Origin of the sequence: Acinetobacter chengduensis (assembly GCF_003664645.1) — a bacterium.
GTDB classification, from domain to species: domain Bacteria; phylum Pseudomonadota; class Gammaproteobacteria; order Pseudomonadales; family Moraxellaceae; genus Acinetobacter; species Acinetobacter chengduensis.
On the sequence record NZ_RCHC01000014.1, the window covers coordinates 1 to 57,671 of the forward strand.

51 protein-coding genes, 8 pseudogenes and 1 other annotated feature (1 of these 60 running past the window's edge) are annotated in these 57,671 nt (G+C 38.6%); of the genes and pseudogenes, 30 read left to right on the top strand and 29 right to left on the bottom strand.

Annotation, left to right across the window (positions count from 1 at the left end):
• Nucleotides 1-468, top strand: a pseudogene (locus tag D9K81_RS12425) (IS3 family transposase); the annotation flags it as partial.
• Nucleotides 175-291: a sequence feature (AL1L pseudoknot), on the top strand. It overlaps the preceding pseudogene by 117 nt.
• Before the next feature lie 19 nt (nucleotides 469-487).
• Here D9K81_RS12425 and D9K81_RS12430 read toward each other — a convergent pair.
• Nucleotides 488-718 (bottom strand): annotated as a pseudogene (locus D9K81_RS12430) (transposase domain-containing protein); the annotation flags it as partial.
• Nucleotides 719-1,115: 397 nt separating this feature from the next.
• Here D9K81_RS12430 and D9K81_RS12435 point away from each other — a divergent pair.
• Complete coding sequence (locus tag D9K81_RS12435; RefSeq protein WP_121523296.1) at nucleotides 1,116-2,327, top strand: tyrosine-type recombinase/integrase; 1,212 nt, start codon at nucleotides 1,116-1,118, stop codon at nucleotides 2,325-2,327.
• 15 nt (nucleotides 2,328-2,342) lie between these two features.
• Here D9K81_RS12435 and D9K81_RS12440 read toward each other — a convergent pair whose 3' ends face one another.
• The 4 genes and pseudogenes from D9K81_RS12440 to D9K81_RS12450 form a co-directional block, all read right to left on the bottom strand.
• Nucleotides 2,343-2,621, bottom strand: coding sequence for a helix-turn-helix domain-containing protein (locus D9K81_RS12440; protein ID WP_004871362.1), 279 nt, complete (start codon nucleotides 2,619-2,621; stop codon nucleotides 2,343-2,345).
• Nucleotides 2,614-3,918 carry a type II toxin-antitoxin system HipA family toxin gene (locus D9K81_RS12445; RefSeq protein ID WP_121523298.1) on the bottom strand — a complete coding sequence of 435 codons (1,305 nt, stop codon included), beginning with the start codon at nucleotides 3,916-3,918 and terminating at the stop codon, nucleotides 2,614-2,616. The genes D9K81_RS12440 and D9K81_RS12445 overlap by 8 nt, the downstream gene beginning before the upstream one ends.
• Before the next feature lie 202 nt (nucleotides 3,919-4,120).
• A pseudogene (locus tag D9K81_RS18585) lies at nucleotides 4,121-4,249 on the bottom strand (IS5/IS1182 family transposase); the annotation flags it as partial.
• Nucleotides 4,250-4,591: 342 nt separating this feature from the next.
• Nucleotides 4,592-6,100 carry a hypothetical protein gene (locus D9K81_RS12450; RefSeq protein ID WP_121523300.1) on the bottom strand — a complete coding sequence of 503 codons (1,509 nt, stop codon included), beginning with the start codon at nucleotides 6,098-6,100 and terminating at the stop codon, nucleotides 4,592-4,594.
• A gap of 151 nt (nucleotides 6,101-6,251) precedes the next feature.
• Here D9K81_RS12450 and D9K81_RS12455 point away from each other — a divergent pair, with 151 nt between their 5' ends.
• Nucleotides 6,252-6,620, top strand: a complete 369-nt coding sequence (locus D9K81_RS12455) for a hypothetical protein (RefSeq protein WP_121523302.1) — start codon at nucleotides 6,252-6,254, stop codon at nucleotides 6,618-6,620.
• Nucleotides 6,621-6,946: 326 nt separating this feature from the next.
• Here D9K81_RS12455 and D9K81_RS12460 read toward each other — a convergent pair whose 3' ends face one another.
• On the bottom strand, nucleotides 6,947-7,207 hold the full coding sequence (locus D9K81_RS12460) for a helix-turn-helix domain-containing protein (RefSeq protein WP_121523304.1): 261 nt from the start codon (nucleotides 7,205-7,207) through the stop codon (nucleotides 6,947-6,949).
• A 465-nt stretch (nucleotides 7,208-7,672) separates the two neighbouring features.
• Here D9K81_RS12460 and D9K81_RS12465 point away from each other — a divergent pair, with 465 nt between their 5' ends.
• Together D9K81_RS12465 and D9K81_RS12470 are read left to right on the top strand one after the other, a co-directional pair.
• Nucleotides 7,673-8,014 carry a hypothetical protein gene (locus tag D9K81_RS12465; protein ID WP_104472901.1) on the top strand — a complete coding sequence of 114 codons (342 nt, stop codon included), beginning with the start codon at nucleotides 7,673-7,675 and terminating at the stop codon, nucleotides 8,012-8,014.
• 68 nt (nucleotides 8,015-8,082) lie between these two features.
• Nucleotides 8,083-8,316, top strand: coding sequence for a DUF6500 family protein (locus D9K81_RS12470; RefSeq protein WP_111885980.1), 234 nt, complete (start codon nucleotides 8,083-8,085; stop codon nucleotides 8,314-8,316).
• Between the two features lie 121 nt (nucleotides 8,317-8,437).
• Here D9K81_RS12470 and leuA read toward each other — a convergent pair whose 3' ends face one another.
• Nucleotides 8,438-10,126, bottom strand: coding sequence for a 2-isopropylmalate synthase (leuA, locus tag D9K81_RS12475; protein ID WP_121523306.1), 1,689 nt, complete (start codon nucleotides 10,124-10,126; stop codon nucleotides 8,438-8,440).
• A 96-nt stretch (nucleotides 10,127-10,222) separates the two neighbouring features.
• Nucleotides 10,223-10,987: an AraC family transcriptional regulator gene (locus D9K81_RS12480; protein WP_121523308.1), complete on the bottom strand. Its 765-nt coding sequence runs from the start codon at nucleotides 10,985-10,987 to the stop codon at nucleotides 10,223-10,225.
• A gap of 160 nt (nucleotides 10,988-11,147) precedes the next feature.
• Between D9K81_RS12480 and D9K81_RS12485 the strand changes: the two genes are divergently transcribed.
• Both D9K81_RS12485 and D9K81_RS12490 read left to right on the top strand, forming a co-directional pair.
• Nucleotides 11,148-11,393 carry a type II toxin-antitoxin system RelB/DinJ family antitoxin gene (locus D9K81_RS12485; RefSeq protein WP_000246756.1) on the top strand — a complete coding sequence of 82 codons (246 nt, stop codon included), beginning with the start codon at nucleotides 11,148-11,150 and terminating at the stop codon, nucleotides 11,391-11,393.
• Nucleotides 11,383-11,676, top strand: a complete 294-nt coding sequence (locus D9K81_RS12490) for a type II toxin-antitoxin system RelE family toxin (RefSeq protein ID WP_121523310.1) — start codon at nucleotides 11,383-11,385, stop codon at nucleotides 11,674-11,676. Before D9K81_RS12485 ends, D9K81_RS12490 begins: the two co-directional genes overlap by 11 nt.
• A gap of 50 nt (nucleotides 11,677-11,726) precedes the next feature.
• Here D9K81_RS12490 and D9K81_RS12495 read toward each other — a convergent pair whose 3' ends face one another.
• Entirely contained in the window at nucleotides 11,727-12,128 is a 402-nt protein-coding gene (locus tag D9K81_RS12495; protein WP_121523312.1) for a MerR family transcriptional regulator, read from the bottom strand.
• A gap of 76 nt (nucleotides 12,129-12,204) precedes the next feature.
• Between D9K81_RS12495 and D9K81_RS12500 the strand changes: the two genes are divergently transcribed.
• A complete protein-coding gene (locus tag D9K81_RS12500; protein ID WP_121523314.1) occupies nucleotides 12,205-12,681 on the top strand; it encodes a DUF2938 family protein in 477 nt (158 codons plus the stop codon).
• 185 nt (nucleotides 12,682-12,866) lie between these two features.
• Here the strand turns inward: D9K81_RS12500 and D9K81_RS12505 are convergent.
• Both D9K81_RS12505 and D9K81_RS12510 read right to left on the bottom strand, forming a co-directional pair.
• A protein-coding gene (locus tag D9K81_RS12505; protein WP_228198511.1) for an IS3 family transposase occupies nucleotides 12,867-13,999 on the bottom strand; the annotation gives its coding sequence in 2 pieces (ribosomal slippage) (nucleotides 12,867-13,747 and nucleotides 13,747-13,999; 1,134 coding nt in all).
• A 90-nt stretch (nucleotides 14,000-14,089) separates the two neighbouring features.
• A pseudogene (locus D9K81_RS12510) lies at nucleotides 14,090-14,977 on the bottom strand (ISNCY family transposase); the annotation flags it as partial.
• A 220-nt stretch (nucleotides 14,978-15,197) separates the two neighbouring features.
• Here D9K81_RS12510 and D9K81_RS12515 point away from each other — a divergent pair.
• A pseudogene (locus D9K81_RS12515) lies at nucleotides 15,198-15,569 on the top strand (transposase); the annotation flags it as partial.
• Nucleotides 15,570-15,669: 100 nt separating this feature from the next.
• Here D9K81_RS12515 and D9K81_RS12520 read toward each other — a convergent pair.
• From D9K81_RS12520 to D9K81_RS12555, 8 genes are all read right to left on the bottom strand, one after another.
• Nucleotides 15,670-16,257 (bottom strand): TetR/AcrR family transcriptional regulator, encoded by a 588-nt coding sequence (locus tag D9K81_RS12520; RefSeq protein WP_235831043.1) that lies wholly within the window; start codon nucleotides 16,255-16,257, stop codon nucleotides 15,670-15,672.
• 148 nt (nucleotides 16,258-16,405) lie between these two features.
• Nucleotides 16,406-17,749, bottom strand: a complete 1,344-nt coding sequence (locus D9K81_RS12525; protein ID WP_121523316.1) for a DcaP family trimeric outer membrane transporter — start codon at nucleotides 17,747-17,749, stop codon at nucleotides 16,406-16,408.
• Nucleotides 17,750-17,885: 136 nt separating this feature from the next.
• A complete protein-coding gene (aliA, locus tag D9K81_RS12530; RefSeq protein ID WP_121523318.1) occupies nucleotides 17,886-19,523 on the bottom strand; it encodes a cyclohexanecarboxylate-CoA ligase in 1,638 nt (545 codons plus the stop codon).
• A 145-nt stretch (nucleotides 19,524-19,668) separates the two neighbouring features.
• On the bottom strand, nucleotides 19,669-20,826 hold the full coding sequence (aliB, locus tag D9K81_RS12535; RefSeq protein WP_121523320.1) for a cyclohexanecarboxyl-CoA dehydrogenase: 1,158 nt from the start codon (nucleotides 20,824-20,826) through the stop codon (nucleotides 19,669-19,671).
• A 13-nt stretch (nucleotides 20,827-20,839) separates the two neighbouring features.
• Nucleotides 20,840-21,622 (bottom strand): 2-ketocyclohexanecarboxyl-CoA hydrolase, encoded by a 783-nt coding sequence (gene badI, locus D9K81_RS12540; RefSeq protein WP_121523322.1) that lies wholly within the window; start codon nucleotides 21,620-21,622, stop codon nucleotides 20,840-20,842.
• Nucleotides 21,623-21,717: 95 nt separating this feature from the next.
• A complete protein-coding gene (gene badH, locus D9K81_RS12545) occupies nucleotides 21,718-22,485 on the bottom strand; it encodes a 2-hydroxycyclohexanecarboxyl-CoA dehydrogenase (protein ID WP_086179310.1) in 768 nt (255 codons plus the stop codon).
• Between the two features lie 502 nt (nucleotides 22,486-22,987).
• Complete coding sequence (locus tag D9K81_RS12550) at nucleotides 22,988-24,184, bottom strand: acyl-CoA dehydrogenase (protein WP_121523324.1); 1,197 nt, start codon at nucleotides 24,182-24,184, stop codon at nucleotides 22,988-22,990.
• Nucleotides 24,185-24,208: 24 nt separating this feature from the next.
• Nucleotides 24,209-25,363 carry an acyl-CoA dehydrogenase family protein gene (locus D9K81_RS12555; RefSeq protein ID WP_121523326.1) on the bottom strand — a complete coding sequence of 385 codons (1,155 nt, stop codon included), beginning with the start codon at nucleotides 25,361-25,363 and terminating at the stop codon, nucleotides 24,209-24,211.
• 254 nt (nucleotides 25,364-25,617) lie between these two features.
• Here D9K81_RS12555 and D9K81_RS12560 point away from each other — a divergent pair, with 254 nt between their 5' ends.
• The 4 genes from D9K81_RS12560 to D9K81_RS12575 all read left to right on the top strand — a co-directional run bounded on the left by D9K81_RS12560 (nucleotide 25,618) and on the right by D9K81_RS12575 (nucleotide 30,213).
• Nucleotides 25,618-26,397, top strand: coding sequence for an enoyl-CoA hydratase (locus D9K81_RS12560; protein WP_121523328.1), 780 nt, complete (start codon nucleotides 25,618-25,620; stop codon nucleotides 26,395-26,397).
• A gap of 55 nt (nucleotides 26,398-26,452) precedes the next feature.
• Nucleotides 26,453-27,973: a 3-hydroxyacyl-CoA dehydrogenase gene (locus D9K81_RS12565; protein WP_121523330.1), complete on the top strand. Its 1,521-nt coding sequence runs from the start codon at nucleotides 26,453-26,455 to the stop codon at nucleotides 27,971-27,973.
• Nucleotides 27,974-28,008: 35 nt separating this feature from the next.
• Nucleotides 28,009-29,217, top strand: coding sequence for a 3-oxoadipyl-CoA thiolase (locus D9K81_RS12570; protein ID WP_121523332.1), 1,209 nt, complete (start codon nucleotides 28,009-28,011; stop codon nucleotides 29,215-29,217).
• 141 nt (nucleotides 29,218-29,358) lie between these two features.
• Complete coding sequence (locus D9K81_RS12575; protein ID WP_121523334.1) at nucleotides 29,359-30,213, top strand: IclR family transcriptional regulator; 855 nt, start codon at nucleotides 29,359-29,361, stop codon at nucleotides 30,211-30,213.
• A gap of 176 nt (nucleotides 30,214-30,389) precedes the next feature.
• Here the strand turns inward: D9K81_RS12575 and D9K81_RS12580 are convergent, their stop codons facing one another.
• Genes D9K81_RS12580 through D9K81_RS12590 form a run of 3 tightly spaced genes read right to left on the bottom strand, consistent with a single transcriptional unit; the run spans nucleotide 30,390 to nucleotide 33,449 of the window.
• Entirely contained in the window at nucleotides 30,390-31,322 is a 933-nt protein-coding gene (locus tag D9K81_RS12580) for an FAD-binding protein (RefSeq protein WP_121523336.1), read from the bottom strand.
• Between the two features lie 18 nt (nucleotides 31,323-31,340).
• Entirely contained in the window at nucleotides 31,341-32,093 is a 753-nt protein-coding gene (locus D9K81_RS12585; RefSeq protein ID WP_121523338.1) for an electron transfer flavoprotein subunit beta/FixA family protein, read from the bottom strand.
• Complete coding sequence (locus D9K81_RS12590; RefSeq protein WP_121523340.1) at nucleotides 32,094-33,449, bottom strand: MFS transporter; 1,356 nt, start codon at nucleotides 33,447-33,449, stop codon at nucleotides 32,094-32,096.
• Between the two features lie 296 nt (nucleotides 33,450-33,745).
• Here D9K81_RS12590 and D9K81_RS12595 point away from each other — a divergent pair, with 296 nt between their 5' ends.
• The 3 genes from D9K81_RS12595 (at nucleotide 33,746) to D9K81_RS12605 (ending at nucleotide 35,867) form a co-directional block, all read left to right on the top strand.
• Nucleotides 33,746-34,513 (top strand): enoyl-CoA hydratase/isomerase family protein, encoded by a 768-nt coding sequence (locus D9K81_RS12595; RefSeq protein WP_121523342.1) that lies wholly within the window; start codon nucleotides 33,746-33,748, stop codon nucleotides 34,511-34,513.
• A 64-nt stretch (nucleotides 34,514-34,577) separates the two neighbouring features.
• Nucleotides 34,578-35,075 (top strand): MarR family winged helix-turn-helix transcriptional regulator, encoded by a 498-nt coding sequence (locus tag D9K81_RS12600; protein WP_121523344.1) that lies wholly within the window; start codon nucleotides 34,578-34,580, stop codon nucleotides 35,073-35,075.
• Nucleotides 35,076-35,162: 87 nt separating this feature from the next.
• Complete coding sequence (locus tag D9K81_RS12605; protein ID WP_121523346.1) at nucleotides 35,163-35,867, top strand: nitroreductase; 705 nt, start codon at nucleotides 35,163-35,165, stop codon at nucleotides 35,865-35,867.
• A gap of 43 nt (nucleotides 35,868-35,910) precedes the next feature.
• Here the strand turns inward: D9K81_RS12605 and D9K81_RS12610 are convergent, their stop codons facing one another.
• The 6 genes and pseudogenes from D9K81_RS12610 to D9K81_RS12635 form a co-directional block, all read right to left on the bottom strand.
• Entirely contained in the window at nucleotides 35,911-37,128 is a 1,218-nt protein-coding gene (locus D9K81_RS12610) for a CaiB/BaiF CoA transferase family protein (protein ID WP_121523348.1), read from the bottom strand.
• A gap of 366 nt (nucleotides 37,129-37,494) precedes the next feature.
• Nucleotides 37,495-37,924 (bottom strand): annotated as a pseudogene (locus tag D9K81_RS12615) (IS3 family transposase); the annotation flags it as partial.
• A 37-nt stretch (nucleotides 37,925-37,961) separates the two neighbouring features.
• Nucleotides 37,962-38,267: pseudogene (locus tag D9K81_RS12620) on the bottom strand (transposase); the annotation flags it as partial.
• Nucleotides 38,267-38,878 (bottom strand): annotated as a pseudogene (locus D9K81_RS12625) (IS5 family transposase); the annotation flags it as partial. The pseudogenes D9K81_RS12625 and D9K81_RS12620, both read right to left, overlap by 1 nt.
• A gap of 431 nt (nucleotides 38,879-39,309) precedes the next feature.
• On the bottom strand, nucleotides 39,310-40,221 hold the full coding sequence (locus tag D9K81_RS12630; RefSeq protein ID WP_121523350.1) for a ParB/RepB/Spo0J family partition protein: 912 nt from the start codon (nucleotides 40,219-40,221) through the stop codon (nucleotides 39,310-39,312).
• A gap of 11 nt (nucleotides 40,222-40,232) precedes the next feature.
• Nucleotides 40,233-41,009 (bottom strand): ParA family protein, encoded by a 777-nt coding sequence (locus tag D9K81_RS12635; protein ID WP_121523352.1) that lies wholly within the window; start codon nucleotides 41,007-41,009, stop codon nucleotides 40,233-40,235.
• 943 nt (nucleotides 41,010-41,952) lie between these two features.
• Between D9K81_RS12635 and D9K81_RS12640 the strand changes: the two genes are divergently transcribed.
• Together D9K81_RS12640 and D9K81_RS12645 are read left to right on the top strand one after the other, a co-directional pair.
• Complete coding sequence (locus D9K81_RS12640) at nucleotides 41,953-43,131, top strand: replication initiation protein (RefSeq protein ID WP_121523354.1); 1,179 nt, start codon at nucleotides 41,953-41,955, stop codon at nucleotides 43,129-43,131.
• Nucleotides 43,132-43,469: 338 nt separating this feature from the next.
• Nucleotides 43,470-44,417 carry an IS30 family transposase gene (locus D9K81_RS12645; protein ID WP_121523356.1) on the top strand — a complete coding sequence of 316 codons (948 nt, stop codon included), beginning with the start codon at nucleotides 43,470-43,472 and terminating at the stop codon, nucleotides 44,415-44,417.
• Nucleotides 44,418-44,771: 354 nt separating this feature from the next.
• Here D9K81_RS12645 and pcaU read toward each other — a convergent pair whose 3' ends face one another.
• The gene (pcaU, locus tag D9K81_RS12650; protein WP_121523358.1) at nucleotides 44,772-45,587 is read right to left on the bottom strand and encodes an IclR family transcriptional regulator PcaU; all 816 of its coding nucleotides are present in this window, start codon (nucleotides 45,585-45,587) and stop codon (nucleotides 44,772-44,774) included.
• A 292-nt stretch (nucleotides 45,588-45,879) separates the two neighbouring features.
• On the opposite strand from pcaU, the gene D9K81_RS12655 reads away from it, so the two are divergent.
• The 12 genes from D9K81_RS12655 to D9K81_RS12710 form a co-directional block, all read left to right on the top strand.
• Complete coding sequence (locus D9K81_RS12655; protein ID WP_121523360.1) at nucleotides 45,880-46,551, top strand: 3-oxoacid CoA-transferase subunit A; 672 nt, start codon at nucleotides 45,880-45,882, stop codon at nucleotides 46,549-46,551.
• A gap of 20 nt (nucleotides 46,552-46,571) precedes the next feature.
• Nucleotides 46,572-47,222, top strand: a complete 651-nt coding sequence (locus tag D9K81_RS12660; RefSeq protein ID WP_121523362.1) for a 3-oxoacid CoA-transferase subunit B — start codon at nucleotides 46,572-46,574, stop codon at nucleotides 47,220-47,222.
• 153 nt (nucleotides 47,223-47,375) lie between these two features.
• Nucleotides 47,376-48,581: a 3-oxoadipyl-CoA thiolase gene (gene pcaF, locus D9K81_RS12665; protein ID WP_121523364.1), complete on the top strand. Its 1,206-nt coding sequence runs from the start codon at nucleotides 47,376-47,378 to the stop codon at nucleotides 48,579-48,581.
• Between the two features lie 22 nt (nucleotides 48,582-48,603).
• Nucleotides 48,604-49,959 carry a 3-carboxy-cis,cis-muconate cycloisomerase gene (gene pcaB, locus D9K81_RS12670; protein ID WP_121523366.1) on the top strand — a complete coding sequence of 452 codons (1,356 nt, stop codon included), beginning with the start codon at nucleotides 48,604-48,606 and terminating at the stop codon, nucleotides 49,957-49,959.
• Complete coding sequence (pcaD, locus tag D9K81_RS12675; RefSeq protein WP_121523368.1) at nucleotides 49,956-50,744, top strand: 3-oxoadipate enol-lactonase; 789 nt, start codon at nucleotides 49,956-49,958, stop codon at nucleotides 50,742-50,744. The genes pcaB and pcaD overlap by 4 nt, the downstream gene beginning before the upstream one ends.
• Before the next feature lie 41 nt (nucleotides 50,745-50,785).
• Complete coding sequence (locus tag D9K81_RS12680; RefSeq protein ID WP_121523370.1) at nucleotides 50,786-52,141, top strand: MFS transporter; 1,356 nt, start codon at nucleotides 50,786-50,788, stop codon at nucleotides 52,139-52,141.
• A 14-nt stretch (nucleotides 52,142-52,155) separates the two neighbouring features.
• Nucleotides 52,156-52,578: a 4-carboxymuconolactone decarboxylase gene (gene pcaC, locus D9K81_RS12685; protein WP_121523372.1), complete on the top strand. Its 423-nt coding sequence runs from the start codon at nucleotides 52,156-52,158 to the stop codon at nucleotides 52,576-52,578.
• A gap of 37 nt (nucleotides 52,579-52,615) precedes the next feature.
• Complete coding sequence (pcaH, locus tag D9K81_RS12690; RefSeq protein ID WP_004981392.1) at nucleotides 52,616-53,341, top strand: protocatechuate 3,4-dioxygenase subunit beta; 726 nt, start codon at nucleotides 52,616-52,618, stop codon at nucleotides 53,339-53,341.
• Between the two features lie 15 nt (nucleotides 53,342-53,356).
• Complete coding sequence (gene pcaG / locus D9K81_RS12695) at nucleotides 53,357-53,986, top strand: protocatechuate 3,4-dioxygenase subunit alpha (protein WP_121523374.1); 630 nt, start codon at nucleotides 53,357-53,359, stop codon at nucleotides 53,984-53,986.
• 150 nt (nucleotides 53,987-54,136) lie between these two features.
• A complete protein-coding gene (gene aroD / locus D9K81_RS12700) occupies nucleotides 54,137-54,997 on the top strand; it encodes a type I 3-dehydroquinate dehydratase (protein ID WP_121523376.1) in 861 nt (286 codons plus the stop codon).
• Between the two features lie 44 nt (nucleotides 54,998-55,041).
• The gene (locus D9K81_RS12705; protein WP_121523378.1) at nucleotides 55,042-56,502 is read left to right on the top strand and encodes a NosD domain-containing protein; all 1,461 of its coding nucleotides are present in this window, start codon (nucleotides 55,042-55,044) and stop codon (nucleotides 56,500-56,502) included.
• A 60-nt stretch (nucleotides 56,503-56,562) separates the two neighbouring features.
• A protein-coding gene (locus D9K81_RS12710) for a carbohydrate porin (protein ID WP_121523380.1) crosses the window boundary here: on the top strand, nucleotides 56,563-57,671 show its 5' portion. The gene runs 211 nt beyond the window's last position; the window shows 1,109 of its 1,320 coding nt (coding positions 1-1,109); the start codon lies at nucleotides 56,563-56,565; its stop codon lies off the right edge, out of view.

Here is a 57,671-nt window from a genome sequence, read left to right on the forward strand (position 1 = left end):
CAGCATGCTGCGCAAGGGTTGTACTCCTGAAACATTGCGTGTTTGGTATTTAAAGCATATGGATCAACTAAATCCTGCCAAAGTACAACAGATATCTGACCAAGAAAAAATGAAGCAAATGGAACGTGAAATTAAAGAATTAAAACGTGCCAATGAAATTCTACGTAAAGCAGCCGCTTTTTTCGCCCAGGCGGAGCTCGACCGCCCACACAAATAATGGTGGATTTTATCCAGAACAATAAAGATCGATATGGTGTTGAAGCGATTTGTAGAATTTTACCGATTGCAGCTTCGACCTATTATCGGGCTTTAGATCTCGTTGATAACCCAGAACATCGAGCGAAACGTGCTCTGCATGATTTACATCATGCAGAGCAAATCAAACGTATTTGGAAAGAAAGTTTAGGTCGATATGGTGTGCGTAAGGTCTGGCAACAATTGAAACGTGAAGGTTACGTAAGCGTCCGCTGAACCCCATGCCTATTTTTTAATTTGAGTTGGATTTCCAGCGATGTGGCAGTAATTCTTCTATTTGGGTCGCTTTATGCGTCGGCAGCCTTTTCAGCACATCACTTAAATAGGCATATGGATCCAAGCCATTCAGCTTTGCTGACTGGATTAAAGTCATGATATTGGCAGCTCGTTGGCCGCTGCGCAGCGAGCCAGCAAACAGCCAGTTCTTACGTCCCAATGCCCAGGGGCGCATCTGATTCTCAACCGAATGTTAGCGGCAGTGTAAAAATGACCCCCTAACGGCATTTAAAAACTGACCCCCTTGGTGACATATTCAGCTCCTACAAAATTCAATAGTAGCTGAAGATCGACTTAATGCGACAGAACAGAAATATTGCCTCAAATAATTAAGGTTCGGTTACTAGGTCTGTAAAACAAACCCATTGCAGAATAGTGTTTAACTATCACTGATTTTTGTTGCTTAATACAGATTTTAACAGTGGTTACTTTTTTGGTTACTACAATGTGGAATATCACAATAATATTTATAAAAAACATATATATAAATATTTATGTGATGCGTAATATACGCATCACATAATAATGCTTATTTTTGATATAATTAAAATAATGGGGATCATTATGCTAGTTTATAAAAATTTATGAGTCTTACGGAAACACAAGTACGAAAGTCATATCCAAAAGAAAAAATTTACTTTTTAGCTGATGATGATGGTTTAAGCTTAAAAGTCGATCCTAATGGAAAAAAGTCTTGGAGTTATCGATATTCAGTTTCAGAAACGGGTAAAAGACCACGAGTCACTCTAGGTACATATCCTGAGATGAATCTCAAAGAGGCTAGAGTGGCCAGAGACTCCTATAAGGCAACTAAATTTTCTACACAAAATTTAGTTCAGGAGAAAATTCAAACTTTTAAAGTTGTTTGTGAAGAATGGTTAGAGTTTAAAACAAATAATTCATTTAAAGATCAACCACGTGGTGGTGTAATCCAATTGGCGAATGCATGTTTAATAAATGACATTTATCCCGTTATTGGTGATATAGATTTTAGCAAAATTAAAAGAACTGATTTAGTTAAGGTAATTAAGCAGATTGAAAATAGGGGAGTTAAGGAACCTGTAAAAAAAGCGTATAGCTATTTAAATCAAATCTATGATTTTGCAGTTGCAATGGGATACTGTGATTATAATCAAGCTTATGGTCTCAATAAAATATTATTGAAAGGGAAATTAAAGAAAAATTATCCCTATTTAAAAGATGAAGAAATTTCTAATTTTATTCTTAGAATAACTCAACTAAATACAGATCCGATTATAAAAAAAGCAATCCTATTTAAATTATATACTGGAGTCAGGGGGGCAGAGTTATTGTCTGCAGAACCTCATCATTTTGATTTTGACAACAAAATCTGGAAAATACCTGCTTTACATATCAAGCAATATCGTCGAAAAGTGATAGCAGGTTATGATATTCCAGATTTTTTAGTCCCGTTATCATCGCAAGCGGTGAGCATTGTTAGATCTGCACTAGAGTGGTCACAAGGCGATCGTTATGTTTTTGCCAGCCCAAAAATTAAAGATAAGCCATTGCATTTTAACACAATAAATTCAGCCATTCGTAAGATGGGATACAAAACAAATGAGCTATCCTCACACGGTTTAAGATCAACATTCAGTACTATTTTAAATGATTCTGGCTTATTTCAAGATAGTTGGATTGAGGCTCAGCTTTCACATGTAGATAAGAATAAAACACGTGCTAGTTATAACCATGCAGATTATATTCAACAAAGAGCTGATATGATGCAGTGGTGGGGTGACTATTTAGAAAATAAATCAAAATCTAGTTTATAGGTAATTTAAATTAAACTATTTTGATTTAATAATAAATTTTAAACCAAATGCATTTAACAACTTATTTATAGAATCTAATGTTGGATTACTATCAGGTTGCTCCATTTTCTGTAAAGTCTGTGGTGCTATTTTAGTAATTTTACTCATTTCATTTAATGTTAAATGTAGTTCTTTTCTAATGTATGATGCAATCTGGTAAATTTGCCACTCAGGATTGTTATTTATATTTTCTAAGACTTGTAAGCGTTTATTCATTTGCTCGATTGCCGTCATAGGTTTATAACGTTTATCCATTAGAAAGCTCCTGAATCTGTTGGCATATATTCAATATACGATGATGACTATTTTGTAGAATCTCATCATCTATATTTATTTTTTTCATTTCATCGAGCAAATTTTCATACAGTGGCAATTGTTGAATCATTGTATGTTTAATTTCAGTTGAATCTATTCCTGTACATTCTTCTATTTGCGTTATGACAGATCCCCATATAGGCATTCCTCCATGGTCATCTTTTTCCCAACGTGTAGTACGTGCAATTCCGTCAGGATGAAGCCACATTGGTGCAAAATCGAAGAGGGGTGTTAATTGAATTGTGCCGTCATTTAAACGTTGAATTGCGGTATTACGGGTATGATTATCTTTATTTCCTAATGCAACATTAGCGATATCTCGTTTCAAATATTCAAAAATTTCAGCTTTTGGTGATGAGCAACATTCCATGATCAATGTACAGATTTGATTATGTGTCATTTTAACGCCGAAGCCAGCTTTACCACTTAAAGAGGCTAGGCTTTCTTGTGCAACTCTTTCGACTTTACCATTGATAATTTGGCGATCAAAACGTGGAATAAATAGCGTTCTCTGGTGAAGTTCCAAGTCCTTGAACACTCTTAGACCTAAATACCGAGCTATTTTCATGTAAATTGCTTCATGTAACAGTATTTTTTCCAGTTTTTGATCATTTCCACGACTAAATTTAACTAGCCAATGCTTTGCTGCTAGTTCATCTGGAAGACTGTGATCTAAATAAAACAGACCATCATATCCCTGTGTTAGTAATAGTTTAGGCCATTCACCTTGAACACCTGAAGAACCAGCAACAAATAAGCCATATGATGCAAGTGACTCAATGAAATCTTCTTTCCTTTCAATTATTTCGCTTAGGCTAAATCCACGAGGTTTCACTGTCGGAAAATGATCTTGAAGCCAGTCATAAGCTTCTTTAATTCGTAGATTACCAATAGGATTACCTGCCCCAGATTTCAGTAGGGGCCAATCAGCTTGTTCTTCTGCATTAATTGAAAAACCCAGCTGATTTAAAAGCTCCTTTCGCCCATAACCTTGAGGTAGCAAGTCCATGAGAAATGCTGGCCATTGGTTTTCTAAGTTGTTTTGTACATTGACTGGAAATTGGAATGATAGAGCATGACCATCTCTTAAATCCATATGTTCAATAGCATATTCAAATAAGTATGACGTTCGTGTAGATGCTCTCCAGCCCTGCTCTTGATTAGCAATTAATTCAACGATAGCGCAATCTTGCCATTCGTTATTTTGAAAAATTTGAAGTGTGCAATATTGATTCATATATGTATTAAAATAAAATATTAGTGTCTATTTTAAGTAGTATTTTTTTATTATAGTAGATATATGTTGAATATAATACTGTGATCTTGAATTATTTAGGTTGACTAAAAGCAATCGTATTAAGAGAGCTATAAAATTTTTCATATCTTTCATGGCTTTGTGTCATAAATATTTAAAAGCTGATTCCCTAAGCCATTCAAATTTAAGTGGCACCTTGGGTGTGAGGTCTACCTAATTCCGTAAATTTATTCAGTACGGCTATACGGGCATATATTTCATTTACTTGACTTAAAAAATGACTGGCTAACAACTTATCGCCTAAAACCCCAACCTTGGCAAGGTCACCGAGATTTTTTACATCAAATGACACTAATTGTAAGTATTTGATTTAATCTTAAGTATTTGGGTTTTTATTGGGAAAAATTTTGAACAATTTAGATCATTTAATGTTGTTCTGGTCACTTCATATTGGAAATTTTAGTTTATAAAAGTCACCTATATTTTAATGATGATTTTAATAAGAAATAATAAAAGTATATCATTTAATGTAGTGCTTCTATTCATTATGAAAATATACTTTTTTCAATCATCCATTGGATGATAATACTTAAGTTTTAAAATTTTAGATTAAAATTTTTCCGTGATATATACGTTTGAAGTGGTATCTCAATCGTTATTCCCTGGGGGGAAGGCATTGGAAAATATACTGGTAGATTAGTCCTACTTTTATTGGTTCTTCCCTCTTCATTAAACGTTCTATAAAAAGTATTCGTTCTAGCCTTTCAATATCATCACTAATTTTGTCCAAGTTGTTTCCCCGAATATATTCCAAGACCCTCTTTGTGTTCGGATTCGGCTGCATCGATTCAAGTACTGCCTGCGGTGTTAGAGGCATGTGATTTAGAACCGAACTTCTCAAACCTCCGAGGCTACGTGCTTTAGCTAAAGCATACTCACTTCGTTTTCGCAGGTAAAAGGAATACAATTCAGGGATGTTGGCAAAGTTAGGGGAACCGATTCTCAAAATATCTTCTATTGTCTGAGGATTTTGTTCTGCCAACTTTTTGATTGCCGCTGGGAGAGATGTGTCGCGTTTCCCGCTCTTGGTGCGATCGCTTTCGATCCTGAGTTGGTTTAGGGCATCTGCTGCAAGGGAATTGGCCACGGTTTCAATACATATCTCCATGTCTTGGCATGTGCTTGGGTCTGTTCCTTCGGCCACCCAATTCCCGTTTACCTTACACAAGGGGTTCAGCAACGTTAGTCTAATGCATAAAGCTGCCACCAGTTTATACTGTTGTGCTGTGGCAACAATTTGAAGACCAGATGGATTGTTTTCATTCGCTTCCAACTCGGCAAATGAGGTCGGAGCGAATGTGCCGGTAACCTTGTCTTTCATGTACCCGTTTAACGCGGTGAAATGTGTGATTGAGGCAATTTGGCTGTACTTCAATATCTTCATGCTTGGAGAGTCTGTATCTTTCGTTCGATCTTTCAGAAAAGGAGCAATCAATTCACAGTCAGCGAAATTGGTTAATTTTTCAATACAAACATCTAGGCATTTTATTAGCCTTCGAATTTTAGCCGGCTGGTGGAACAATATGTTTGCATAAAGCTCCGATAGGTATCCAGCGTATTCTTCACTAAATTGAAAATCTTTTCTCGGGTAATACACCCTGAGGTCTGTGGACCAAACATCATTCTCTTCTGCCAACTGACGAATGAAGCTGGGGCTCGCTTTGTGCAAATGAGCAAGTAAATAAATGCACTTCAGCATATCGTTGTGGTGTGGCTTATCAGCGTCAGTCTCTTTGTCTTTCTTTATGTACACCTGTTTCCAGCCTTGCTTTTTTTTAGTAGTGCCGAGAATCGGATTTAAATATTTATTCAGTGCTGATCCATTGAAGTTTTTCCAAAAGCCTATTCCTGAATCAAGATCGTCCAGACACTTAAGCTCATTCTGCAAACCAACGAAAGTCAGTGCCGAACCAGTAGTTGAAGGCTTTAGGAAATCATAGTCTGATAGTTGCTCAAAAAATTCAGATGGCTGATTGAGTAAATGAACCTCATATGGGAGAAGATAACCTTCTCCATTATCTATGGGTGTGTAGTTGCCTGCATGCCGTCTGCGGAGTGTATCTTTGTTTGTAATTACCAGCTTTTCCTTGATATTTTTTTTCACAAAAACCTCGCTTATTAATTTTTTCGGCTTTTTGGCGAATGATCGACAAGTAATCTAATCATGTCGATTGAGGGCACTATTTCGCATCACCTTAACCGCTCCTCAACATGGCAACCTAATGAAATTTTTAACTAATGCAAGGAAATAGGATATGTCAAAAGAAAAGACCAATGTTCAGAAAGTTATCGATAAAGCTGCTGATACAGCAACGGATAGTATCGAAGCTATTATGCCAGCCACTACCAAAGCTGGCGGTGTAGTGAACCGTGTCGCATCACTTCATAAAGCAGGTGTAGATCATGAAGTGATCGCTCTTCACATGACAAAAAACTCTGCGCGAGGAAACAAGTACGAGAAAGAGGAAATTCCAACGCTCGTGAAGATCTACGAAGACTGTAAGACCCGAGTTCCACTTAGCGCAAAGTCGGCGAGGAAACTGGTACAAGATCAGGAAAAAAACGGTAGTCAGCAAAAAAGAGACCCCAACCTTTGCAAGAGTCACCGACATAAAATACACTAAATAACATAATTGGTATTTTAATAAACTCTATATATAACAGTTATATAGAGTTTTTATTTTGTGTGGTGTAATTTAAGGTAGGGTGGGGTACTTTGATTTTTGGTCACTAATTTATTGTGATAATCAACAATAATAACCAACATTAATATGCTTAATCTAAGAGTGTTTTACTGACTGGTATAATTTTATGATGAGAGGGGTGTTGCCTGAGGCTACGGTTTCTGTTTGGCCTTTTGGCGTAAGACGTATAAATATAGCCTTTCTACTTTCTTATCTAAAAATTCATCTTTGTTGTACTTTGATTGATAATCTAAGCCGCTAAACTTTTATTCATCATCTTCCGCAAACATTGTTTCAATTTCATCCCACTGCGGAAATTTATACTTCTTTTTATCCACTTCAAATTGCAGGCCTACTGCATTAAGTACACATTCAAATGTGCTAAATGAGCCTGTAAAGTGGCCATTTTCTATTTCTGAAATCGTTGTTTTATTGATGTTCGTTTTTTCTGAAAGATTTTTCTGTGTATAGCCCAGAGCTTTTCTTGCCAAACGTATTTCTTTACCTATTTCTTCTCTTGTAGCCATATCAATTTTAACCTTAGAAATTTATTTGCTATATAGCGAACTTTTTATAAATTATGGCAAATATTCGCTATATAGCAAACTTTTTATAGTGATTTTTGAATATTATTGAATTAATAAGGTTCGATTTTGCCTTAAATTATTTGAATGGAGCTCATATGTGTATAGTATTTTCAATACTTTTTAGAATTAGGCTAACCTGTCTCTTGATGCAAAATCAATAATTACTTGGACATCTATTCTTGTTTTATCTGGACATTTTTTTCTGCTTTAGGGTTAAATGAAACTACACAAAGATGTGGAACTTTGATTAAAGAATAGGCGTGGAACGTGAAAAATCACAAAAAAGCCGTTCCAGTGCGCTGAACCCTGGAACGGCTTTGACTAAGATATTGATTATTATAGGAAAATTTAAAGAATTTCGTATAACGTGTATTATGTTAATTTTAGGGAAATTAAAGAGTAGAAATGAACTTAAATCTAAATAATAAAAAATTTGTAAATGCTAAAAATACATCTAATGGAGAAGTATCTCACGAGACTATTTTTAATTATTACCAAGTAGGTGAGCGTATAGAAGCTACCTATTCTGGTGGCAGTATTACCAATGGACATTTACTAGGTTTCATGACTTCTGAAAAAACTTTCACGATGGCATACCACCACATCAATGAGATGAATGAATTACGTATAGGTGAATGTAATACTGAGATTGAGATCCAAGCCAATGGAAAAATTAAGTTAATTGAAAACTGGCAATGGCGTAATGGAGACTGTTCTACAGGCGAATCAATACTTGTTGAAATGTAAGGTAGAAATAAATAAAGCCCTGATCTTAGATCGGGGCTTCGTAATTAATTTTAGAGAAAGTTAAAAACATGAGAAAAGAGTTAAGAGAAATATTTATTCATGGATGTAATGAGAAAATTGAGAAGAAAGGAGATAGCGTAGGTTTATCTTTCTATGCCTTTTTCAAGAATAAAAATGATAATCCTGAGCTTTTAATGGAAGCAGCTAATTGGTGGATCATGCAACATAAATTAGATCATTTCGAAAAAGCTGTAAAAATTAAAGCTCTTGTTTTAAGTGAATCTTCGCTTAACTTAACATAATGGCTGTTATACGAAATAAAAAAAACCTAGGCCAGTGCCTAGGTTTTAATTTTTGAAAAATACATAAAAATTAAGGATATAGTCTCAAACTTTCAACTTCGTATAATCCGTATTATGTTAATTATAGACTTTCTAAATAATTAAATTTGTAAGACTTAGAAAACGCATTCAATAGAGCTTGAATCGATCCGGTTGCAATATCAGTATCAATTGCAATTCCCCAAAATGTATTTCCTTTATAGTCTATACAACGAATATAACTAATAGACCGGCTACCACTATGCTTACCCAAAGTATGTTCTGAATATTCAGCGATAGTCATTTTAAAAGGCCATTTCATATTTAAAGCATTGACTGATGCAGATAACAACCCATTTCCACAGCCTACAAGATTGATAATCTCACCTTTTAACTCAATAGATATTTTAACTTCATAAACATCATCTTTTTTACTTGATTGATAATGTGCAAGTTTAAAATTACTTTCATTAGAGCTGATTCCATATTCTTTTCTAAATACTGTCCAAATTTCAGCATGAGATAACTCTTTTTTATTGTTATCTGTCACCTTTTGCACGATTTGGCTAAAATCTTTTTGTAAGTTTAGGGGTAAATCTATGCCATGATTTTGCTGCAATATCCAAGCGGCACCACTTTTACCAGATTGACTATTTACACGAATTACAGCCTCATAACTGCATCCTAAATCAGCTGGATCTATAGGCAGATATGGAACTTCCCAAAATGAATGATCTTGAGTATTTCTTGCTTTAAAACCTTTTTTAATTGCATCCTGATGACTACCTGAAAAAGCTGTAAATACTAATTCGCCTACATAAGGATGCCGTGGGTGAATCGGAAGTTCATTACATTCTTTCACGATCTCTGCCACTTTCTTGATGTCAGAAAAATCAAGTTCAGGATAAATGCCTTGTGTGTACATATTCAAAGCAATATTCACAAGATCAACGTTTCCTGTACGTTCACCATTACCAAATAGACAGCCCTCAACACGGTCTGCACCTGCAAGCAATGCTAATTCAGCAGTTGCAACGCCTGTCCCCCTATCATTATGGGGGTGCACACTGATACAAACCTGTTCTCGTTTAGTGAAATTTTTACAAAAATATTCAATCTGATCAGCAAAAATGTTTGGTGTACTTACTTCAACGGTAGTGGGCAAATTAATAATCATTGGATTATTAGGACTTGGAGCCCAAACTTCAGCTACGGCTTCACAAATTTCTAACGCAAACTCAATTTCGGTAAAGCAAAAAGTCTCCGGAGAATATTCATAAGTCCATTTGGTTTCTGGATATTGCTCACATAGAGATTTCACCTGTTTTGTTGAAGCAACAGCTAGTTCAATAACTTCCTGTTTAGACTTTTGAAAGACAATTCTGCGGAATACTTCTGCCGTGGCATTGTAAACATGAACAATCGCTTGCTTTGCTCCCATCAGGGACTCAAAGGTTCTTTCAATTAGGTCTGGTCGGGCTTGAGTCATAACCTGGATACAAACATCATTTGGAATCTGATCATGTTCGATTAGGTAACGAACAAAATTAAAATCAGTTTCCGATGCCGCAGGGAACGCAACCTCAATTTGTTTGAATCCACATTCAACAAGCATTTGGAAAAATTTAAGTTTCCTATCGTGATCCATAGGATTGGCCAATGCCTGATTACCGTCTCTTAAATCAGTAGAACACCAAACAGGAGGGTGAGTATTTTTTTTACCTGGCCATGTTCTATCAGTAAAATCAAAAAAATCGAATGGACGATATTTGTTTTGAGGATGAGTTAACATGATGTGCTCCTATGACTTTAATCACATCATCATGAATCATCATTTCTTGTCTTTCTTTCGATTCAAAGACAAATACTATTGAGAATAAGACATTATTTATATCGATTTTCTCTTTATATATTCAGTGGGTGTCATTCCCATTTGTCTTTTAAACATGTAGGAAAAAGCACTAGGACTTTCATATCCTAAATCTAAAGCAATATTTAATATCGGCTTTCTCATTTCCAAATCAGTTAAGGCTTGCAGTAATTTTGCTTGCTTCAGCCATACACTAAAATTCATATTGAGTTCTTTCTGGAAAAGCCTTGAAAGTGTTTTAGAGCTTAAAGCATGCTGTTCGGCAACCATCTCTAAGTAGTTGGTTGCGGAGAGATCTGCTTTGATGTTTTCACAAATTTCTTTGAGTATCTCTGACTTTGCTTCCGGCAACCGAAATGGAATTTCTTCTAAAAAGCGTAACTCATCTAATATGAGTTCCAGAAGCCGTTCGTTTCTAGTGTGAGGTAAAATTTCTTCTTTTATCTGTACAGCCTGATTAATAAGTTCTGACAGAAGTTTTGGAATAGCAACAACACTACATTGCGTATTGAAATCAGCACGGGCAAAGGGATCAACAAATATTCCTCGAGCCTCAACATTACCAAATATCTTGATTGAATGTCTTTTGTTTTCAGGTATCCAAATACCTTTAGATGGAGGGATGACCCATATTCCTTCTGATGTTCGAACATGAATGACTCCAGAAAGAGTATGTAGTAACTGGATTCTGTCATGTTGATGAGTGCCTTCTACATACCCATCACTATACGACTGTGCATAAGCATAAACGGGATAATTAAGCTGACCATGAGAATAATGCACTATGAGTATCTCTTAAGCTTGAAGAACTATTTTATATGATTGATAAAGAATAAATCATTAAAGATAATTCCCATTTAACATAATGGCTGTTATACGAAGTCGACTTGTAATGCAATTTGCATTACAGTATTCCCAGTACATTAAACAATTGGGAGATATGATGGCTACTGTTAACTTCAGGGTCGATGAAGCCCTTAAAGAAAAGTCCTATTCCATCCTTAAAGAGCAAGGTATTGCACCTACTGATTTCTTTACCAGTATTCTTGAGTATGTTGCTACGACCGGAAAGCTACCAGTCAAAAAAGCTTTGCTTTCAGAAGAAGATGAAGAGCTATTAGCTCTTGTCCGTAAACGCATTAATGATCCTAAGGAGATGTTTGAGGAAGTCACATTAGATGACTTATAAGCTTTTACGTCACAAGGATTTCACAGCAGAATGGGAAAAACTTCCTATTGCTATAAGAGATCAATTTAAGAAGAAACTGGCCAAAGTTATAGAACAACCACATATTCCAAAGAATATGCTTAGAGGCGATCTTGCAGGTTGCTATAAAATCAAATTATTAAAAGCAGGTGTCCGACTTGTCTATCAAGTTAAAGATGATCAGGTAGTGATCCTGCTAATCACAGTCGGGAAACGAGCTGATAGCATAGTTTATGACGAAGCTAAAAAGCGCATTAATGACTAAAAATGGGAGCTTAAAGCTCCCATTTTTGATTTCGTATAAGGTGTATTATGTCAATTTTCGGAAGTCTTATCATTTGAATGAAGCATCTTTATAAAATCAGGGCAGGATAAGTGTTCTTCATGAGGACAAAATTTCAGATGTTTTAGGAGAACTTGGGATTTTTTTAAATTCTCAATTTCTTTTTCAATTTGTTCAATTTTCTCGTCAATAAGACTTCTATCTATATTAATTTTACTATGATAAATAAAAACTTCACCAATTTCGCTTAATGATAACCCACTTTTTTTTAATAACTTAATCAATAAAAGTGTTTCTACTGTATGTTCTGAATATTGTCTTCTTAGACCTTTTCTTCCAATAGAATTGATTAAGCCCTTTGATTCATAAAATCTGATAGTTGCAGTTGATACACCAGTTTGTAAAGATAAGATACCTATATCGATTTCTTGCATAACAACTCTTGACTTAAAGTTTACTTTAAGTAGGAGACTATATAACAACTAAGCAAATTAGATTGTGTATATTAATATGTTACTTATCGTTCAAAGCATCTTCATTGGATTTTTTTCAACAGTCTTTATGGATGTTATCGCATGGATTTTAGAAAAATTATTTAAAATTAAGCCTCTTAATTATGCACTCATTGGTCGATGGTTTTTATATTGGAAAGAGAGAAAATTTACTCATAAAACTATTGTCCATAGTTCACCTAGATTAGGAGAAAGTAAGTGGGGATGGGGAATCCATTATTTAACAGGAATAATCTGGGTGATTTTCTATTTAATATTGAATGAAGTCTATTTGTTTAATAGTTCTTTTATAAGCATCTTAATTTTCTCTCTTTGTACAACATTAGTGCCTTTCATAATTATACAACCTGCTCTAGGATTTGGATTTTTTGCTAAAAAAACACCAAATCAACTAATAAGCATTAGAAATAGTTTATTAGCACATATAGCTTTTGGAGCTGGGCTGTACCTGTCTCTTAACCTATCAATATCTTAATTTAACATAATGGCTGTTATAAGAAATGAAAAAGCCTAGACTTCGGTCTAGGCTTTAAATTTTAAAAAATACATAAAAATTAAGGCTATAGTCTCAATTTTTTAACTTCGTATAACGTGTATTAAGAGGTGGTCCCACTTGTTTGAACAACTAAAAGCTTATTTATAAGTGATATTCTGCTCTAGTTAAGCTACCTTATTTTGTTGTGGTAGCTGGTCATAGTAAAACTCATCTGGAGTCATTTTGTCCAGACTCGAATGAGGTCGTTTCAAATTATAAAATTCAAAATATGCACTCAATTGCTTTTTCGCATCGGTGACACTGCTATAAGCTTTGAGATACACCTCTTCATATTTAACGCTTCTCCATAACCGTTCAACCATCACATTATCAATCCATCGACCTTTACCATCCATACTGATTTGAATGCCATTTGATTTCAATACATCAATAAATGCATCACTGGTGAACTGACTGCCCTGGTCTGTATTAAATATTTCAGGTGATCCATATTTTTCAATCGCTTCATTTAAAGCCGAAATACAAAAATCCACCTCCATACTAATCGATACCCTATGCGCAAGTACCTTGCGGCTATGCCAATCAATCACAGCACATAAATAAACAAAGCCTTTTGCCATAGGGATATATGTTATATCCGTACACCACACTTGATTACTGCGCTGAATAGCCAATCCTTTGAGCAGATATGGATATTTACGGTGAGCTTGATTGGCCTGACTTAGATTTGGTTTACGATATAACGCATTAATGCCCATTTTCTTCATTAAAGTACGTGTATGACGTCGTCCTATATGATGTCCTTGACGATTCAATAAATCACGCATCATACGGCTACCTGCAAAAGGGTATTGCATATGTAACTCATCCATACAGCGCATCAGCTTCAGATCTGATTCACTCACAGGTTTTGGGCGATAGTAATAACAACCACGGGAGACTTTCAGCAGCTTAGCTTGCTTAGATACTGAAATCTGAAGTGAGTCATCGATTAACTTTTGTGGTTGAAGCGACCCAGTTTCTTCAACACACCTTCTAAAAAATCAATTTCTAATGCCTGCTCACCGATTTTTGCATGTAGTTTTTTTAGATCGATGGGTGGTTCTGTTGGAGCTTTTGATTGATCGAAAGCTTGCGAGGAAGCTGAAATCAGTTGATTTTTCCAGTCAATAATTTGGTTTTGATGAACATCAAATTCAGCACTCAATTCAGCAAGTGTTTTTTCTGCTTTAATCGCAGCAAGTGCTACCTTAGCTTTAAAGTCATTTGAATGATTTCTTCTTGGTCTACGTGTCATAAAATACTCCATATATTGATGTTTATAACATCATTTGGGGAGCAAAATATCACTTATAAGTGTTGTTCAAATTTCCTGATCCACCTCTTTTCTCGCACATTTGGCGAACTTCTGATTGAAGTGTTCAATAAAGCAGGGTAGCCAGGCATTGGCTTCGGCAATCGAACTGATGCCTTCCAGACGCATCTCCTTGATCAGACGATCCTGAAGTGTCCTGTTGGCACGTTCCACACGACCTTTGGCCTGTGGTGAGTTGGCAAAGATAATATCAATGTTTAACTCATTCAGAATCCGGCCAAATTGCGTGATCTGGCTGTCCTGACTGGATTTCTGGTTCACTCTGAATACCGAATGTTTGTCACTATAAAAGGCCAGCGGCTTGCCGTATTGCTCAATGTAGGCTCTGGTGGAAAGCATATAGTCAAAGGTGGTTTCAGCCTCACAAAAGCGCAGATGCAACAGCTTTCCAGTCGCGTCATCGATATAAACCAGCAAACAGCATTTGGCGGCTCGTCCTTCAAACCAGTCATGATATGAACCATCAATCTGGATCAACTCACCGAAGCAATCCCGGTTATATCGAGGCTGATATGGCCGTTTCAGACGCTTGGATCGAGGAATCCAGAGATCATTGGCAGTCATCCAGCGACGAAGCGTTTCTACAGGAATATTCAGGTCAAACATGCTGATGAGCTTCTCATGCGCCAAGGTTGGGCCAAAGCCCAGCAAATGTTCAGAAATAAGGGAAAGGCATTCAGACTTTACGGCTTCATCATGGCGACGATGACCCGGTTGACCACGACTGGCATGTGCCAGACCTGAAACACCGTCTTGATTGAGTTTCTGCAATAACCGGGTAATTTGACGAGTGGAAAGATTCAGGATTTCAGCAGCACGGACCTGGGTAATACGATGATCTCGAACGTCTTGCAGAACTGCAAGCCGTTGAATTTCTTTGTCAGACATAGTGATCAGCATCTATATTTATATCCAGTCCATGGTGATAAAAACCATCATAAACTAGACATTTTTATTGGTGAGAATACAGACACTTTAAATGGTTTCTAACAGAATCATTTCGTATAATATAGATTATGTTAAATAAAGTATGCGAGAAAATAACTTCATATATGTTACATAATGCTCCTGCCCGAAATAAAGTAATAAACTTTAGTAAGCTCAAACGTTCTATACTTATTATACTGATGGAGCTTATGACACCAAGCAATGCCGTCAGGTCATTGCAGATCGGCAAGGGCATGCGGTGATTCCACCTAGAAAAAATGCGAAACCATGGAAAGATATAAAGACTAGTTCGCTTGAGCGAAATGAATTACTTCGAACAGTTAATCTTGCGAAGCAGTGCTTCTCAGGCAGGACATTATGGAAAAAATGGTCAGGTTATCATAGTCGAAGTTTGGTCGAAACCAAGCTAGATTGCATCAAGTTATTATGCGATAAACTCAGTCCCATAAATTTTGACAGCCAAGTCATTGAGATTCATGCTCGCATAGCAGTCTTAAATAAATTTACGGAATTAGGCCAACCTCATACCCGAGTTGTCACTTAAATTTGAGTAGATCAGGGTAAATTTAACTTTTAAATCTTTGTACAACAAAGCCAGTGAGTGCTAAAAAACTGTTTGTAAAAAACATCTACAAAGTTCAGTATTAAATATTTATTAATTGATCGATATGAAAATTTATTAGTTTTTCTTTGTCTAGTACAGATTGCTTACAACTATTTGAATTTAGAAGCAGAGCAATACCGTAGGTAATACTCCAAATATAAGAAAAATACTCACTGACTGAGAATACACTTTTTCTAAATTTTAGATGCGACATTGCAATGCTTCGAATTGCCAAAATCCTTTTTTCACGTATCACATATAGTTCTTGAAATAATGCTTTCAGATTTTTTTCTTTATTGGTGATTCTTTCTTCCAAATGGTGGAATTTAATTGTTCGTAGGGCATCATCCAAATGAAATTTCATATATTTAGACAAATAGTTATGCATATCCCCATCATGTTGCATGGAGATTTCTAGCAATCTTTTTTCATTTTTTATCAATATTTCAAGATATAACTGATTTTTGCTTTTAATATATTTATATACAGTACCTTTTGCCATATTCACTTGTTCGGCAAGATCTGAAATCACAAGTTCGTGTTCATTATCAATGATGATTTGTTCTGCTACCTCTAAAATATAATGAATATTGATCAAATGTTTTTGCTGTTTATCTAAATTCATCATGAATAAACCACAATATTTTTATAGGAATTCTTTTCAGCAATTGTATATTGCAAGCTCATTGATATATCTACCCTGCCATAAATTAGATATAAGCCTCAAACTTATAAGATTTATGGCAAGATGGATTATTTAATGAATAAAAAACCTACTAGAAATCATAAATTGCTGTGAAATTAAGTCGGTTATCTATTCCTGTCTTGTCGTTGAAGGTTTTTCGCTCACCATACATATATTCCAGACCGAAATTGACTGGTTTCACTGGGTTATAGAATATGTTAATCCAGCCCTCTTTTAACTCAGCATTTTGGGTTTCATCATTATGTACAAGACGAGAGAAAGCATTGTTATCATCAGCTTTCATATAACCAAAACCTAATGTCGAACGGATTTTAGGTGTGAGTTTTTGAGTTAAACCTACAGTAATCGCATCAAACTGATTAGCGCGCATTTTATTATTATCATCAAACACATATGCCATATTTGACCAAAGTAGATTTTTGGTATCGCCTTTTATGTGGTTATAGTCAACACGAACAAGTGTATTTTCTGTAGCTTGATATTTACCACCTAGCCCAACACCCCATGCCAAGAAATCATCATCTCCTGCATGGTTTGTCGCTTTTTGCGTGACAAAAGTACGCCCTGAAATGGCTGAACCATTATCAAACTTATAATTAATACGCCCCGTCGCTGACGGCAGTTTTAATTTTGCATCTGGGTCTGTTGTAAAATTCTGAGTACCTGTACGCGTTACCGTTTCTGCTTTAGAGTCCTCTAAGCTAAATGCCAAATTTAAATTTGGATTTACAGGAACCGAATATTTAATTTGTGGTACACGAGTCAGTGAGCCACCCACAGAAAGTGATGCATCCACCGTTTCTGGATAATATTCAACAGCGTTAAAGTTTGACCAAGTTTGACCCAATAACCATTGATCATAAGTCATATAAGCATGACGTATACGGAAGGTATCGCGACCCGCGCCACCAAAAAAGTCCATTTCCACTTTGCCACCCACAGCATGATTACCTAGCTGTGGTGTTTTAAAATTAAAGCCGAAACGCGTGGCATTTAATGTACTTTGGAATTTGTCTGAATTTTTACGCTCATCAGCAGAGCCTTCAAGAGGTACTGCACTAATCAGGTTATACATGGTGCTTGGACCTTTCATTTGATAACTCATGTCCGCACGAACATTACCGTACAATTCAAACTCAGCGCCACCTTTTGTCGTATGTTGTAGTACAGGTGACGGTACCTTTTGTGGTGTGACACTTTCAACCACTACTGGTGCAGTTGCTATTTTCTGCTCATTTAATTTTTGATCATAAACTTTTTGCTGTTGCTGTACTAACTCTTGCAAGGCTTGAACCTGTTGCTGCAATTGATCAACTTGCTGTTGCAAACTCAACTCTGCATGTGTCATTGATGTCAAAACCAACATTGACAATGTGAGTGTGCTTTTAGCAAAAAACTGTACATTTTTTTTCATGGTAAAAATCCTTTTTTTCCCCAAATGATTAATTTCAAATACCCACGTTTTCAGTCTGAAAAAAGCTATTGATAAACTCACTACAATTATTTATCGAATGGCAATGTTCGGGTTTTTCCATACATCTTTTTAAGTATTAATTCGCCAATAATTCACGAATTTTGAATTTTTGAATTTTGCCTGATGGCGTCATTGGAAGCTCACCCCAAACTTCTAAACGTTCTGGTAAATATTGATTGGCCAATTTGTGCGTCTTCAAAAATTCCAACAGTGCTGGCAATGTCAGCTCATACTCTGGATTTTTCAATTTCACAACTGCACAAGCTTTTTCACCCATACGTTCATCTGGATATGGCACCAAAGCAACAGTTGCAATCTCAGGATGTAAATAAATTAATGATTCCACTTCAGCGACTGGGATATTCTCCCCACCACGGATAATGACGTCTTTTTTACGACCTGCAATGCGGATATAACCTTGCTCATCCTGATAGGCAATATCACCTGTATCAAACCAATCCTCTGCATTGGTTTCATTCAGATGTGGACGTTTTAAATATCCGCCAAAATTTGAACAGCAACGAATCATCAGTGTGCCAGAATGCATAGGTGCAAGTGTTTCACCGTCATCACCAACAATTTTCACTTCAACTCCGGGCAATGGCAGACCATCGGTATTGAATGAGCGTTCGTCATCATCTTCTGGACAGGTCATGGTCACAGCACCGCACTCAGTCATACCCCAAGCAGATATAACCTTAACCCCCATGTTTTGACGCGCTTTTTGTACCAAAGTACTTGGAATTGGCGCTCCAGCACATAAAAATAATTTCAAGCTATCAAGTGATTGATGAGACTCCATTACCGCTTCAGAAAGATCATTTAGAAATGGCGTAGAAGCCATAGTAAATGTCGCTTGGTGCTTATGAATCAAGTCAATCGCAACATTGACGTCCCAAACATCCAAGAGCACGGCTTTTGCTTTCAGCAGTACAGGCATAATTAAGCCATACATAAAGCCGGTCTGATGAGCCATTGGCGAACCCATTAAGATCACATCATCTTTATCCAAATGCAGACGTTTCGCATAAGGCACAATATTGGAAAATAAAGTATTTGCCGTATGCATTACACCTTTTGGTTCACCTGTTGTGCCTGAGGTAAAGACTAATTGAGCAATATCATCTGCAGAAATCGTGACGTCATTCAGTGTATTGAGAATTTGCGGATCTTTGTCTAAACCATGATTGAGCAGTAGTTTTTCAAAGCTGTTTTCACCTTCTCCACCAATGACAACAACGTGCTCAAGGCTTGGTATATTACTTTGTAGCTGATTGGCTAATTTTTCATAATCAAATTTACGGAAGATTTTAGGCACAATAAAAACTTTGCTTTCTGTATGTTTCAACATAAAAGAAAGTTCGCGCTCTCTAAAAATCGGCATTAGTGGATTAAGTACAGCGCCAATACGTCGGCAAGCAATATACAGCAGTGTAAATTCCCACCAGTTTGGCAATTGGCAAGAAACGATATCTTGCTTTTGCACACCTAGGCGCTTTAGCCCCAAAGCAATACGATTGGCTGTATGCAGCATTTCACGATAAGTAAAGCTGGTTTCAGACTGATTTTCCGTTTTATAGCTCACCAAACCAATTTTATCTGGATGCTGGTGTACTGCTTCATTTAATGATTGCAAGATGGTTTTATTTAACCAATAACCTGCTTGAATCATTTTTTCCCTGCGAGGGGGTAAAAGAACCGCATCGAAATCCATTCCGTAACTCCAATTTATAATTATCCAACCGTTTTACTTCAAACTATTTAACTGCAAGCTTTATGACTGCCATTTTCTTTCAAACGTTGTCTAATAGCTAAAAATTAACTTAGCTAATAGACATGTAGCGCCTTTTCGATCTGCTTTATGCAGGAACAGCCTTTCGACCCGCTTTATGGCGCGCAATAATGGTTTTCATAATTTGTGCTGTACCATCACCAATTTGGAAACCGAGTACATCTCGCATACGTTGCTCCATTACACCGCGGTCATAACCTGCATGACCAAAGGTCAATAAACATTGATGCACAACGTCATAGGCTAATTTTGGCCCCCACCATTTACACATGCCAGCTTCTGACGTATGCGGTAAATGATTGTCTTTAAGCCACAAGGTTTGTAGGCAAAGTAAACGCGCTGCTTCTACTTGGGTTTCATAGTCTGCCAATGGGTGAGAAACACCTTGAAACGCTGTTAAAGGCTTACCAAAAGCTTCACGCTGTGCCGCATATTCCCAAGCCTCGTCCAAAGACACACGAGCGACTGCAAGTACTTGCAAACCAATCAATGCACGGGAAAAATCAAAGCCTTGCATCACTTGAACGAAGCCTTTATTTTCCTCACCTAAACGGTGATTAACAGGTACACGTACGTTGTCAAAGAAAATAGAACCTCGTCCAATGGCACGCTGCCCATGACAGTCAAAACGTGTTGTTGTAATACCTGGTAAATCCATAGGCACTAAAACTGCTGTTACTCCATGTGCACCAGATTCAATCGTACCAGTACGACCAAAGATGACGGATGCATCTGCTTGATCAGCCGCCGAAATGGAGGTCTTTTCACCATTTAATACGTATTCATCGCCATCACGTTCTATTTTCAAACGCAGATTTCCTGCATCTGAACCGCCACGAGGCTCAGTTAACCCAATGGCAAAAATAGCTTCGCCTGCTGTCAATTTACGCAACCAAGGCTCAACTACTTCAGGATCACCATGTTCCGCCAAGATTTGACCATTTAAGGAAGCAAGCAAATTGATGTATGAAAAACTTAAATCTGCTTTGGCAACGGCTTCATGAATTACACCTGCCGCCAAACATCCCATGCCTTGACCACCATATTGCTCTGGTAGCTCTGGAGCAATAAAGCCCATTTCACCCATTTTTTTGACTAGATCACGATCAAAAATTCGGCTTTGATCACGTTCTAAAAACCCCGGTGCAATATATTTTTGCGCAAATTTTTCCGCAGTTTCGGCTAAGAATTCTAAATCTTCAGTGATGTAAGGATTTTTACTCATAGCGTGTTCCTCCTTATTTAAAGAATTTACGGAATTCAGGTTTACGTTTTTCTTTCAACGCATTTACGCCTTCACGCGATTCTTCTGTGTCGTAATACAATTTCAATGCATACATGCCCATGCCAGCAATACCCGCTTGATGTGCGGTATCCATGTTGAAGCTACGTTTAGCAATCGCAATTGCAGTCGGGCTACGTTCACAAATTTCTTCTGCCCATGCTTGTACTTCTGCATCTAACTGATCTGCTGGTACACATTTGTTAGCTAGGCCAATATCAACCGCTTCTTGACCTTTGTAACGACGGCATAAATACCAAATTTCACGCGCTTTCTTTTCACCCACAACACGTGCTAAATAAGCTGTACCAAAGCCCGGATCGACAGAACCCATTTTTGGACCAACTTGACCAAAAATTGCATTTTCAGAACAAATGGTTAAATCACAAATCGTTGCTAAAACGTTACCACCACCGATTGCATAACCTTGTACGCGTGCAATGACTGGTTTAGGTACATCACGAATCGCCGTATGTAATTCTTCCATTGGCAGACCAATCGTGCCACGACCATCATAATTACCATCATGTGCAGATTGATCTCCGCCTGTGCAGAATGCTTTTTCACCCGCACCTGTCAGAACAATTGCACCAATTTGACGGTCATAGCCTGCTTTGTTAAGTGCACGGATAATTTCATCACAGGTTTGTCCACGAAAAGCATTCATTTTTTCTGGGCGGTTAATTGTGATCCATGCAACACCATTTTTTACTTCGTATAAAATATCTTCAAAATTCATGATCTTTTCCTTTCCTTGAAAACTACATTTGACTTTTACTGTATATTTTTGAGCGACTCAGAATGTTCTTCATTCCATCGTGCGCAACTACTCAATTAACCATTCATGGTTAAACCGCCTGAAACGCTGAGTACTTGTCCTGTAATAAAGCTGGCATCATCACTTAAGAAAAATGCAATAGATGAAGCAAGATCATCTGGCTGACCTAAACGACCAAGCGGGATAGCACGAGTAAATGCTTCGCGAAGTTTTTCAGGATTTGATGCTCCTTCCGTAACACCTGCTAAAAGCGCGGTATCCGTTGGGCCTGGGCAGATTACATTTACAGTAATATTGTTGCGTGAATGCTCACGTGCTAGCGTTTTTGAAAATGCAAGTAGACCGCCCTTACACGCTGCATAGACTGCTTCGCCAGATGAACCTACACGTGCTGCGTCCGATGCGATATTGACGATACGTCCTTGGTTGCGTTCAACCATCCCTTTAAGCACTGCATGGTGCATATTCAACATGCCAACCAAGTTAATTTGGATCAGTTTTTCCCACTCTTCTGGTACTGATTTAATAAATGGCTTAAAGATATCCCAACCTGCATTGTTCACAAGACCATCGATTGGACCTAGCTCAGCTTCTGTTTTCTCAATCGCCTGATCGACGACTTGTTTATTGGTAATGTCGCACTGTACTGCAAATGCTTTACCACCCGCGTTTTGGATCTCTGTAACTAGTTTTTGTGCAGTGTCCATATTCATATCAAACACAGCAACTTTTGCGCCTTCTTGCGCTAAGCGTTTACAAGTCGCACTGCCGATACCACCAGCACCACCAGTTACAATAATGACTTTATCCTTTAGGCCTTTCATACCAGTATCCTTTCTTGTGTTATTCAGAATTATGATTTTCTAATCGATATATCCAACATAGACAAAAAGGAAATTAATTTCAATTATCCATTAACATATTTCGTTATACGGAATTTAAATAAAATTCTTTTCAACTATCTATCTTATTGTTATATATGGATATAACTTAAATATTCACCATATATTTGTAATATTTTGTTACATATTTTGATGTGATATAAATATTTATAGCTAAAAATTGTAAAAAATCCTCTATTTCACCGTAATCAAAATCATAAATTAGCTTTTAATTACTTATTTATTTCGTATAGTGAAATACATTTATTCCAATAAAAAAATATCAATTTCCTGCTTTTATCCATTTTCATCAAGCATAAAAAAAGGCACTACAATATATGTAATGCCTTTTTTAGATTTTATATTTTTTAAAATTGCGTTTACTTCTCCATTAGTCCAACTAACAATGGAGAACCACGAACGCTTTTGGCTTAAAAAGGACTGATCAATTGCAAAATGCTGCAATACCCGTTTGTGCTCGACCAAGAATCAGTGCATGTACATCATGGGTGCCTTCATAGGTATTCACTACCTCTAGATTCACCAGATGTCGTGCCACACCAAATTCATCTGAAATACCATTGCCACCTAACATGTCACGAGCAACTCGGGCAATATCCAATGCCTTACCACAGTTGTTACGCTTAATCAGTGAAGTTCCCTCGACCGAAGCAATACCTTCGTCTTTCATACGACCAAAGCGCAGTGCAGCCTGTAGACCCAGTGCAATTTCAGTTTGCATATCGGCTAGTTTCTTTTGAACCAACTGATTCGCTGCCAATGGACGACCAAACTGTTTTCGATCCATCGTGTATTGATGGGCTGTATGCCAGCAAAACTCAGCTGCACCCATTGCACCCCATGCAATACCATAACGGGCACTGTTCAGACAGGTAAATGGACCGCGTAAACCTCGAATTTCTGGAAAGGCATTTTCTTCTGGGACAAAGACATTATCCATAACGATTTCACCTGTGATTGAAGCACGTAGCCCTACTTTACCGTGTATCGCTGGCGCAGAGAGTCCTTCCCATCCTTTTTCTAAAATGAAACCACGAATATCACCGACATTGCCTTCTTGCGAAACTTCTTTAGCCCAAACCACAAATACATCCGCAATCGGGCTGTTGGTAATCCACATTTTTGCGCCCGTTAAACGATAGCCACCATCTACTTTTTTCGCACGTGTAATCATACTGCCTGGGTCTGAACCGTGGTCTGGTTCGGTTAGACCAAAACAGCCGATGTATTCGCCAGTTGCCAGTTTTGGCAGGTACTTTTGCTTTTGTTCTTCAGAGCCAAATTCGTTAATCGGCACCATAACAAGTGAACTTTGCACACTCGCCATTGAGCGATAACCCGAGTCTACATATTCAATTTCACGAGCCACCAAACCATAGCTCACATAGTTCAAACCCGCACCACCATACTGTTCTGGAATCGTTGGACCAAGTAGACCTAGTTCTCCCATTTCACGGAAAATTGAAGCATCGGTTTGTTCGTGACGGAATTGTTCTAGCACACGTGGTTGTAAACGTTCTTGGCAGTAAGCATGCGCAGTGTCTCGAATCATGCGCTCTTCTTCAGTCAGTTGCAGTTCCAATAAAAACGGATCTTTCCAGTTGAATTTAGTCGGTTTCATTTTGTTTTTCCTTCATTTATTGTGTTAAGCAGTCGCTGACTTAATCATGTCACGTGCAATAATAATTTGCTGAATTTGGGTTGTGCCTTCATACAAGCGGAACAAGCGCACATCACGATAAAAACGCTCAATAGAATATTCACTGATATAACCAGCACCACCATGAATCTGTAAACAGCGGTCAGCTACACGGCCACACATTTCTGTTGCAAACATTTTTGAACATGACGCTTCTGTACTAATGTTCTCGCCCAAATCACGGCGACGAGCTGCATCTAAAACCATGCATTTGGCTGCATATATTTCAGTTTTAGAGTCTGCCAGCATTCCTTGGATCAACTGAAAGTTTGCAATAGGTTGACCAAATTGTTTACGTTCAATGGCATAATTTAACGCATCATCAAGCATCCGTTCCGCCATACCTGCGCTATAAGCAGCAATATGCAAGCGGCCTTTATCCAATACTTTCATTGCAGTTTTAAAGCCAATGCCTTCAACACCGCCAATCAATTGGTCTTTATGTACACGGCAATTATCGAAAATCACATCACAGGTATAAGAACCTTTCTGTCCCATTTTCTTATCAATTTTACCCAGTGACAAACCTGCAGTGCCTGCTTCAACCAAGAACGCTGAAATACCTGCAGCACCTTTAATTTCAGGATTTGTACGCGCCATAACAGTAAAAGTTTGTGCACGAGGTGCATTGGTAATAAATCGTTTCGTACCATTTAGCACATAATAGTCACCGTCTTTCACGGCTGAAGTTTTCAGCGCTGCCGCATCTGAACCTGAATCTGGTTCAGTTAAACAAAAAGAACCAATAATTTCACCGCTTGCATAGCGAGGTAAGTATTTTTGTTTCTGCTCTTCTGTACCGTCAATCAGAATACCGCTTGAACCAATACCATTATTTGTCCCAATTAAAGAACGAAATGCAGCAGAGGTATGACCCAATTCAAATGCCACTCGAACCTCTTCTTCCATGGTAATACCCAGACCGCCAAACTCTTCTGGAATCGTCAAGCCAAATAAACCCATTTCTCGCATTTGCTGCACTATATGTTCAGGGATCGCATCAGTTTCATCGACTTCATGTTCAAGTGGACGCAATTCATTTTGTACAAAATCACGTAGTGTCGACAATAACTGCTCTAACATCTGTTCATCACGAATCATTTTTTCTCCTAGTCCATTTTTAGGATTAGACTTCCTTTATTTATCAAAATAGTCATTTAATTTCGTTATGCGAAATACATTATCAATATTTTTATGTGGTGACAATTAAAAAGCTTCTAAATTATAAAATTAGTTACAAATTTTAGCCTATTTCTGAAATATTTTATTTTTAACTGGTATTTTGATTGAACAATGAGCAAAATTATCTTAAATTATTTTGTAAATTAAGTTTTGCTATGCGGAATTTTAGAAAAATGAACCAAAATTCAGTTGTTCAAATAGACTATGCATTGCCTTCCATTGCAATTATAAAAATCAATCGTCCTGAAGCTAAAAATGCACTGAACACCCAAGTGCGCAAGTTGCTTGCAGAAGCCGTTGCTCAGCAAGTGGATAATGATGATATTCGCGTGATTGTATTGACAGGTGGTGATGACGTTTTTGCTGCGGGTGCTGATTTAACCGAGCTTGCGGAAGCCAGTTCTATGGATCTGTATTTACGCCGTACTGAACGTTATTGGCAAACGATTGCCAATTGCCCCAAGCCGATTATTGCCGCTGTCAACGGCTTTGCACTGGGCGGTGGATGTGAACTCGCCATGCATGCAGACATAATTATTGCCGGTCAAAATGCTCAATTTGGTCAACCAGAAATCAAAGTCGGCATTATGCCTGGTGCAGGTGGCACCCAGCGCTTAGTGCGTGCCGTTGGTAAGTTTCAAGCCATGCGCATGATCATGACAGGATGTTTAGTTTCCGCAGAAGAAGCGTTTGCCATGGGCTTAGTATCTCAAGTTACAGACGATGCTGAGACCTTAAATACAGCATATAAAATGGCTCAACAAATTGCCAAACTGCCAGCTATTGCCCTTGAACAAATTAAAGAAGTGGTATTACTCAGTGAAGATGTGCCATTAAACGCAGGACTGTCACTTGAGCGTAAAGCTTTTCAGTTGCTATTTAGTACCGAAGATCAAAAAGAAGGCATGGCGGCATTTTTAGAGAAGCGCAAACCAAACTTTCAAGGTAAATAAATTGAGTTAGCTCGTTCTACTTCAACATGGTGGACAGCAGCTTATTGAGGTAAACATGGACAGATTAATCAACAACATTGGTGTGATTGGTGCAGGCATTATGGGCATTGGGATTGTGCAAATTGCAATTCAATCCAATCGTCAAGTTTATTTATACGATGCTCAGCAAGATGCTGCAAAAAAAGCATATGACAAACTCAATACCACACTAAGCAGATTGGTCGAAAAAAATAAAATTTCCCAAACCGACTTAGAACAATCATTAGCGAATTTACATATTGTTGAAAATATTCAGGAATTGCATATCTGTGATTTGGTAATTGAGGCCATTATAGAAAAATTAGACATCAAGCAAAGTTTAATGAAACAGCTCGAAGCTATTGTTCGTCCAGAATGTATCTTAGCGTCGAATACATCTTCCCTTTCAATTACTGAAATTGCAGCGCAATGTCAGCAACCAGATCGAGTAGTTGGTTATCACTTTTTCAATCCAGTGCCATTGATGAAAGTAGTTGAAGTCATTCAAGGTCTGCATACCAACACTAAAATTATTGACCAACTCTCTGAACTCGCACGCAAGATGGGACATCGCCCCGTACGTACCAAAGATACGCCGGGATTTATTATTAATCATGCAGGTCGTGCATATGGAACAGAAGCACTTAAAATTTTGAGTGAAAATGTTGCATCCGTTACTGAAATCGATCTCATTTTGAAAAAATCCTTAGGTTTTAAGATGGGACCTTTTGAACTTCTGGATCTGACTGGCTTAGATGTCTCCCATCCTGTCATGCTGTCAATTTACAACCAATATTATCAAGAGCCACGCTATCGCCCGAATGTATTAACACAACAAATGCTCATTGGGAAAAAACTAGGCCGCAAAACAGGTGAAGGATTTTATAAATACATTGATCAAGCCAAGCAAGAGATTGCAATTATTCCTAAGTACTCAGCACATCGTCATGATTTAAAAACAGTATGGCTTAGTACAGAATTTGATGATGATCATAAAAAACTTAGCACTTATTTAACACAAAAAGGGATTCAAATTAATCTCAATGCTCAGCCCAATAATGAAGATTTAATTCTAATTGCCAATTATGGCGATGACGCAACACATAGCGCACAACGTCTAGGCGTCAATCCTGAACAAGTTGTTTGTATTGATATGTTGGGTAATTTTGAGCAATGCCGCACCTTAATGCCTAGCCTGCTGACTCAGCCAAAAATGATTGAAGCTGCGCTGGATCTATTCAATCAGCCAAACTCCGAAACTATAGTGATTGAAGAAAGCTTAGGCTTTGTTTCACAACGTGTTCTTGCCATGGTGGTGAATTTGGCTTGCGATATGGCGCAACAGAAAATTGCCATAGTTGAAGATATCAATGCCGCAGTGAAACTTGGACTTGGTTATCCATTTGGCCCGATTGAATGGGGCGATGTAATCGGCAAAGAAAAGATTTTAAAAGTTCTCGAGCGTATTTCAAGTATCAGTCATGACCCACGTTATAGACCAAGTCCATGGTTACAAAGACGCTGCAAACTGAATCTATCACTCAACTATCAACGCTAAATTTTTAGATTAAAAAACTTCAAGGAAAGAATGTTATGAATGCATATATATACGATGGCTTACGCACGCCAATTGGTCGCCATGCAGGTAGTCTTGCCAGTATCCGTCCAGATAATCTTGTGGCACAAGTGATTAAATCTTTAGTACAAAAAACGGGTATTGACGCCACTGATATTGAAGAAGTGATCTTGGGTAGCACCAATCAAGCGGGTGAAGATTGTCGAAATGTAGCACGCAATGCTTTATTACTCGCAGAGCTGCCAGTTAGTGTCGCTGGTCAAACTGTCAATCGATTATGTGCTAGTGGTTTAGCAGCTGTTGTTGATGCAGCTCGCGCAATTCACTGTGGTGAAGGCAATCTATATATTGCTGGCGGTGTTGAAAATATGTCACGTGCACCCTATGTTTTAGCCAAAGCTGAATCAGCTTATAGCCGAGATATAAAAATGTTTGATACCACCATTGGCTCTCGTTTTCCAAATCCGGCATTAACAAAAATGTATGGTAATGACTCTATGCCTGAAACAGGTGACAATGTCGCTGAAGCTTTTGGAATTAGCCGTGAAGATTCAGATCGCTTTGCAGCAGCTTCTCAGGCCAAATATGAACAAGCCAAACAAGATGGTTTCTTCAAAGATGAAATTTTGACAATTGAAGTACCACAAGGTCGTAAAGCACCACCGAAAATTGTAGATGAAGACGAACATCCTCGCCCCTCATCAAACTTTGAAGCATTACAAAAACTCAAACCTTTATTTGAAGGCGGTGTAGTCACCGCTGGCAATGCATCTGGGGTCAATGATGGCGCAGCAGCATTACTCATTGGCAACGAAAGTGTTAAACAAAAGTATGGCTTACAACCACTGGCTAAAATTTTAGCTTCAGCTTCTTCGGGTATTGAGCCTCGTATTATGGGTGCTGGTCCAATTGAAGCAATTAATAAAGCCTTAAAGCGTGCCAATATCAGCCTTGATGACATGGACATTATTGAAATTAATGAAGCCTTTGCACCACAAGTTTTATCTTGTCTGAAAGGTTTAAATGTTGCATTTGATGATCCAAGGGTAAATCCAAATGGTGGTGCAATCGCGATTGGTCATCCATTGGGTTGTTCGGGAGCACGCCTTGCATTAACTGTGGCGCGTGAGTTAAAACGCCGCAATAAAAAATATGCAGTGATCAGTTTATGTATTGGAGTTGGACAAGGTTTAGCGATGGTCATTGAAAATACACAGCTAAGCTAAATTGCATTAAATATGTGAAATTACAATTTTTATTGGTTCCGCTATACAGAAACTTAGGCTTTAAAGCTTCAAAAAGTTTTGTATAGCGAAATTTATTGTTATCATACATTGTGTATTGATTTAAAAAACAAATGGAACATCATGAATCATCAAGATGAAATTGCTCTTGAGCAAACAGAAAAAAAAATAAATTTAGATGAAATTCGCCTTGATCCAATTTCACATATTCATCGCGAAAATAATCCGCAATTCATTGCGTCGCTTGCACGTGGCTTGGAAATTCTGCGTTGTTTTACCGCTACAACTCAAATTTTGGGCAACCAAGAATTGTCGCAATTAACAGGTTTACCAAAACCTACCATTGCACGTATTACCAATACCTTAGTTTCTTTGGGTTATTTGAAACAATTACCCAATTCAACAAAATACACCTTAGATACAGGTGTATTAGCACTCGGTTATGCTTCCCTTTCAAATATTTCTGCACGTATCCACGCTCGTCCTTATATGGAAGAAATGGCAAAGTATGCTCAGGCGCCTGTCGCAATGGCAACACGCGACCGTTTAAATATGCTGTATTTAGATGTAGTACAGGCAGAATCGAATTTGACCATGCGTCGCCCGATTGGCTCAACCATTCCACTACACAATACTGCAATGGGACGTGCTTGCTTGGCTGCGCTACCAGAAACTGAACGCGACTTCATTATGGAAGCTTTAGCTAAACGCCATCAAGATGATTGGCCTATGATAAAGCGCGGATTAGAACGTTCATTTCATGATTACCAAAACTATGGCTACTGTTTGTCTTTAAGTGAATGGCATAAAGAAGTAAATTCAGTTGCAGTACCAATGGTACATCCCATCCATGGTTTATTGGTCTTTAACTGCGGAGCGCCAAGCTATTTGGTCAATCAAGAAAAGCTTGAAAATGAAATTGGGCCACGTCTGATCTATATGGTTCAAAATATTCAAGAAGCTTTAAACGCACTTTAAAAAGATATTTTTTTATTCAGTCAAACATTCTCTTGAATAAAAAAACTAGTGCCTGTTAGTTTGCTTTGCCTCGGGTGGTACATCCCAAATCAGTTTTCTTAACTCAATAGTGATTCATTAAAAAAGCCAGTCTGTATTTATACAGACTGGCTTTTTATTTTGGTTATCAAGTATCGTTAAATATGTGACACCAATTCAGGAACAACAGTGTTCAAATCACCCACTAACCAGTAGTCAGCTACTGAGTTGATTGGCGCTTCTTCGTCTTTATTGATCGCAACGATCACTTTAGATTCTTTCATACCTGCCAAGTGCTGAATCGCACCAGAGATGCCTACAGCGATGTACAAGTCAGGAGCAACGATTTTACCTGTTTGACCCACTTGCATATCGTTTGGTACGAAACCAGCATCTACCGCAGCACGTGAAGCACCTTGCGCAGCACCAAGCTTGTCCGCTAATGGATCAAGAACAGTGTGATAGTTTTCACCTGAACCAACACCACGACCGCCTGAAACAACAATACGCGCAGCTGTTAATTCTGGACGTTCAGATTTCACGATTTCTTCAGAAACGAACTTAGAAATACCAGCATCACCAGTAGATGCAACAGTTTCAACTGCAGCAGAGCCTCCTTCGCTTGCAACAGCATCAAATGCAGTACCACGAACAGTCGCAACTACAACAGACTCGCCAGACTCTACAGTTGCAATCGCGTTGCCTGCATAGATTGGACGTTTGAAAGTTTTAGGACCTTCAACAGCAATGATGTCAGTGATCATGCTTACGTCAAGTAGCGCAGCAGCACGTGGAAGTACGTTTTTGCCCGTTGTCGTAGAAGCAGCAAGGATGTGAGTGTAACCCGCACCGATAGAAGCAACTAATTTAGCAACGTTTTCAGCCAATTGATTAGCATAAGCAGCGTCGTCAGCAAGTAATACTTTGCTTACACCCGCAACTTTAGCTGCTTGGTCTGCAACTGCTTGAGCGCCTGAACCAGCTACTAATACAGTGATATCACCACCGATTTTTTGCGCTGCAGCAACAACGTTAAGAGTTGCACCATTTAGTGCTTTGTTGTCGTGCTCAGCGATAACTAAAATACTCATGATTTTTATCCTTCTGTATTAGATCACTTTCGCTTCGTTTTTCAATTTATCTACAAGCTCGTCTACAGACTTCACTTGTACGCCCGCTTTACGTTCTGCAGGAGCTTCAACTTTAACAGTTTTAAGCTTAGTTGCAGGTGAAACGCCATAATCAGCAGGTGACTTAGTATCAAGCGGCTTTTTACGCGCTTTCATGATGTTTGGAAGAGCAGCATAACGTGGCTCATTCAAACGTAAGTCAGTTGTGATGATTGCAGGAAGTGCAAGTTCAACAGTTTGTAAACCACCGTCGATTTCACGAGTCACTTGTACTTTGTCGCCTTCAACTTTAACTTCTGAAGCGAAAGTACCTTGGCCAGCACCTAAAAGCGCGCCAAGCATCTGACCAACTTGGTTAGAGTCGTCATCAATTGCTTGTTTACCAAGAAGGATCAATTGAGGTTGTTCAGCGTCTACAATACCTTTTAGGATTTTTGCAACTTCAAGTGCACCTAACTGGCTGTCGTCAGCTTCAACAAGGATACCGCGGTCTGCACCAAGCGCCATAGAAGAACGGATTTGTTCTTGAGCTTCTTTAGGACCAATAGAAACAACAACGATTTCTGAAACAGTTCCTTTTTCTTTTAAACGAACCGCTTCTTCCACTGCGATTTCACAGAATGGGTTAATTGACATTTTAACGTTCGTTAAGTCAACACCACTGTTGTCCGGCTTAACGCGAACTTTAATGTTGGCATCAACCACACGTTTTACAGCAACAAGAGCCTTCATTTACACTTCCTCAGTTGTTAAATTAAAATTGGTTTTACTCTGTGCTTGGGCCATATCTGCACGTCTATGATTAATTAGCGATAATGCTACAGCGCCGATTAAACCAGCCAAAGCAATCACAAAGAAGTTTTGCTGAATGGGTAAATTTAGCGAAACAATAAAACCAATTAATAGCGGCGCGCCAATTGCACCTAAACGCCCTACGCCAGATGCCAGACCGATTCCCGTTGAGCGAATGACGTTTGGATAAAATTGACCGCAGTATGAATATGCAACGATTTGCGCACCTGTTGAACAAGCACCTACAACCCCAATAATGAAATACAGCATGGTTGTCGACATAGGCAAAGTCATTAAATACAAAAAGGCACTGCCTATAGCATACATAATGACCAATACCCATTTAATGTGGAAGCGATCTGCTAACCAACCACCGCCCACTGCACCAATAATTGCGCCAATATTCAATGCGACCACAAAAGTCAGTGCAGAACCCAATGAATAGCCTGACATTGCCATTAACTTAGTGAGCCAAGTGCTTAATGCATAAACCATAAACAGGCAGGTAAAAAATGCCACCCAAAACATCAGCGTACTAAAAGCTCGTCCATCACTGAATAACAGCCCTACTGTCGGTTTTAAATTATTATTTGGTGAACCATTAACAAAAACTGCATCCGCAGGGAATTGTGCTTGCGGTGCAATTTGCTCGGCAACCTTACGCAGTTCAGCCTGTTTATTATGCTTCACCAAATAAACCACAGATTCAGGCATAGATTTTAAAATAAAAGGTAGCAAAACAATCGGTACACCTGCAGCATAGAACACCACCTGCCAGCCATATTGCATAATAAACTGTTTACCCAAAACTGCCGCTAAAATTCCGCCTACGGCATACCCCGAAAACATTAATGAAGTCATGACATTACGTACTTTCTTAGGTGAATATTCCGTCATTTGAGCAACTACATTCGGCATTACACCGCCAATGCCTAATCCTGCAATAAATCGTACGATACTGAATGTGACTGGGTCATCAGTTAAACCTGCTATCGCAGTAAAAGCACTGAATAAAAATACACAAATGGCAATGGTTAAACGGCGACCAATTTTATCGGCGAGACCACCAAAAAATATAGCCCCAATCATCATTCCAAATAGTGCTGAACTTGCCATAAAACCAGCGGTTGAAGCACTTACATTCAGTTGTTCCATAATCGAAGGTAAAGCTGCACCTGCAACAGAAATATCATATCCATCGATAATGATAATCAGCATGCACCACATTAAAACTTTGGCATGAAAACCGTTGAATTTAGCTTCACTCGCTAAACTCTGGATATCGACTTGACTCATCAATCAACTCCTTGATTGTTATTGTTGTTTTAGTTCACTACTGTTTTAAGCATTCTGTCAGCCATACGCATCCGATTGCATTCTGGAGATTTCTAACAGAAATCAAAAAACCGAACATGTTTATTAAACATCCAATTCAGATTAATAAATATAATTTTTATGTCAATACCATTACATATATTTAAGTTTAAAACACTAATATATAGTGGTTGTTAATTTTATTTATATTTATATGTTGACATATACTTGATTCAACATATGCTTTTCATAAGTCTAATTTACTAAGGAAATAGAACATGCCTGTTGAACTTCACTATGAAAATAATATTGCGATTATCCGATTGAATCGACCTAAAGCTCGAAATGCACTAAATTCAGAAATGATTGAAAAATTGCAAGAAATTGTCTCTGAAATTTCAGAACTGAATCTGCGTGCAGCCATTTTTGTCGGTGAAGGCAAAGCCTTTTGCGCAGGTGCAGATATTACAGAATTACTGAATAAGACTCCTGTAGAACATTTGCATAAAATACAAATCGGTCAGGCCTTATTCCAACAGATAAATGAATTAAAATTTCCGACACTGGCCAGTATTCATAGCATGGCTTTAGGTGGTGGACTTGAATTGGCTTTGGCATGTACATTTCGAATATGTAGCCCTACGGCCGGTCTTGGACTTCCTGAAATAAAACTCGGTTTGATTCCTGGCTATGGCGGAACACAACGTTTACCACGTTTAATTGGTGTATCAAAAGCACTTGAAATGGTTGTCAGCGGCAAAATTGTTTCTGCGGAAGAAGCTTATAATATCGGCTTAGTGAATCAAATTATTGAAATGCAAGATCCGATTGCAAGCGCAAAAGAATATCTAGATGCATTGGCAATACAATTTCCAGCTGCGATTCATCAAATAATGCAAGCCGTTCAATCTGCAACCGATTTAAATATCCATCAAGGGTTGGAATTGGAAGCAGAACTCTTTGTGGAGTGCACTCAAAGCGATGATGCTACTGAAGGTATACAGGCGTTTTTAGAAAAAAGGTCAGCGAATTTTTCTCAAAAATAGCTGTACTAATATTCTAAGCCGATATACTAGCTGCAAATATCATTAGAAAATGTGCTTAATAACTATGTCAGATTCAAAACTTGGAATTTACGATCAATCTTTATATATGATTCATAATCGGCTGTTTTTTCGGTTATTTCAGGTAGGTAATAGTCTAGATCGCCAATGTTTAAATGAACTCGGTATTTCCCCTGTCCATTGGGCAGTAATGGGTGCACTTTCGCGTCCACAACTCAATGATGCAGGTATGTCATTTTCCGATTTAACCGAATACTTAGGGATTAGCCGACAAAGTTTAGACAATGTTTTAAAGCGTTTAGAACGTGAAGGCAGTGTGCAGCGTGTTACCTCCGATGAAGATAAACGGGCTAAAAATGTAGCACTCACACCATTAGGGCAACAAAACTGGCTAGACCTTCAGGAGCATTTTTTTCATTTCTATCATCAAGCGATGTCTGGCTTTGCTTTGGATGATTTAGCCAGCTTAATTCATTTACTCAATAAGTTAAATGTAGGTCTTAAACAGATCGATCTTAAACAACTAGGTACTGACGTGAATTAAAATTATTTTTTATATCTAGCGAACTATCATGCTCTGAACTAAAAAATTGGGTGTTTAACTAAAATCACAATATCAATCTTAAAGGGAATTTATATGCAGCAACATACATTGGTCGATCAAGTCATTAATTCAAGACATTCGGTACGTGCTTTTAAAACGACTCCAATTGAAACACAAACGATCAAAGACATTTTAACGGTGTCTAGTCGTGCTCCATCAGGCAATAATATTCAGCCGTGGAAAGTTTATGTGGTCACTGGACAAAAACGAGAAGCCTTGATACAGAAGGTTTGTGCAGCACAAACCGAAATTTTCACCCATCCAGAAAAAGCTGATTTGTATCAAGAAAGCTTTAAATATTATCCGATAAAATGGACTTCGCCATTTATTGAGCGCCGCCGTGAAAATGGTTGGGGCTTGTACGGTTTATTGGGTATTCAAAAAGGTGAACAAGATAAAATGCAACAGCAGCTTTTACGCAATTATCAGCTGTTCGATGCACCTGTGGGTTTATTCTTTACCGCCAATACGATCTTAGAAACAGGTTCAAAAATGGATATTGCAATGATGATCCAAAATGTCATGATTGCTGCCAAAGCCCGCGGCATTGACAGTTGTCCGCAAGCCGCATGGAATCCTTTTCATCAGGTGGTTGCAGAGGTTTTGGATATTCCAGACGATGAAGAACTGGTTTGTGCGATTTCTCTAGGTTATGCAGATGAGTCTGAAGTGGTCAATCAGCTGCAAACACCTCGTGTCCCAGTTGAAGAATTTGCTATTTTCTACGATTAAATCTAAAAATTAAAGAGGCACAAAAGTACCTCTTATTTTAATTTTACTGAATAATTTTTTTATCTCTTAGAATCGCTAGCTCAGTTTCAGAAATAAATCGGTTTAAAATTTTGTCTGTATCCTCCCCTAAATAAGGGGGAGTTTTAACATATTGTACTGGCGTTTTAGAAAGTTTAATCGGTGAACCAATAGAAATATAATCTGAACGTAATGGATGTTCCATTTTTATAACCATTTCGCGCGATATAACCTGTTCTTCTTCTAATGTTTGTTGTAAATCATTAATCATACCTACAGGAACCTTAACCGCATGAATCCGCTCGACCCAATATTTTGCAGGCTGAGCCATAAAATGCTGTTGTAATAACTCAGTGACTTCTTCACGATATGTTACACGACCCTTATTTTTTGAAAATTTTGGATTTTCAGAAAGCTCTGGCAAACCAATACATTCACATAACATCTGGAACTGTTGGTCATTACCACAAGCAATAATAAACTCACCTTCTTTCGCTCTAAAGACTTGGTATGGCACAATATTGGCGTGCGCATTGCCTAAACGTCCAGGTACTTTGTCTGACGTTAAATAATTCATTGCCAATACCGAAAGTGAAGCAACCTGAGTGTCGAGAAGAGCCATATCTATATGTTGACCTTCACCAGTACTTACTCGTGAGAGTAAAGCTGCCTGAATGGCAATTGCTGAATATAATCCTGTAGTTAAATCTGCAAATGCCAACCCTGCCTTCTGTGGTCCACCTCCAGGGAGATCATCACGCTCACCCGTGACACTCATCATTCCGCCCATACCTTGTATAATAAAATCATATCCCGGCTCAGCAGCTCGCGGGCCTGTTTGCCCAAAGCCTGTTATTGAGCAATAGACCAACTTAGGATTTAATTTACTAAGACTTTCATAATCTAAGCCATATTTTTTCAATGAACCAGCTTTATAGTTTTCAATAAGAACATCACTGTCTACGACCATTCGTTTAATAAGTGCCTGGCCTTCTGCTGAAGCCATATCAATAGCTACAGAATACTTTCCACGATTTGTAGATAAATAATAAGCAGACTCGCCTGTTTCATTACCATGATCACTTTTTAAAAAAGGAGGTCCCCAAATACGAGTATCATCTCCATGAAATGGCTTCTCAACTTTGATAACCTCTGCACCCAAATCTGCTAATATTTGGCTACACCAAGGCCCTGCCAAAATTCGACTTAAGTCAAGAACTTTAAATCCTGTTAATGCGCCCATAATTTCCCTCAAATTTTCTAATTAAAGTCTTAAGCCTTCATTCGTTAGGCATTTGCCCTAATTTTCCTTTAAAATTATAAAATGATTAAAAGAAAAACTAACTGGCATAACCAATAAAATTGTGGAAAAAAACATCAAGTTGTATTATGTTAAATTTAGAAAATTTTAATTATTTCACATAATGCCAAACATCAGCATCCACATAATTTTCATCGATATGGTAGCCCTGTACTATAACTTCTTTTGCATCAATTTCTCTTGATTTCTTATTAGCTCATTTGCAAATTGATCCTAGACAGTATTGTGGGCAACCAGCCCCTCTAAACTTTTAAAATATTTCTGTTTAAAGGTTTCTGGGCTTAACTAGCCGTTTGCGGAATGCCTTCTGACCCGATTGTAATAAATCTCGATATAGTCAAACAAGACAGCATTCGCTTCTTTTCGAGTGGCGAACATACTGCCATAGATTACATGCCCTTTTAATGTATGAAAGAAGCTTTCAGTCACTGCATTATCGTATGAATCAACAGTTGTACCGACTGATGCTTGTAAATTTGCTGCTTCTAAACGATTGGTATAGCGAATAGAAAGATATTGAACACCTCTATCGGAATGATGAATCACATTCTTTGGCATGCCTCGATCGTGCAATGCATTGCTCCAATGCATCGAGCACCATATCTGTATTCATCCGTGTAGATACTTTCCATCCAACAATTGCTCGTGAAAACACATCAATAACAAATGCGGTATAAATCCAGCCTGAATAAGTTTGAATATACGTAAAGTCACTGACCTGAGATACAGTCTTGGTAGTCAATGAGGTTTTGAGATTATTCGGCCAATAAATAATCTCTTTGATAGGCAGTCTGATGTTTTAAAACACCATAACTCAGATGTATAAGCTTGCACATTGCAGCACCTAAAGCACACATTTTATTTATACCCCGGCTTAATAATCGTTGATATAAAGCTTCAATGTGTGGATTATATTTAATCGCTGTTAATGCTGACATATACAATACTGTGCGTATTTTACTGTCACCTGCTTTTGATAAGTGACTTTGCTTGTTGACTGAACTGCCAGACAACTTATGTACTGGAACCAAACCTACATATGCAGCAGCTTGACTTGCTTTTCAAATAGATACCAGTCCATATAGTCATTGTTCGATTGGCTATTCGTTTTCCTTGGTATATTCGCTTTAGTCCTTGTTTTCCTGATCTGTTCACGCAGTGATTCTGAATCATAGCCTTTATCTGCGCATACCACTTTTGTCTCTTTTAAATCTAATGTTGATATTAAATCATGTGCAACTTTAACATCATGTGTGGTTCCATCGGTAATCATGAAATCAATAGGATTGCCATGTGCATCAACAATCAAATGTATTTTTGAGGAGTTTCCTCCTACACTTTTAGAAATAGATTGATTCGCTATGCCGGCAGAATGTTGATGAGCACGTACATGAGAGCCATCAATAAAAATCCACTCCATATCGGGGCATGAGGCTAGTAATTTGAATAATCTAAGTAACTTACCGCTGCTTGACCAACGATTAAAACGTTTGAAAATAGAGTTTGAATGACCAAAACAAGAAGGAATATCTCGCCACGGACAGCCTGTTCTAATTCTATAGAGAATAGCTTCAATAAAATTGCGTAAATTTGAGTTGTGGTGAATAGATAAATTACGCAGAATAACTTTCAACTTTTGCCAGTGTTGATCTGTCAGCATGGTACGAGGCATAGCGAATAGTAAAATTGGGTTTGGTGATTTGATTTTACTACTTCGCTATTTTTTTAAGCTAAAAGTGTCAATACCCCCTAATAAATGCTTTTAGAAATAGCTTATTCTTTCATTCCTGCCGGATTTAAATGCGCTAGTCCATGAGTGGCATCAATACAAACCCATTCTGAATCTACATCATGAGGTAATAATTTAAAGACTTAGACCATTGTTAGTGCATTAGCATTGTTCGAGGCATAGCGAGAAGTGAATTTTGTTTGGCAATTGAATTTTACTTTCTCAGTGTTTTTTTAAACAGCAAATATCAATAGATTCTAAGTTTTACAAATGTATTTTATAGAAATTGTTTTTAAAAAGGTTAATTTTATTACTAGGTCTCACCAAGATTATACTTTCAGACATATTTTAAAGAAAAGAAGTGTAGCAACTTGCTACACTTCTTGATTTTTTTCCACCAACTCTTTCAACAGGGTTTCTAATTTTTCTAAGCTAGCATCATCAAAATGAGAAATTTTTAAAGAAACCTTTAATAACTTATCATTAAATTTAATATTCCCAGCAACTTTCCCAGCATATTCAATTTTTTTTACAAGGGATGTTGATGGAGAATCGTTATTATCTTGAACTAGATATTTTGTAGCTTGTGCCACAGCCTTAGTTTGCTCAAGTTGGCCATTCTTTACTTTTGTCCAAACAGTTAACAAGGCTTTTTCAGCATGTTGTTTTATTTCTTCGTGATCTGCAAGAAATTTTTTAAAAGCTGTTGCCGCAGTTCGACCTAATAATTGTGGCTCATTTACTAAATCATTCAAGATAGCTTTAGGCAACTTCTCAAAAGATAGATATTTATACATGTCTTCGCGATTTAAGCCTAAAGACTTCGCTAAACGTTGTTTATTTTTCTTTAAATTTTCATCCAAGCCTACTAGACCAATATAGATTTCGAAGTCTGATAAATCCTGGCGTTTTAAATTTTCAGCTAGCGTAAGTAGTGAAGCTTCTTCATCATTCGCATCAATGATAATGGCCTCAATGGTTGATTTTTTTAGAATTTCATGCGCACGTAATCGACGTTCACCTGCAATCAACTCAAATTTTAAATTTTCAAGTTTACGAACAGTGATGGGTTGCAACAAACCAACTTCATCTATTGATTCAGCGAGTTCTTTAATTTCCTGCTCATCAAATTTTCTACGCGGTTGATAAGGACTACGTGAAATGTCTTCAATAGGGACATTTCGTCTAAATTCCTTTAATTCCTTAATATTATCTTTTTGAGCTAATTGATGCTTTTGAGTATTTTGTTTCAGCTTTTGAGCTAAAAGTTCTTTTGCAGTTGCCATAAAATTCTCAATCAGTTAACTTTAGCCAAAACTTCTTTAGCTAAACTTTCAAAAGCCTTTCGAACCTTTCCACTTTTGTCTAGCTTAAGTAAAGACTGCTGCATAATCGCTGCTTGATTTACTTTTGTACTTTGTGGAATAGTCGTTTCCATAATATAGCCAACTTGCTTAAATGCTTCATCACGAATGAGTTTACAAACATTTTGTCTCTCATCGTGCTTAATAAGTAATGCACCTAATAATTGTAGTTCCGGATTGATTCGCTTTATTTTTTCCAAATGATTAAGTAAGTCTGTAACACCATATAGACCATATTGTGAGCCAGATTCAATCGGTATGATTACATGTGTTGAAGATGCTAAAGCATTACTAGTTAATAGTTTTAAACTTGGAGGGCAGTCAATTAAAATAAAATCATAAAGATCTTTTAATAGTTCTAATTTTATAGTGAGTTCTTCTGATGGTCTTGGCGCATCTTCTTTTAATTGGTCCTCAGTTTTTCCTAAATTGAGAGAACCATAAATTAGTGAAACATTATCAAAATTAGTATCTTCTTCTAAAGCGTCGGTAAGTAATGAGACATCACCTACTAATAACTCAGCGGTTGTTACTCCAACTTCACTTGGATGTTTTAAACCAATATGCAAGCTAGCATTTGCTTGAGGATCTAAATCAATCACAAGCACTTTATTTCCTAAGTTTGCTAGCTCAGAGGCTAAATGAACAACTGTTGTTGTTTTACCACAACCACCCTTGTGATTCGCAACAGCAATAATTTTTGCAGACATACTTGTCAAATCATTCTATATTTACAATTACTATTAATATAAATAACTTTGGGCTAAGTTACTACACCTTTTAAATTTAAAACAGTCATTTGTATAACGCTAAAGCAATTTTAATTTTAAAGTTTTATATAGCTAGCTTAATTAATAATTAATAGTAATTAATAATTAAGTTAATTAATAATTAAGTTAATATTTTTCATTTAAAAACAATAATATATAAACTTTAAGGTGGAGGGTTTGTCATCTTAAAGTGGAAGAGTTGTCTTCTATAAGTGGAAAGAAGATCACTTAAAAGTGGAATGCCTGTCACTGTAAAGTGGAGTAAATGTCACTTAAAAGTGGAGTATTTGTCACTATGGTGGAATGTTTTTCACTGTTAATTATAAAATATATGTATTATCATTTAAAATATAAATAAAACAATTATTTATGATGTTGATAACTTATTGATTTTTTGTGGAAGAGTGGAAACAAAATCACTTACAAAAATATTATTGTGGATAAAATTGCAATGCTTTTTTTACTAGACCACTTTTTTATATATTCATTGATCTAAGAGTGGAAAGAATTTCACGCACTCACCCTAGAATGCAGATATTTTGTTCTTATAACTAAACTCAATATTTTTTTTCAGTGATCCGCGTTTTTTAAAGGTGGAAAACTTGTCATATCGAAATAAGTTAATTGATTATTTAAAATCCATTATGGGTGTTTATTCATCAATCCGTATTTCTATAAAGAATCAAAAACATCTAAAAGTGGAGTATTTGTCATCTTAAGGTGGAATTTAAAAAATAGGTTTCCACTCTAATTAATTTTTACCTAAATCTGGTGACAAGTATTCCACCTTAGGTTTTTTAGGTGAAAGTGTTGAATCTTTTTCCACTTTTTTATATAACATGCATAATCAACTTAAGTACACTTAAAATAGTTAATACTCTTTATGTCAGAACTAAGCCATAACAAAGAAGAGCTGGATTCAATCCCGTACTGCATAGGTAATATTCGTCACAATGGGGTTGTAAGTACTAGCAATCGTTTAATACGACCTATTGAATTGTCAGCGAATGAATATAAAGCACTTTTATATGCGATGGCTGTTGCCAATTACGGAGAGAAGAATCATATCGATAAAGAGATTAGTGAACAAACATACATCTATCTGTATAAAGATGATTTAGCTGAATTACTGGGATTAAGTAAGCGAAATTCAATTAATGTAGCCATTGATCGAATTTACAAAGAACTTTCATCCCGTGTGGCGCACTTTGTAATTGAAGAACCTGTAGATGATATAAAGAAAAAAACAAAAAGAGTTCACTCGGTTGTCCCTATTATCCGTGAGTTAAGATGGGAAGATGATTCAAAGAATGCACTTCAAATCAGATTTACCAGTGAAGTATTACCTTACTTTACTCAATTAGCTGGTGGTAATTTTACGACATACCAACTAAAACATTTATTTGCTCTAGATTCAGTTGCAAGTATGAGTCTTTATACCTATTTCATAAAAAACGAATTCAAATTTAAGACCCAAGAAATCTACGAAGTCCCATTATTATTAGAGAATCTCAAAGCTCTAATTGATATAAATGAAACTAAATATGACCGTTGGGTCGATTTTCGACGTTATGTATTAGATAAAATTGTAGCTGAAATTAATGAAAACACCGATCTACAGTTAGAATATGAAACAATTAAAAAAGGACGCCCTATTGTAGGCGTAAAATTTAAACTACATCATCGTGGTTTTGAGAAGCCTATAATTGAAAATAAAAAGGCCGAAAAATTAAAGATCTACTTAGATGTTCCATTTGAAGATAATGCTGAGGTAAAAGATCTAGGTGCAAAATTCGATACCACTGTACGTTCATGGTATATTTTTAATGATGATGCAAATTATTTACAGCTTGAAAAGTGGTTTAAGACCGTAGGTTGCCTCACAGACTCTCAAGCAAACGTTGTTATCAATGATTCATTATTTCAAATGGATTTTGCTGAAGTTGGAATGAGCTTAAGTGACTTTAAGAGAAAAATGAAAAATAAATTGAAAACTGATAGTAAATTTGTGGAAGACATCAAGGATCGTCTAAATGAAATTTTCGGAAAGGATATTATTTAGGAGTGTAGCAACTTGCTACACTTTTATCGGCTATTCTTAGTTCATGAAACCACTTATAACTTTAATTAGTAAAACAGTTATATTTGACCTTCATTCCAACTTCATATTATTCAGTTTTAATTACTTAAAGCATATATTTCATTGAGTTTATGACATGTTGATCTAATTCATAAATGATCTGTAGGTTAAGGTGATAAGAGTATTTTTTGAGATAAATATTGAAATTGGATAAAATGAATCTTAGATTCTCAAATGAAGTGCAACAGAGATTAAATTATTGGAAAGAAGCAAGATAAGCTAGCCTTTTGCTTCCGACCGACCAAAGTCAAAGTTGTATCATGGACTATACTCATCTTACCCAAGAAGAAAGATATCAGATTTCTACATTGTTACGTGAAGGATTTTCTAAACGTTACATTGCTTGGAAACTCAATCGTTCACCTTCAACTATTTCTAGAGAAATTAATCGTAATCGAGCGAGAAACGGTTACTTCGCTAAACATGCTAATCAAATCGCTTTAAGACGCCATTGCTCCAATCCGAAAAGAATCCCTGATGAAATATGGTCACATGTCATCTTTTATCTTGAACTTCGATGGAGTCCTGAACAAATTGCTTCTCTTGTTTCAGTCAGCCTGCATTCAATTTATCGTTTAATACGACAGGATAAAAATAAGGACGGTACTCTCTTTCATCATCTATGTTTTAGAAATCAAAGAAAGAGGAAATACGGCTCTCCTGAAACTCGTGGTCAGCTGGCTAATCGTAAAAGTATTCATGATAGACCGATTGAGATTGAACAGCGTCATCGTTTTGGTGATCTAGAGATAGATACGATTGTGGGTAAGAATCAACAGCAATCATTGGTCACGATTGTAGATCGCAAGACAGGTTATTTGTGGTTGAAGAAGTGTAGGTCACGCAAAGCAGAGGAAGTTTGCCAAACAACAATCAGTATACTTGAGCCGATCAAAGATCAGCTCAAAACGATTACCGCAGATAATGGTAAGGAGTTCAGTCTGCATGAATATGCAGCTCAAGCATTAGAAATAGATTGGTATTTCGCAGATCCTTATAGTGCTTCGCAGCGAGGCACAAATGAAAATACCAATGGCTTAGTCAGACAATACATTAGAAAAGGAAGTGACTTAAATCAGTATACAGATGAATACCTCTCAAAAATCACTGACCGTATCAATCATCGTCCAAGAAAAAGACTCGGCTTTAGAAGTTCGAGTCAGGTATTATGGCAACAGCATGGTGTTGCACTTCAAATGCTAATCTAAGAATTTTATCATCGATATAATTGGATATTAAATTTAAGATTAAAAAATGGCGATCTAGTAGTTAATATTTTGAAGGAATTCTATGTAAATCACCATTATTCTAAATAATTAAGTTATTCATAGACTAAAATCTCATTTTTATTTGCAAAAAAATATTTATAGATACGGCTTTCCCTTGATATATTCTGCTATGGGTATTGGTATGCATAGCAGAATGACCGTGTCTTAGTACAATGTTCAATAGTCTAAATATGTTAATCTTTAGTCAGGAAAAAATATTCTTTTCATAAAGTCGTGTTGCAAGATAATATTTTATATTTAATCCGCGGAAGATGAAGTTTCCGGTATATCAATTTAAATGACATTCCTAAGTTCCCTCGCTGTCTCTTGAAGAAGTGGTAATATTTGTTGAATTAAATATTCTTTAGTTGACCTAGCAGTGGGAGAAACAATATTTAATGCCGCAACAATATTTCCTTTAGGTCCATATATTGGAACAGCCAGTGCATGAACACCTAGTTCATGTTCCTCACTTGAGTAGCACCAATCTTGTTCTCTAACTTCTTCTAGTAAAGTTAAAAATGAAGTGTTATCTGTGATGCTATATTTAGTTAAATGCTTTAAAGGATATTTTTCGAGCCACTTGATTTGTTCTGCAACGTCTAAATGGGCAAGTAGTATTTTACCCGCGGATGTTGCGTGTGCTGGTAGACGATTTCCTAGGTGTAAACCATACGGATTGACCCGATCTGTTTGTTGATGTGATGCACTTCGTGCAATGGTGATTGCTTCAAATCCATCCAGTACCATGACTGAAAATATAAGTGATGTTTGTGTGGTTAATAGATTCAATAATGGCTGACAAATTTTAGGTAATTGTGAACCACTTAAATAAGCACCTGAAAACTTTAAAACTTTGGGTGTCAAATAATAATAATGACCATCAAAATCTAAATATCCTAAATATTCAAGTGTTAATAAATGACGTCTCGTTGCGGCACGGGTTAAACCAGTTTTTTCAGCAGCCATGGTGACATTTAAGCGATGTCTTTCTGGACCAAAACATTCAAGTATAGCCATTCCTTTGCTAATTCCTGCGACAAAGTCTTCATGACGAATTTTTTTTTGGTTATCCATATTAATTAGGATTTTTTTTCCTTCGTTTAACATGCTCCAGTCCTTTAAGCCTTTGGTTCAATTCACTACTGAATGTAGTTTTAGCCTAATATAAAATATGTTTAATATAATTTAAAATTAGAATAAATGTTCGATGATCGAACATTGTATTTAATCATCGAACAAAACTCATTTTTTTAGCTAGAACAATAAGAAAAAAATAACAAAAATGAGGGAATAGGAATTCTAATGAAATTGCTCGGGATTGAGTAAGGCTCTTTTTCTGATTCAGTGTCGTTTTGAGTTTCGTTTCTAAGATGTATAGCTAGACGGAGTTGTCCCCCTAATGATCAATAAAAGTTCGGCTTCACTTACTGAAGCACTTTCACAAATTAAAGATGGGTCAACCATCATGATTGGCGGTTTTGGAACCGCAGGGCAACCCGCAGAATTGATTGATGGTTTAATCGAGCTTGGTATCAAAGACCTTGTCATTGTCAACAATAATGCAGGCAATGGCGACTATGGCTTAGCGAAACTTCTTAAATCAGGTGCTGTCCGTAAAATTATCTGTTCTTTTCCACGCCAATCAGACTCTTACATTTTTGACGAGCTATACCGTGCGGGAAAAGTTGAATTAGAACTGGTTCCTCAAGGCAACCTAGCGTGTCGCATTCAAGCAGCAGGTATGGGTTTAGGACCAATTTATACACCAACAGGTTTTGGTACTTTGCTTGCTGAAGGCAAACCGACTATGAGTTACGAAGGTAAAGATTACGTTTTAGAAAATCCAATTAAAGCAGATTTTGCTTTAATTAAAGCATCTCATGGTGACCGTTGGGGTAACTTGGTCTACCGCAAGTCTGCACGTAACTTTGGCCCGATTATGGCAATGGCAGCCGATGTGACAATTGCACAAGTTTCTGAAGTGGTAGAGCTTGGAGCTTTGGATCCTGAACACGTCATCACCCCAGGTATTTTTGTACAACACGTTGTACAAGTGCAACCTGCACAGTAATCGGATACGGAGAATTAAAAATGAGTTATACCAAATTAAGCCGTAATCAAATTGCTGAACGTGTTGCACAAGATATTCCTGATGGGGCTTATGTCAACTTAGGTATTGGACTACCCACCAAGATTTCAAGCTATTTACCAAGCGACAAAGATGTATTTTTACACTCTGAAAATGGTCTTTTAGCTTTCGGTCCGCCACCTGCTGAAGAAGACCGTGATCCCGAACTGATCAATGCGGGTAAAGAGTTTGTAACTTTACTCGATGGTGGTGCTTTCTTTCATCACGGTGATTCATTTGCCATGATGCGTGGTGGCCATTTAGATATTGCGGTGCTTGGGGCTTTTCAGGTGGCGGAAAATGGCGACTTAGCCAACTGGCATACCGGTGCACCAGATGCAATTCCTGCAGTGGGTGGTGCAATGGATTTGGCCGTAGGTGCAAAAAAAGTCTTTATCACTACCGACCATGTGACAAAAAAAGGTGAACCGAAGATTGTTGCTGAGCTTACTTATCCAGCGACAGGTTTGAAGTGCGTAGACCGCATTTACACCGACCTGTGTGTTATTGATGTGACACCTGAGGGTATGAAGGTAATTGAAAAAGTTGAAGGTTTAGGCTTTGCAGAATTGCAGGCAATGACAGGTGCAACTTTAGTGGATGCAACGCAATAGAATTTACGAATGCGATTTTCTTAAATCTCTCACTGCCTTTTTAAAAAAGGGAGTAACTACATTTAACGGATTGAAGAATTGAAAAGAATACTCCCAGAAAAAGTACCTTTTTATTACAGGTGGATTTAGGGGTTTCTAAGGACAAGATTGAAAATGAAAGATGCTTATATTATAGATGCTATCCGTACTCCATTTGGCCGTTATGCGGGTGGACTCGCCCCAGTGCGTGCTGATGACTTGGGTGCCGTGCCTATTCAAGCCTTAATGCAGCGTAACCCTAGTGTTGATTGGAAACAAGTCGATGATGTGATTTATGGTTGTGCCAACCAAGCCGGTGAAGACAACCGTAATGTCGGACGTATGTCGGCCTTGTTGGCAGGTTTACCGGTCGAAGTTCCAGCGACCACCATCAACCGTTTATGTGGTTCATCTTTGGATGCGATTGCGATGGCAGCCCGTGCGATTAAAGCCGGCGAAGCGGATTTAATCATTGCTGGTGGCGTCGAAAGTATGTCGCGTGCACCTTTTGTCATGGGCAAATCAGAAACTGCCTATGGCCGTAGTCAAAAGATTGAAGATACCACTATGGGCTGGCGTTTTATCAATCCAAAGCTCAAAGCGATGTATGGTGTAGACACCATGCCGCAAACCGCAGAAAACGTGGCACAACAATTTAATATTGATCGTGCAGATCAAGACCAGTTTGCCTTGACGAGTCAACAGCGCACCGCAACCGCGCAAGCTCAAGGCTTTTTTACACATGAGATCATCCCTGTGAGTATTGCACAGCGTAAGGGTGATCTAATTGTGATCGACACGGATGAACATCCACGTGCATCGACCACACTAGAAGGTTTGGCAAAACTGAAGCCAGTTGTGAAAGCAGAAGGCACCGTCACTGCGGGGAATGCATCAGGCATCAATGACGGTGCGGCTGCTGTACTGATTGCTTCAGAACAAGCGGTTGAGCGGTACCAACTTAAACCCCGTGCCAAGATCATTGCATCAACAGCAGTGGGTGTAGAACCACGCATTATGGGTTTTGCACCTGCACCTGCCATCAAAAAGTTACTGAAACAAGCCAATCTGACATTAGAGCAGATGGATGTGATTGAGTTGAATGAAGCCTTTGCAGCACAGGCACTGGCCGTTACACGTGATTTAGGTCTGGCAGATGACACCCCACAAGTAAATCCAAATGGCGGTGCGATTGCGATTGGTCATCCACTCGGTGCATCGGGCGCACGTTTGGTCACGACAGCTTTAAACCAGTTAGAACAAACGGGTGGGACGTATGCCCTGTGTTCGATGTGTATTGGTGTCGGCCAAGGCATTGCAATGATTATTCAGCGCGTTTAAAGCAGATTTAAGGATAGCGATCATGAGCCAGTTATATGCCAGCTTATTTTACCAAAACGAGGTGACTGAAATTTTCAGTGATCGCGCGTTGGTGTCATACATGATTGAGGCTGAAGTTGCCTTGGCACAAGCGCAGGCTCAGGTCGGTGTTATTCCAGAATCTGCGGCAACAGCAATTTCAAACATTGCAGCAACTGCAATTGATCAGATTGACTTTGATGCATTAGCGATTGCAACAGGTTTGGCGGGCAATATCGCGATTCCTTTTGTGAAGCAATTAACTGCGATTGTGAAAAAAAGTGATGAAGATGCTGCGCGTTATGTGCATTGGGGCGCAACCAGTCAAGACATTTTAGACACTGCCTGTATTTTGCAATGTCGTGCTGCAATGACGCATGTTGAAGCTTTAATTCACCAATGTTACCGCACTGCATTGACCGAAGCTGAACAGTATCGTGCACAAGTGATGATTGGGCGCACATGGTTGCAGCAAGGGTTGCCGATTACTTTGGGGCATAAATTCGCGCGTTGGGCCTCGGCATTTCATCGTGATTTAGCCCGTATTGAAGCCATGAAAGCACGTGTTTTTACTGCTCAATTAGGCGGTGCCGTTGGTTCATTGGCTTCATTGCAATCTCAAGGAACAGCGGTAGTTCATGCTTATTCCGTTCAGCTACAGCTTTCAGTCCCAAATTGTACTTGGCATGGCGAGCGCGACCGTATTGTCGAAGTGGCGAGTGTTCTAGCGATAGTGACAGGTAGTTTGGGCAAAATGGCGCGTGACTGGTCGTTGATGATGCAAACTGAAATTGCAGAAGTATTTGAGCCAGCAGCGAAAGGGCGTGGTGGGTCATCGACGATGCCACATAAGCGTAATCCTGTCGCTGCGGCATCCGTTTTGGCAGCAGCCAACCGTGTACCTGTGCTGATGTCGAGTTTGTACCAAAGCATGGTTCAGGAACATGAGCGTAGTCTAGGTGGATGGCATGCAGAATGGTTGGCATTGCCTGAAATTTTCCAACTGTGTGCAGGCGCTTTAGAGCGGACTTTAGACGTATTACAAGGCATGCAAGTTAATGCCGAGAACATGCAGCGTAATTTGGAATGTACCCAAGGGTTAATTATGGCGGAAGCGGTCATGATGGCTTTGGCACCGCATATGGGGCGCTTACAGGCACATTATATTGTTGAAGCAGCATGTAAATCAGCGGTTGAAAAAGGTGTTCACTTAAAAGAGGTCATGACTGAACTCGATCCAGTCAAAACCTATTTTAGTGCCGCTCAGATTTCAGAAATTTTTAAACCCGAGTCATATCTTGGCAATATTCAAGACCAGATTGATGCGGTTTTGCGGGAAGCAAAAGGAGAGGCAAAGTGAATATCACGATGACCAATCGTCAAGGCAAGACTTTATCTGTTGCAATCAGTGGGCAAGACCATGCACCTGTGATTGTATTTTCAAACTCATTGGGTACAGATAAAGGCATGTGGCAGCCGCAAGTTGCGGCATTTGAACAACAGTTCAAAGTGGTGACTTATGACACGCGTGGTCATGGGCAAAGTGATGTGATTGAGCAGACCACTGTACAAAACCTTGCAGAAGATGTGATTGATATTCTGAACGGTTTAAACATTGAAAAAGCGCATTTTTGCGGGATTTCAATGGGCGGCATGACGGCTTTGTGGCTTGGTATTCATCATGCAAATCGTTTTCATAGTATCACTGTGGCGAACTCAGCAGCCAAAATTTGGACTGAACAAGGTTGGAATGCTCGTGCAGACGCTGTAACAGCCAATGGCTTAGCAGACTTGGTCGCGACTACGCATACACGCTGGTTTAGTGAGCAGTTTGATTATCAACACGATGCTTTGGCGCAGCGCACCATTCAATCTTTAGCCACTACGCCAGCACTGGGCTATGCAGAATCTTGCCGAGCGCTCGCGCAAGCAGATCTATCTACTCAAATTCAACAGATTCAGATTCCTACTTTAGTGATTGCAGGCGCATTTGATCCAGTCACGACAGTGGCAGATGGCGTCTTTATGCAACAACAGATTCAAAAGAGTGAACTTGCGGTGATTGATGCATCGCATCTTTCCAATATTGAGCAATCTGAGCTGTTTACCCAAACCCTCAGTCAGTTCATTGGATCGATTCAATAGTTTAAGGATTTTAAAAGGACTTTCAGCCCAAGGAGGCAGGTATGGCGTCTCAGGAATACGCTACTCAAAAAACGAGTATAGACGCACAAGCACTGATTAATGATGCACCGATTAGCAAATATCAGTGGTTGATCGCAATTGTATGTTTTCTCATAGTTTTTGTTGACGGTATTGATACTGCGGCAATGGGTTTTATTGCTCCAGCCTTGGCACAAGACTGGGGAATAGACCGCTCGCAATTGGGTCCAGTCATGAGTGCGGCTTTAGGTGGCATGATCATTGGTGCTCTAGTGTCTGGTCCAACCGCTGACCGCTTTGGGCGAAAGATTGTTTTAAGTGTTTCGATGCTGATTTTCGGTGGCTTTACTTTGGCATCGGCATATGCAGCTGACTTAAATACCTTGGTGGTCCTGCGCTTTTTAACCGGTATTGGCTTGGGTGCTGCGATGCCGAATGCAACCACACTATTTTCTGAATATTGCCCACAGCGATCACGCTCGTTACTAGTGACTTGTATGTTCTGTGGATACAACTTGGGTATGGCGACAGGCGGTTTCATTAGTAGTTGGTTGATCCCAACCTTTGGTTGGCACAGCTTATTTTTACTGGGCGGCTGGTCGCCACTGATCTTGATGATCTTGGTAATTTTCTTCCTGCCAGAATCCTATCGTTTCTTGATTGTGAAAGGTCGTGACAGCGAAAAAGTCCGCAAAATTCTAACGCGTATTGCACCGACGCAAGTACAGGGTGTTACTGAGTTTCATGTACCTGAAGAAAAAACTGAAGGTGCAGAGAAGAAAGGTGTGTTTAGCATGCTGTTCTCTCAGAAATATGTCAAAGGTACGGTTTTATTGTGGCTGACCTATTTCATGGGTTTGGTAATGATTTATCTACTCACCAGTTGGTTACCAACCTTGATGCGTGAAACTGGCGCAACCATGGAACGCGCTGCATTTATTGGTGGCTTATTCCAGTTTGGCGGTGTCCTCAGTGCTTTATTTATTGGCTGGGCAATGGACCGTTTCAACCCAAACCGTATTATTGCAGGCTTCTACTTTGTTGCTGGGATATTTGCCTTTGCTGTTGGTCAGAGCTTAGCAAATCCAACCTTACTTGCCATTTTAGTGCTTTGTGCGGGTGTTGCGATTAATGGTGCACAGTCGGCTATGCCAGCACTCAGCGCTCGTTTTTACCCGACGCAATGCCGTGCAACAGGTGTGGCGTGGATGTCTGGGATTGGTCGTTTCGGTGCGGTATTTGGTGCTTGGATCGGCGCAGTTTTACTGGGCAATGACTGGTCGTTTACTGCCATTTTAAGTCTGCTGTTAATTCCAGCAACAGCAGCAACAGTCGCTATTTTTGTTAAATCATTGGTCGCACATACCGATGCGACTTAATTGAGGTTTCTCCCATGAATGATGAACAACGTTATGAACAAGGAATCACTGTACGCACAGAAGTGCTGGGTGAAAAGCATGTCGGTCGTTCACTTGAGAACTTGAATGATTTCAATGCCGACTTCCAAAACTTTATTAGCCGTTTTGCGTGGGGCGAAGTCTGGTCTAGACCAGGCATGCCGCGCCATACCCGTAGCTTAGTCACCATTGCCGTTTTATTAGCATTGGGCCGTGAAGATGAATTGCGTATGCATTTACGTGCTTGTTTTAACAATGGTGTGACCAAGGACGACTTAAAAGAGTTAATTTTGCACTGTTCACTGTATGCCGGTTTACCTGCAGCCAATGCAGCCATGCACATGGCAGAAGAAGTTTTTGCAGATTTGGGTATTGCCCCGCAAAAGCTGAGTGAACACAACTTAGCCAAGAACAAATGAATCAAGAGTAATGGAACAAGATTAAGAGGGACGTCAGATGTCGCAACTTATTTTAGGTGCTTATGCACAACGTAATACCGAAGATCACCCGCCAGCATATGCACCCGGCTATAAAACCAGTGTATTACGCTCGCCAAAAAATGCATTGATTTCAATTGCTGAAACCTTAACTGAAGTGACTTCACCACAGTTTAGTGCCGAACAGTTTGGACCTAAAGATAACGATTTAATTTTGAACTATGCCAAAGAAGGTTTGCCGATTGGTGAGCGTATTATTGTGCATGGTTATGTCCGTGATCAGTTTGGGCGCCCAGTTAAAAATGCATTGCTCGAAGTGTGGCAAGCCAATGCTTCAGGTCGTTATCGTCATCCAAATGACCAATTTATTGGTGCAATGGACCCGAACTTTGGCGGCTGTGGTCGTATGATGACTGATGCCAATGGTTATTTTGTATTCCGTACCATTAAACCGGGTCCATATCCTTGGCGTAACCGTATTAACGAATGGCGTCCTGCACATATCCATTTCTCTTTACTAGCCGATGGTTGGGCGCAGCGTCTTATTTCGCAGTTCTACTTTGAAGGCGATACGCTGATTGATTCGTGTCCAATTATTAAAACCATTCCTTCGGAAGAACAACGTCGTGCATTGATTGCTTTAGAAGACAAGAGCAACTTCATTGAAGCAGATAGCCGTTGTTATCGTTTTGACATCACTTTACGTGGTCGTCGTGCGACTTATTTCGAAAATGATTTGACTTAATTCAGGGAGAACAACATGAACCATTGGAACTTTCAAGAATTGCATGAAACGCCATCTCAAACAGGTGGACCATACGTACACATTGGTTTGTTGCCCCAACAGGCCAACATTGAAGTCTTTGAAAATAACTTTAACAACCAGCTAGTTAAAGAAAATACTTTAGGCGAACGTATTCGCTTAGAAGGTCAAGTGTTTGACGGCTTAGGTTTACCGTTACGTGATGTATTGATTGAAATCTGGCAGGCGGATGCCAACGGTGTGTATCCAAGTGCAGCCGATATTCAATGCAAAGCAGTTGATCCAAACTTCTTCGGTTGGGGACGTACAGGGGCAGACTTTGAAACTGGTTTTTGGAGTTTCAATACCATTAAACCGGGTGCTGTTCCGGGACGTAAAGGCACAACTCAGGCACCGCATATTGCACTGATCATCTTTGCTCGCGGGATTAACATTGGCTTGAATACCCGTGTGTATTTTGAAGATGAAGCGGAAGCGAATGCACAAGATCCTGTACTGAAAGGCATTGAATGGGCACCACGTCGTCAGACCTTAATTGCTAAGCGCGAAGAACGTGATGGTGAAGTGGTTTATCGTTTCGATATTCGTATACAAGGCGAAGATGAAACGGTGTTTTTAGATATCTAAACTACCGAAGGCTTGGTGCAGGACATCTTGCACGAGTCGAATAGATAGAAGTTTATACGTGGTGATTGCATGTCCCATTGCATGAATCCCACGTATGTTTGCGGATGATGATAAAAGTCAGACAATAGTTTGAAAATACAAGGAAATGTAATGATGACAATTAAAAAATTAGCAATGCAACTCTGCTTAAGCAGTGCTGTTATCGCCGCAATGCCATCTGCATTTGCAGCTGAATCGGCTCAATCTCATGCACAACACTATATGGTCAAAAACGTCAATATTGGTGACTTACCTGTCAAAACTATTGTGCCGATTACCGCAAAGACAGCAGAGCAAGCCATGGCCCAAGCGCAAGTGATTGCCAGCAATCCTGATGTCGATTTGGCTGAGTTTCGTATCGACTTATTGGAATTTTCTGCGGACACTAAAAAAGTGATAGCACTGGGTCAGCAGCTGAATCAAATTTTAAAAGACAAACCGTTGATCGCGACCATTCGTACTCATAACGAAGGTGGAAAAATGACGGTGTCTGACCAAGACTATGAAAAGATTTATCGTGAATACCTGAAAAAGCCATTTATGCAATTGCTGGATATCGAAATGTTCCGCGATGCTGGCAGTGTAGCGAAATTAACCCAATTGGCACATGAAAAGAACGTGTTGGTGATCATGTCGAATCATGATTTTGCAAAAACACCTAAGCAACAAGACATTGAAAACCGTCTGCTAAAACAAGATCAGATGGGTGCCGACATTTTGAAAATTGCGGTAATGCCAAAGTCAAAACAAGATGTCTTTACCCTCATGAATGCCACCTTGGCCGTCAGCCAAAAAAGTCAAAAACCACTATTGACTATGTCGATGGGACAGTTAGGCACCATTTCACGTGTGGCGACTGCCAACATGGGCGGCAGCCTAAGTTTTGGCATGATTGGTGAAGCTTCTGCACCGGGTCAAATTGATGTGACTCAACTCAAACATTTGCTGAAAACTGTACAACCAACCCCTTAATGCACTGCGTTATTCATGTTCAAGGATAGAAAAGGATTTAAAATATGAAACCATCAACTTTACGTTTGACCACATTGGTTTTGAGTTTAGTGGCATCAGGTTTGGCCAGTGCAGAAACTTATATTGTGGATCGTTATCAGGACGATAGTGCAAAAGGTTCACTGCGTTGGGCGATTGAACAATCGAATGCCAATGCGACACAAGAAAATGAAATTCAAATCCAAGCTGTGGGTAAAGCCCCCTATGCAATTAAACTGAATCAGCCTTTACCACCGATCAAATCTTCAGTAAAGATCATCGGGACGCAATGGGACAAAACAGGCGAGTTTATTGCGATTGATGGTTCAAATTATATTAAAGGTGAAGGCGCTAAAGCCTGCCCGGGGGCAAATGCTGAACAGTATGGTACCAATGTCCGCACAACAACTTTACCCGGTCTGGTGCTGCAAGATGTGAATGGCGTGACCTTAAAAGGTCTTGATATTCATCGTTTCTGTATTGGTGTATTGGTGAACCGTTCAAGCAATAACTTGATTCAATATAACCGTATTAGTAATAACTACGGTGGTTCAGGCGTGATGTTGACGGGTGATGACGGTAAGGGTAATCCGACTTCGACCACTACCAATAACAACAAAGTTTTGAACAACTTGTTTGTAGATAATGGAGATGGTCTTGAGCTTACCCGTGGCGCGGCATTTAACCTTGTGGCCAACAATCTATTTACTTCAACCAAAGCCAATCCAGAACCGTCGCAAGGTATCGAAATTTTGTGGGGCAATGACAATGCCGTGGTTGGCAACAAATTTGAAAACTACTCGGATGGTTTGCAAATCAACTGGGGTAAGCGCAATTACATTGCTTATAACGAACTGACTAACAATTCAATTGGCTTTAACCTCACCGGTGATGGCAACATTTTTGACAGCAATAAAGTGCATGGTAACCGTTTAGGGATTGCCATTCGTTCTGAAAAAGATGCCAATGCTCGTACCACCCTAACCAAAAACCTAATTTGGGACAATGGTAAAGATATTAAACGCTGTGAAGCGGGTGGTTCGTGTGTTCCAGATCAGCGTGTGGGTGCCATTGTTTTTGATGTGCCTGCGCTTGAACATGCTGGCTTTGTCGGTTCTCGTGGGGGTGGTGTAGTCATTGAAACGGCGAATCTGCAAAAAACCTGTACACATTCGAATGAACAAGGCTGTAATGCGATGCCAAACCAAAATATCCAAGCGCCACGTTTAACCTTTAAAAAAGCTCAGGTCACCGCTACAGTTCAGGCAAAACCAAATCAGCGTTATCAGGTTGAGTTCTTTGCTAATCGTCAAGCGAATAGTCAAGAAGCTGAACAGTATCTAGGGAGTCAAGTTGTGACAACCAATACACAAGGTCAAGGTCAAGCAATATGGAAAGTGGCAAGTGATGTGGCCAATGTGACAGCCAATGTTACTGACCACTTGGGGGCAACTTCTGAACTGAGTCCAGCCGTTCGCATTAAATAATAAAAACCGCATGAAAAGCTCACTTGAGTTGAGCTTTTCTCACAAAAAAGGATGTTTGGTATGCAACAACTATTAAAACTTGGCACATTATCTTTGGCACTTTTAACTTGCCAACTGGCTTCTGCAAATGAATTTTATTCGGCTGATCGTCAATGGTTATTTGGGGATTGGAACGGTGAGCGGAAGCAACTGGAAGATCAAGGCTATAAATTTACTGCGGCAATTATGAGTCAGGCGGCAACCAATCTGGATGGTGGTTATAACGATGACAATAGTTTTGACAATGCCGCGCAGCTCACACTGGGTGCCAATTTTGATTTAAATAAAATTGCAGGTTGGGAAAATACTACAGCCGGTTTAATGATTACCAAACGTGATGGTAACGCCCTAACGCTTGAACGAATTAAAGACCCTCGTGCCAGTACCTTGGGCAACAGCCAAGAAATTTATGGTCGTGGCAAAATTTGGCGCTTAACTCAGGCTTGGATCAAAACTGGATTTGATGATAACCGCGTTCAATTCAAAATTGGTCGTATGGGCATGTCTGATGACTTTAACAGCTCGCAATGTGAGTTTCAGAACTTACTTTTGTGTGGTGGACAGTTAGGTAAGTCCATTGGTTCGATTTGGTATAACTGGCCTGTCAGCTTATGGGGCACCAATGTTAAATATCAATTTGCACCAGACTGGTCACTTGGCGTTGGCGTCTATGAAGTCAACCCAGACAATGTCAAAACAGACTCAGACAGTGATGGCTTTAACCTCGATATGGACAATGTCGAAGGGGCGACCATTCCAGTTGAACTGGCATGGAAACCAAAACTTGCCACATTTAATGGTTTATCGGGTGAATATAAACTCGGTGTACTGTATTCCACAGCAGAAGCTAAAGATGTGGGCACATCAGGAGAAATCCACGATGGTAAATATAGTTTTTGGTTGAATGCTCAACAACAACTGACTCAACACGGGGCTGATCCGAAGCGCGGTTTATATATCAGTTTCAATGGGGTCATCAATGACCGAGACACGACCGCTGTAGAAAGTACACAACAACTGGCACTTTGGTACAAAGGTCCTTTTGATAGCCGTCCAAATGATTCCATCGGTTTTGGCTTAGCCAATTATGTCGTGAATGATCGTGCGACGGACAAGCAAATCGCCATCAA

Bases quoted from the DNA above. Each gene is read 5' to 3' on its own strand.
- D9K81_RS12580 (WP_121523336.1), bottom strand. From the start codon at position 31,322: ATGAGTATTTTAGTTATCGCTGAGCACGACAACAAAGCACTAAATGGT.
- pcaB (WP_121523366.1), top strand. From the start codon at position 48,604: ATGAGCCAGTTATATGCCAGCTTATTTTACCAAAACGAGGTGACTGAA.
- leuA (WP_121523306.1), bottom strand. From the start codon at position 10,126: ATGTTAACTCATCCTCAAAACAAATATCGTCCATTCGATTTTTTTGAT.
- D9K81_RS12635 (WP_121523352.1), bottom strand. From the start codon at position 41,009: ATGTCTGCAAAAATTATTGCTGTTGCGAATCACAAGGGTGGTTGTGGT.
- D9K81_RS12560 (WP_121523328.1), top strand. From the start codon at position 25,618: ATGAACCAAAATTCAGTTGTTCAAATAGACTATGCATTGCCTTCCATT.
- D9K81_RS12525 (WP_121523316.1), bottom strand. From the start codon at position 17,749: ATGAAAAAAAATGTACAGTTTTTTGCTAAAAGCACACTCACATTGTCA.
- aliB (WP_121523320.1), bottom strand. From the start codon at position 20,826: ATGAGTAAAAATCCTTACATCACTGAAGATTTAGAATTCTTAGCCGAA.
- pcaU (WP_121523358.1), bottom strand. From the start codon at position 45,587: ATGTTAAACGAAGGAAAAAAAATCCTAATTAATATGGATAACCAAAAA.
- D9K81_RS12440 (WP_004871362.1), bottom strand. From the start codon at position 2,621: ATGGATAAACGTTATAAACCTATGACGGCAATCGAGCAAATGAATAAA.
- D9K81_RS12705 (WP_121523378.1), top strand. From the start codon at position 55,042: ATGAAACCATCAACTTTACGTTTGACCACATTGGTTTTGAGTTTAGTG.
- badI (WP_121523322.1), bottom strand. From the start codon at position 21,622: ATGAATTTTGAAGATATTTTATACGAAGTAAAAAATGGTGTTGCATGG.
- D9K81_RS12465 (WP_104472901.1), top strand. From the start codon at position 7,673: ATGAACTTAAATCTAAATAATAAAAAATTTGTAAATGCTAAAAATACA.
- D9K81_RS12495 (WP_121523312.1), bottom strand. From the start codon at position 12,128: ATGCAAGAAATCGATATAGGTATCTTATCTTTACAAACTGGTGTATCA.
- D9K81_RS12655 (WP_121523360.1), top strand. From the start codon at position 45,880: ATGATCAATAAAAGTTCGGCTTCACTTACTGAAGCACTTTCACAAATT.
- D9K81_RS12645 (WP_121523356.1), top strand. From the start codon at position 43,470: ATGGACTATACTCATCTTACCCAAGAAGAAAGATATCAGATTTCTACA.
- D9K81_RS12435 (WP_121523296.1), top strand. From the start codon at position 1,116: ATGAGTCTTACGGAAACACAAGTACGAAAGTCATATCCAAAAGAAAAA.
- pcaG (WP_121523374.1), top strand. From the start codon at position 53,357: ATGAACCATTGGAACTTTCAAGAATTGCATGAAACGCCATCTCAAACA.
- badH (WP_086179310.1), bottom strand. From the start codon at position 22,485: ATGAAAGGCCTAAAGGATAAAGTCATTATTGTAACTGGTGGTGCTGGT.
- D9K81_RS12640 (WP_121523354.1), top strand. From the start codon at position 41,953: ATGTCAGAACTAAGCCATAACAAAGAAGAGCTGGATTCAATCCCGTAC.
- D9K81_RS12550 (WP_121523324.1), bottom strand. From the start codon at position 24,184: ATGAAACCGACTAAATTCAACTGGAAAGATCCGTTTTTATTGGAACTG.
- D9K81_RS12460 (WP_121523304.1), bottom strand. From the start codon at position 7,207: ATGGCTACAAGAGAAGAAATAGGTAAAGAAATACGTTTGGCAAGAAAA.
- D9K81_RS12500 (WP_121523314.1), top strand. From the start codon at position 12,205: ATGTTACTTATCGTTCAAAGCATCTTCATTGGATTTTTTTCAACAGTC.
- D9K81_RS12490 (WP_121523310.1), top strand. From the start codon at position 11,383: ATGACTTATAAGCTTTTACGTCACAAGGATTTCACAGCAGAATGGGAA.
- pcaF (WP_121523364.1), top strand. From the start codon at position 47,376: ATGAAAGATGCTTATATTATAGATGCTATCCGTACTCCATTTGGCCGT.
- D9K81_RS12600 (WP_121523344.1), top strand. From the start codon at position 34,578: ATGTCAGATTCAAAACTTGGAATTTACGATCAATCTTTATATATGATT.
- D9K81_RS12470 (WP_111885980.1), top strand. From the start codon at position 8,083: ATGAGAAAAGAGTTAAGAGAAATATTTATTCATGGATGTAATGAGAAA.
- D9K81_RS12570 (WP_121523332.1), top strand. From the start codon at position 28,009: ATGAATGCATATATATACGATGGCTTACGCACGCCAATTGGTCGCCAT.
- D9K81_RS12590 (WP_121523340.1), bottom strand. From the start codon at position 33,449: ATGAGTCAAGTCGATATCCAGAGTTTAGCGAGTGAAGCTAAATTCAAC.
- D9K81_RS12520 (WP_235831043.1), bottom strand. From the start codon at position 16,257: ATGATGAATTTAGATAAACAGCAAAAACATTTGATCAATATTCATTAT.
- D9K81_RS12575 (WP_121523334.1), top strand. From the start codon at position 29,359: ATGAATCATCAAGATGAAATTGCTCTTGAGCAAACAGAAAAAAAAATA.
- D9K81_RS12585 (WP_121523338.1), bottom strand. From the start codon at position 32,093: ATGAAGGCTCTTGTTGCTGTAAAACGTGTGGTTGATGCCAACATTAAA.
- D9K81_RS12595 (WP_121523342.1), top strand. From the start codon at position 33,746: ATGCCTGTTGAACTTCACTATGAAAATAATATTGCGATTATCCGATTG.
- D9K81_RS12565 (WP_121523330.1), top strand. From the start codon at position 26,453: ATGGACAGATTAATCAACAACATTGGTGTGATTGGTGCAGGCATTATG.
- aliA (WP_121523318.1), bottom strand. From the start codon at position 19,523: ATGGATTTCGATGCGGTTCTTTTACCCCCTCGCAGGGAAAAAATGATT.
- pcaC (WP_121523372.1), top strand. From the start codon at position 52,156: ATGAATGATGAACAACGTTATGAACAAGGAATCACTGTACGCACAGAA.
- aroD (WP_121523376.1), top strand. From the start codon at position 54,137: ATGATGACAATTAAAAAATTAGCAATGCAACTCTGCTTAAGCAGTGCT.
- D9K81_RS12660 (WP_121523362.1), top strand. From the start codon at position 46,572: ATGAGTTATACCAAATTAAGCCGTAATCAAATTGCTGAACGTGTTGCA.
- D9K81_RS12445 (WP_121523298.1), bottom strand. From the start codon at position 3,918: ATGAATCAATATTGCACACTTCAAATTTTTCAAAATAACGAATGGCAA.
- D9K81_RS12555 (WP_121523326.1), bottom strand. From the start codon at position 25,363: ATGATTCGTGATGAACAGATGTTAGAGCAGTTATTGTCGACACTACGT.
- D9K81_RS12680 (WP_121523370.1), top strand. From the start codon at position 50,786: ATGGCGTCTCAGGAATACGCTACTCAAAAAACGAGTATAGACGCACAA.
- D9K81_RS12630 (WP_121523350.1), bottom strand. From the start codon at position 40,221: ATGGCAACTGCAAAAGAACTTTTAGCTCAAAAGCTGAAACAAAATACT.
- D9K81_RS12610 (WP_121523348.1), bottom strand. From the start codon at position 37,128: ATGGGCGCATTAACAGGATTTAAAGTTCTTGACTTAAGTCGAATTTTG.
- D9K81_RS12485 (WP_000246756.1), top strand. From the start codon at position 11,148: ATGGCTACTGTTAACTTCAGGGTCGATGAAGCCCTTAAAGAAAAGTCC.
- D9K81_RS12455 (WP_121523302.1), top strand. From the start codon at position 6,252: ATGTCAAAAGAAAAGACCAATGTTCAGAAAGTTATCGATAAAGCTGCT.
- pcaH (WP_004981392.1), top strand. From the start codon at position 52,616: ATGTCGCAACTTATTTTAGGTGCTTATGCACAACGTAATACCGAAGAT.